We start from the raw sequence: 56,013 nt of genomic DNA on the forward strand, positions 1-56,013 counted from the left end.
GAAGTGGGCGCAGGTCATCGCCCGGGCCAACATCAAGCTGTCCTGAACAGCCGTTGCCGATCCCCCGATTTCCCGAGGAAGCCCGCTTGACTCCCGAAGCCCCGATCGATGCGCCGCTGGTCGACGCCCACGTGCATGTGTTCCATCGCGACATGCCCCTGATGCCCGACCCGCGCCACAGCCCCGACTACGCGTTCAGCGCCGAGCAGCTGCAATCCACCCTGGATGCGCACGGCGTGCAGTTCTGCGTGATCGCCGCCGCCAGCCCCTGGGGTGACTGCAACGACTACATCATCGACTCGGTGCGCCGACGCCCGCGCTGGCGCGGCACCGTGATCCTCGACCCCGAGCGCACCGATCGCTACCTGCTGGAGCAGATGGCGCGCGACGGCATCGTGGGCGTGCGCCTGCCCTTCATCAGCATGAAGGAACTGCCCGACCTCGACAGCTGGGCCTGGCGCAAGTTTCTCTACCGCCTCAACGAGTTGAACTGGCACGTGCACCTGCACCTCGACGGCCCGCGCATTCCGCAGGTGCTGCCCCTGCTCGAGCGCTCGGGCGTGAAGATCGTCATCGACCACATCGGCCGACCGGATCCCGTTCAAGGCATCCACAGCGAGGGCTTCAAGGCCATGGTCCGCTCCATCGAAAAAGGCCGGACCTGGGTGAAGCTGTCGGGCGCCTACCGCCTCGGGCCGCAGGCCACCGAGCAGGCGCGCGAGCTGTGCCGCCAGGCCGGTCTGGAGCGCCTGGTGTGGGCCAGCGATTGCCCCTTCGTGGGCGCGGAGTCCACGACCTACCAGAGCACCATCGACTGGCTGACGGAGGTTGTGCCGGACGCCCGCGAGCGCGCACGAATCACCGGTGCCAACGCACTCGCGCTGTACTTCGATCGTTGATCCCGCCGGCGCCTGCGCTCAGCCCAGCGTGCGCCCCAGCGCCTGCGCGGCCAACTGCAAACGCGGCAATTGAAGCCGGGCCTGTGCCAGCGTCATGCGCGCGGCGGGCGCCTGCAAGGCCAACGCGCAGCGCACCGTGCGCTGCCCCGGCGCGAACACCGGCACCGCCACACACACCAGCCCTTCAACGAACTCTTCAGCGTCCACCGCGTGACCATCGCGGCGGATCGACTCCAGCTCGGCGTCCAGCGTCGCCCGCTCGATCAGTGTGGTCGCGGTGTAGCGCGTGAGGGGCAGGCCGTCGAGCAGCGTGCGGCGCTGTCGCGCGCCCATCCAGGCGAGGAACAATTTGCCGCTGGCCGAGCAGTGCACCGGCACGCGCGTGCCTGGGCGCAGTTCCAGCCGCAAGGGAAAGGCGGACTCCACGCGGTCCAGATAAACCACGTCGGCGCCCGACATCGCCGTGAGGTTGCAGCTCTCGCCGACCTCGCTCACCAGTTGGCGCAGCACCGCGTGGCGCACGCCTTGCAGCGCACTGCTGCTCAGCGCCGCTTCGGACAAGCGCAGCAGGCGCGGCGCCAGCGCAAAGTGGCGGCCATCGGGCTCGCGCACCAGCCAGCCGCCGACCTCCAGTTGCGTCAGCATGCGGTGCACCGTGGGCTTGGGCCAGCCGGTCAGGGCCACCACGTCGGGCAGCGCCTGCGGCGTGTCCTGGCGCGCCAGAATGTCCAGCAACTCCATGAGCCGCAGGCCCGGGCTGCTCTCGGTGTCTGTGTTCATATCTCGAAAAATGAGACGATTCGACCAAATATTTCGAGATTCATTCTAGTGCCGCCTACATTGCCGGCACAACATCCACTTGAGAGGCTTTGGGTTTGGCACGTTCAAGTTTTCACAACGCCGTGGTCACGGGCGCCTGCGGTGGCCTGGGCCAGGCGTTGGCGCGCGAGCTCATCGCCGGTGGTGCGCGCGTGGCGCTGGTCGGGCTGCAGCGGCCCGCGCTCGATGCGCTGGGCGCGCTGGCGCCAGACCGCTGTGTGGTCTACCAGCCCGACGTGTCGGACGCCGCCGCGATGCAGGCCATGGGCGCGGACTGGATGGGTCGCTTCGGCCCACCCGACCTCGTCATCGCCAACGCCGGCGTGGCCGGTGGCTTCGACACCGCGCAGGCGAGCGACCTGGCCGTGATGCGCCGCATGCTGGAGATCAACCTGCTGGGTGTGGCCACCACCTTCCAGCCTTTCCTGGAACCCATGCGCGCCAGCGGCCAGCGCGGCGCGCTGGTGGGTGTGGCCAGCCTGGCAGGCTGGCGCGGCATGCCGGGCAACGGCGCGTACTGCGCGAGCAAGGCCGGCCTGATCGCCTACCTGCAGAGCCTGCGCGCCGAACTGCGCCCCACGGCACTCTCCGTGCACACCATCAGCCCGGGTTATCTGCGCACCGCGCTCACCGCCGGCAACCGCTTCGCCATGCCCGGCCTGCTCGAACCCGACGAGGCCGCGCGCCGCCTGCTCGCGGGCGTGGCCGCCGGCACCGAGCACATCGTGCTGCCGCGGCGCATCGGCTGGCTCGCGCGCCTGCTCGGTGTGCTGCCCGCGCGGCTGCACGACCGCATCCTGCTCGGCCAACCGCGCAAGCCCCGCGCGGGTGAACCGGGCTCCACCGACATCCCTGGCCTGAAATGAAACACCCCCGCCGCGCTGTCTCTTGACGAGGCACCTCTGCCCACCATGACCATTTCGACACAACAACAGATCGCCCTCATCGGTGCCGGCCCCTCGGGCCTGGCCGGCGCACGCTGCCTGCAGAAGCACGGCATCCCCTTCCAGGGCTTCGAGGCCCACACCGATGTGGGCGGCCTGTGGAACATCCACAACCCGCGCTCCACGGTCTACGCCTCGGCGCACCTGATCTCCAGCAAACGCATGACGGAGTTCAGCGAATTCCCCATGCCCGAACGCGTGGCCGACTACCCGAGCCACCGTGAGCTGCTCGACTACTTCAGCGCGTTCGCCGAGCATTTCAAACTGCGCGAGCACTACCGCTTCGGCACGCGCGTGCTGAAGGTCGAACCCGTGAGCGACGCGCCCGACACGCTGTGGCGCGTGACCACCGAAGACGCCAACGGCCAGCAGACCACCGCCGACTACAAAGGCGTGGTGGTGGCCAACGGCACGCTGGCCGAGCCCAACATGCCCAGCTTCGAAGGCCACTTTGCCGGCGAGCTGCTGCACACCTCGGCTTACAAGCAGGCCGACCAGTTCAAGTACAAGCGCGTGCTCATCGTGGGTGCGGGCAATTCGGGCTGCGACATCGCGGTGGACGCCGTGCACCAGGCGCGCAGCGTGGACATTTCGGTGCGGCGCGGTTATTACTTCGTGCCCAAATATGTGTTCGGCAAGCCGGCCGATTCCGTGGGCGGGAAGATCACGCTGCCACCCTGGCTCAAGCAGAAGATCGACAGCACCATCTTGAAGTGGTTCACCGGCGACCCGGTGCGCTTCGGTTTTCCGAAGCCGACCTACAAGATGTATGAGTCGCACCCGGTGGTGAACTCGCTCATCCTGTACCACATCGGTCATGGCGACGTGGGTGTGCGCGCCGACATCGCGCGCTTCGATGGCCATACCGTGCACTTCAAGGACGGCAGCCAGAGTGACTACGACCTGGTGCTCGCCGCCACCGGCTACAAGCTGCACTACCCCTTCCTCGACCACGCGCTGCTCGACTGGCAGGGCATGGCGCCCCGGCTCTACCTCAACATCTTCGCGCCGCGTTTCGACCGCCTGGCGGTGCTCGGCATGGTCGAGGCCAGTGGCCTGGGCTGGCAGGGCCGCTACGAGCAGGCCGAGCTGGTGGCGCGTTACTTCAAGGGCCTGGACGCGGGCAAGGCCAGTGCTGCCGCGCTCAAGGCGGTCAAGTCCGGCCAGGCAGGAAGCTGGCCGGACCTCTCGGGTGGCTACAAATACCTGCAGCTCGAACGCATGGCCTACTACGTGAACAAGGACGCCTACCGCAACGCGGTGCGCCAGGCGGCTGCCGCGCAGGGTTGAGCGCCACAACAAGACAACAACAGGAGACACCCGCATGCTGCCCGTGGACGAGATCCGCCTCAACTTCAACCCGGCCTCGCTGGCCGTGCTCAACGGCGTGCTCGCCTTCCTCATGTTCGGCATTGCGCTGGACACCCGCATCGAGGACTTCCGCCGCGTCTCGCGCATGCCGCTGGCGTTTGCGGTGGGCATCGCCGCGCAGTTCATCGCGCTGCCAGCCATCACCTTCGTGCTCACGCTGCTGCTGCAGCCCGGCCCGAGCATCGCGCTGGGCATGATCCTGGTGGCCTGCTGCCCGCCCGGCAACGTGAGCAACATCCTCACCCACCGCGCCAACGGCAACGTGGCGCTCAGCGTGTCGATGACGGCCGTGTCCAACGCCATCGCCATCGTCGCGATGCCGCTGAACTTCGCCTTCTGGGGCGGCATCCACCCGACCGCCGCGCCCCTGCTCAAGACCATCGCGCTGGACCCGCTGGAGATGGTGGGCCACATCCTGCTCATCATCGGCGTGCCTTTCGTGCTGGGCATCTGGTGTGCGCACCGCTTTCCGAACTGGACCACGCGCTTCAAGAAACCGGTGCGCGTCCTGAGCTTCGTGGCGCTCATCGCCTTCATCGTGGGTGCGATCGCCGGCAACTGGCGCTATTTCCTCGATTACGTGGGCCTGGTGCTGCTTGCGGTGGTGATCCACGACGCGCTGGCCTTCGGCACCGGCTACGCCATCGCACGCCTGGCCGGCCTGCCCGACTACGACCGGCGCGCGCTCTCCATCGAGGTCGGCATCCGCAACGCGGGGCTGGGCCTGGTCATCATCTTCAGCTTCTTCGGCGGCCTGGGCGGCATGGCCGTGGTGGCCGGTGTGTGGGGCTTCTGGGACATCATCGCCGGCCTGGTCCTGGCGGGCTGGTGGTCGAAACGGCCGTTGCAGGGTGGCGTGCCGGCCGCCGAACGGACATGAGCGTTGCCGCAGAAAAAGCGCCGGCCGCCCGGCGCGTGCTGGTCACGGGCGCCGACGGTTTCCTCGGGCGCGGGCTGGTGGAGGCACTGGCGCGGGATGCCTACATTCACCACGTGGTGGCGGTGGACGTGCGCGAGGTGCCGCCCGAACGCCGCCTGCCGCGCGTGACCTATGTGCAGCAGGATGTGCGCTCGGCCTCGCTGGCCAACACCGTGGCCCTGCACGGCATCGACACCGTGGTGCACCTGGCCTCCATCGTCACGCCGGGCAAGGGCTCGAACCGCGCGTTCGAGCATTCGGTGGATGTGGGCGGCACGCGCAATGTGATCCGGGCCTGCCTCGCGCACCGCGTGGACCACCTGGTGGTCTCCAGCAGCGGCGCGGCCTACGGTTACCACGCCGACAACCCGGCCTGGTTGACCGAAGAGCATCCGCTGCGCGGCAACGAGGTGTTTGCCTATGCGCACCACAAGCGCCTGGTCGAGGAGATGTTGGCCAAGGCGCGCACGGCCCATCCGGCGCTGCGCCAGACCGTGCTGCGCATCGGCACCATCCTGGGCGAGCGGGTGGACAACCAGATCACCGCGCTGTTCGAGAAGCCGCGCATCCTCGCCATCCAGGGCAGCGACAGCCCCTTCGTGTTCGTGTGGGACGAGGACGTGACCGGCGCCATCCTGCACGCGATCAGCGGCCGTGGCCTGCCGGGCTGCTACAACCTCGCGGGCGACGGCGCGCTCACGCTGTTCGAGATCGCAGAGCGCCTGCACAAAAAGCCGCGCGTGCTGCCCGCCGGCCTGTTGCGCACCGCGCTGCGCGTGGGGTCGGCGCTGGGCCTCAGCCGCTACGGGCCCGAGCAGCTCGACTTCCTGCGTTACCGACCGGTGCTGCTCAACACCGCGCTGAAGGAGCGCTTCGGCTACACGCCGCGCAAGACCAGTGCCGAGGCCTTCGAGGCGTTCGTGGCCGCGCGCACCGCGCAGGGCCGCAGCGTGAGGGCTGCGCCGTGAATGTGATTCCCCTGTCGCGCGGCGACCTGCTGCGCGCGCTCGCGGTGGTCGTGATCTGGGGCCTGAACTTCGTGGTGATGAAGGTCGGCCTGCAGGGCATCGGCCCCATGCTGCTGGGCGCGTTGCGTTTTGCCGCCGCCGCCGTGCCCTTCCTGCTGTTCGTGAAATTTCCCAAGCTGTCCTGGCGCTACGTGGCGGCTTACGGACTGGCGCAGGGCCTGGGGCAGTTCGGTTTCCTGTTCCTGGGTTTGCAGATGGGCATGACGGTCGGCATGGCTTCGGTGGTCATGCAGACGCAGGCCTTCTTCACGCTGTTGCTGGCGGTGCCGGTGCTGGGCGAGCGCGCGCGGTTCTCGCAGGGACTGGGCCTGCTGGTGGCGCTGGGCGGCCTGATGCTGATCGCCACCGCGCACGGCGATGGCCCGGGTCAGATGACGCTCGCGGGCTTTGTGCTCACGCTCTCGGCGGCTTTCATGTGGGCGGTGTCCAACCTGGTGGCGCGCCTGGCCAGCCGCGTGGCCGACTACGACCCCTTTCCCTTCATCGTCTGGAGCAGTGTGTTTCCCGTCGCGCCGTTCGTGGCACTGGCGCTGTGGATGGACGGGCCACAGACCGTGGTGCGCCAGCTCGCCGGCATCGGCTGGCCGGCGGTGCTGTCGGTGCTGTTCCTGGCGTGGTTCGCCACGCTGCTGGCCTACAGCCTGTGGACGCGCCTGCTCAAGCGTCACCCGGCCGGGCGCGTCACGCCGTTTTCATTGCTGGTGCCGGTGGTGGGGCTGTGGTCGGCCTGGATGTTCTTTGATGAACTGCCGCTGCTCCAGCAGTGGTTGGGCACGGGGCTGGTGCTCATGGGGCTGGTGGTGAACCAGATGGGTGGCTGGTGGCAGGCCATGCGCGCGCGACGCAACGGGCCCTGAAACGACAACGCGCCGCAGAGGCGGCGCGTTGGCAGAGAACGTGCGGAGCAATCCTCAGATGGCCTGCGCCAGCGTGAAGCGGCTGGCGTGGCGCCAGGCGCGGCGCAGCACGGCCGGCGACCACGATTCTTCGGGGATCAGCAGCACGCCGCGCGAGCGCATCCAGGCGCCGAGGTCCACGTGGCTGGTGGCCACGGTCAGGGGCACGGCCAGCAACAGAGGCAGGGCGACCGGGGCGAGCCAGATCAGCGCGTTCGCGTTGATCGCGGCCACCCCCAGACCCAGCAGGCCGATCACCGCCGTCATGGGGGCCAGTCGCGCCAGGGCATCGCGCCAGCTCACGCCATTGGCTTCCCGTGGGGGCGACTTCCACTCCAGCTTCAGGCCGGTGATGGCCACCAGCACGAACAGCGAATGCGCCAGCATGCGGATGGGCGCCTGCATCAAGGCCAGCACGGTTTCCACCACGGAGCTGCCCAGCAGGCCGGCGGTGCCGCCGAACGACTTCTGCTCGCCCTTCATGAACACGGCCAGCAGGCCGAGCACGCGCGGCATGAACAGCATGGTCAGCGTCCACATCCACAGGGCGCGCAGCTCTTCGGGCACGGCCTGCCAGCTGGGGATGGCGCTGGTGTTGGCGGCCCACAGCGCAACGCCGATGGACAGGAAGGCCAGCCACAGCGGGGCCGACAGGTAGGACATGGCACCGATGGCGAACATGGTGCGGTGCACGCGGTGGATGCCGGGTTCGGCCATCAGACGCGAGTTCTGCAGATTGCCCTGGCACCAGCGGCGGTCGCGCTGCAACTCGCTCAGCAAATCAGGCGGCTGCTGCTCGTAGCTGCCGGTGAGGTCGGAGACCAGCCACACGTGGTAGCCGGCGCGGCGCATCAGCGCGGCTTCGACGAAGTCGTGCGACATGATGCCGCCGGACATGCCGCCCGTGCCCTTGATGGGCGCCAGCGCGCAGTGCTGCATGAAGGGCTCGACGCGGATGATCGCGTTGTGGCCCCAGTAGTGCGACTCGCCGAGTTGCCAGAACTGCATGCCCAGTGTGAACAGGCGGCCCGTCACGCGCGAGCCGAACTGCTGCGCGCGCGCATGCAGCGTGGCGTGGCCGATGGCCTGCGTGGCGGTCTGCACGATGCCGGCCTTGGGGTTGGCTTCCATCAGCTTGACCATGGAGACCAGGCAGTTGCCGCTCATGACGCTGTCGGCGTCGAGCACCACCATGTAACGGTAGTCCTTGCCCCAGCGGCGGCAGAAGTCGGCCACGTTGCCGGCCTTGCGGTGTGTGCGGCGGGTGCGCAGGCGGTAGTACACCTCGATCGGCGGCAGCTCGGGCTGGGCGGCCAGCGCGGCGCGCAGGTCTTCCCAGGCGGATTTTTCGGCCGCGGCGATGGCGGGGTCGTAGCTGTCGGAGAGCACGAAGACGTCGAACTGGCCGGCATGGCCGGTGGCGGCGAGCGACTCGCAGGTGGCGCGCAGGCCGGCGAACACGGTGGCCACGTCCTCGTTGCAGATCGGCATGATGATGGCTGTGCGCGCGTCGGGGTTCATGGCGTGGTCGCGCACGTCGGCGGCGCGCAGCGTGTGGCGGTCACCGAACAGCGAGACCCAGAAGCCCATGAGCGCGGTCACGAAGCCGGTGACGACCCAGGCCGAGAGCAGGCCGAACAGGGCGAGCTGGCCGACCTGCAGCCACAGGTTGTCGTGCGCGGGCTGGGCGTCGGCGAACAGGCTGGTGGCAAAGGCGGTGCTCAGCACGGTGAGCAGCATGAACACCGCGCGGCGGCGGTTGGCCGCGCTTTGCCAGGCGTGCGGCGCTTCGGCGGCCTCGCTGGACACCACGCGCGGCGTGCGCGGGGGCAGCACGCGGCTGGCCGTGCTCAGCAGCGCGGTGCCGATGCTGTTCCAGAAACCACGCCAGGGGCGCGGCACCATGGAGCCGCGGTTGAGCGGCGGTGCGGTCACCGCATTGGGGTGGCGCTCTTCGCGCAGCACGCCGCGGTGGGACTGAATGGGGTTCGTGGAAGTGCTCATTCGGGTAACAGCAGATGTGTCCATGTTTCACTCACGGTGTCGTTGTTGTGTTGGAGGAACGCGCGCAGCTCCACGGGCTGCGTCGCATCGATGCGCTCGACGCGCACGGTCACGCGCCAGGTGCGCGTGGCGGGGTTGGGGTAGGCCACGGTCTGGAGCACGCGGCCGTTGGTGTTGGCGCTCACCACGGCTTTCACCGTCGCGTCGGCCGGCAGCGCGTCCAGCGCGGGACCGCTGAAATCGATGACGTACTGTGGCTGGCGACCCTGTTCTTCGGCGCTGAGCTTGGTGTAGCCATAGCCTCGGCGGCTCTGTGTCACCCAGCTCGACGGTGGGCGCTGTTGCGCATCGCCTTGCCAGGCCAGTTCGTAAGCCACTTCCAGCGGCTGGCCTGGTGCGGGCAGGGCGGCAGGCACCCAGTACGCCACGATGTTGTCGTGCGTCTCGTCGGACGCGGGCAACTGCACCAGCTCCACGCGGCCCTGGCCCCAGTCGCCCAGCGGCTTGATCCAGGCGCTCGGGCGGCGCTCGTAGCGCGCTTCCACGTCTTCATAGCTGGCGAAGCTGCGGTCGCGCTGCATGAGGCCGAAGCCGCGCGGGTTCTGCATGGTGAACGAGCTGACCGTGATGGCCTTTGGCCGTTGCAGCGGGCGCCACAGCCATTCGCCTTCGCCGGTGAGCATCATCAGACCGTCGGAGTCGTGCACCTCGGGGCGGAAGTCGCCAGCCATGGGCTGGTTCTCGCCGGAGAGGAACATGCTGGTCAGCGGTGCGATGCCCAGGGTGTTCACCGGGCCGGCGCCGGGGCGCAGGAACACGCGGGCGTTGACCGTGGTGGTGGTCTGCTGGCCGGGGCGGATCACGAAGCGGTAGGCACCCGTGGCTCGCTTCGATTCGAGCAGAGCCAACACGGTGACCTCGGTCGCGCCAGCGGCCGGGCGCTGCAGCCAGAACTCGGTGAAGCGGGGGAACTCCTCGCCGGTGCCGCCCACGGTGTCGATGGCCAGGCCGCGGGCCGACAGGCCGTAGCCCTGGCCCACGCCCAGCGCGCGGAAGTAGCTCGCGCCCTGGAACACGACCAGCTCGTCCTTGTAGGCCTGGCCGTTGAGTGGGTAGTGCAGGCGAAAGCCCGCGTGGCCCAGGTCACCCCAGGCCGCGGGGTTGAATGTGTTCTTGCCGTAGTCGAAGTCGGCACCGCGGTAGGGCAGGTGGCGCACGGAGCCGTCGGGCTTGATTTCGTGGATGCGCACCGGCTCGCTCTGGTACAGGCCCAGGTGGAAGAACTGGGCTTCGAAGGGCAGCGCCTCGGCGCGCCAGACGGACTGGTCCGTCTTGAAGCGGATGTCCCGAAGGTTGTCGTAGGAGATGTTGGCCAGCTCGGCGGGCAGCTTGTCGCTGTTTGCGCGCACGGGCTGGGCAGCGCGGGTCTTGGCCAGTTGGGTCAGGCTGTCCCAATCGAAGCGCTGGGCCTGGGCTGACGCCCCGCAAAGCAGGGCCAGCAGGGCGCCCAGCAGCACGGTGGCGGGGGAGCGCCGGGTGGCTGATGGAAGGCGAATCGTGAGGTGCATGGCTGGATAAGGGCAAACCCTGTGCCAGGCCAGAAAACCTCAACTGAATCAAAGACGTGCGGCCGAAGAATGTTTTTTCAGCCGATGGGGCCGCGCCCGTCCTGCCTCAAACCCCTGTTTTTGTCGTCAAACGGCGACAGCCTGCGGCGCGCCTTGAGGAAACGTCAATCAGGACAAGGCGATGGTGTTGTCACTCATCGGCGACAGCATCGCCGGGAATGCCCGACGAACCGGGGCTGGCGTCGCTCTTGAAGAGGCCAGGTGTGAGCGCGTGTTTTTGCAGCAACCGGTAGAACTCGGTGCGGTTGCGCTGCGCCAGACGTGCCGCATCGGCCACGTGGCCGTCGGTCATCTTGAGCAGGCCCACCAGGTACTCGCGCTCGAAACGCTGCTTGGCGTCGGCAAAGCTCAACACCTCCACCGAGGGCGTGCGCAGCGCGCGCTGCACCAGCGGCAGCGACACCAGCGGTGTGGTGGACAGCGCGCAGACCTGTTCGACCACGTTGTAGAGCTGGCGCACGTTGCCCGGCCAGGCGGACATGGTCAGGGCCTTGAGCGCCTCGGGGGCAAACCCCGAGCTGCGCTTGCCGTACTTGGCGGCCAGCTTGGCCAGGAAATGGTTGGCCAGCAGGGGGATGTCTTCGCGCCGCTCGGCCAGCGTGGGCAGGGTGAGCGTGACCACGTTGAGCCGGTAGTACAGGTCTTCGCGGAACTGGGCCGAGGCCATCGCGTCTTCCAGGTCGCGGTGGGTGGCCGAGATGATGCGCACGTCCACCGGCAGCGACTGGCTCGAACCCAGCGGGCGCACCGCGCGCTCCTGCAGCACGCGCAGCAGCTTGACCTGCAACGCGGGTGGCATGTCACCGATCTCGTCGAGCAGCAGCGTGCCGCCCTCGGCGGCCTGAAACAGGCCCTTGTGGTTGGCGACCGCGTCGGTGAAGGCGCCTTTCATGTGGCCGAACAGCTCGGATTCGAGCAGGGCTTCGGGGATGGCGCCGCAGTTCACCGCGATGAAGGGCCGGTTGGCGCGCGCACTGGCCTTGTGGATGGCGCGCGCCAGCATTTCCTTGCCGGTGCCGGAGTCGCCGCGCAGCAGCACGCTGGCATCGGACTGGGCGACCATGCGCGCTTCGGCCAGCAGATCCGCCATGCGGTTGGAGCGGCTCACGATCTCGCTGCGCCAGGCTTCGTCGACCCGTGTGTTGTCGCTGGCGGGCGCGCCGAGCGCCAGGGCCTGCGCGATCTTCTCCAGCAGCTCCTTGGCGTCGTAGGGCTTGGTGAGGTAGGTGAAGACGCCGCGCGCCGTGGCCTCCACCGCGTCGGGAATGGTGCCGTGCGCGGTCAGCAGGATCACCGGCAGCGAGGGATGGCGTTTGCGGATCTCGTCGAACAGGGCCAGGCCGTCTTTGCCGGGCAAGCGAACGTCGGAAAGCACCAGTTGCGGACGCTCGATGTCGAGCTGGCTGAGGGCAGCTTCGGCCGAGCCGACCGAGGTGACGTGGTAGCCCGCCGAGCCCAGGCGCATCGCCAGCAGGCGCAGCATGTCGGCGTCGTCGTCGACGACCAGCAGTCGCGCGCGTGGCGAGTTGGACGTCATGGAGCAGCGGGGGGGCGAGCGGGTGCAGGTGGGCGGGTGGTCAGGCTGCGTTCGATCGCGCGCATGGCTTCCAGGCGTTCGTTGAGCTGGTCGATGCGGCGCTGGTTTTCGCGCAGTTGCTGACCCTGGCGTTCCAGGCTGTCTTCCAGCCGGCGTTGCTCCATCAGCTGGTGGGCCAGCAGACGCGCCAGTGGCTTGAGCGGTGTGGCCTCGGGCGCCGCGCTGCCCACCACCCGCTGCACCAGGCCCAGCGCGCGCGCCGTGTCCGCAGGCAGGGGCATGTGCATCAGGGCCAGAGCCAGCTGCAACTGCCGCAGCGGCGCATGGCCGGGGTCGCCCTGCACCGCGATCTCGGCGGCGAGGTCGTTCGTGTTGAGCTGGCGCAGCCGCTCCGAGTAGGTGAGCAGCGCCGTGACCACGTCGGGCAGGGGCGGGACCTGGGTGTTGAGGGCCTCGGGCGACGTGACCGAGGGCGCCTGCACCGGTGTCACCACCAGAATCTGGGGCGCTGGCGCCGGCGTGGTGATCGTGGTGGTCACGGCCCCCTGGGCTGGCGGCGGTGGCGTGGTGCCGCAAGCGCTGACCAGGAGCGCCATCGGAACAGCGGAAAGACTAATTCGCATGGGGAAGCTCGATACGGAAGTGGGCGCCTTGGCGCTGGGGCAGCAGATGGATGCGGCCACCGTGGGCAACAATGTACTCGTGCACGATGGACAAGCCGATGCCGGTGCCGCGCACGGCGCCCTGGGGCTGGCGTTCGCCCCGGTAGAACGGCTCGAAGATGCGTTCGCGGTCGGCCTCGGCCACGCCGGGGCCCTGGTCGATGATGTCCAGGCTGGCGCGTCCGGGCAGGTCCAGCAGCACGAGGCGGATCACGCCGCCGTGGGGCGAGAAGCGGATGGCGTTGGACAGCAGGTTGCCCACGGCCGAGGCGATCTTCTCGCGGTCGACCGGCAGAGACACCGGCACGCCCTCGGCGCGCACGGTCAGCCCCAATGCCTGCCAGTGCAGGCGTTGGGCGTCGATCTGGTCTTCCAGCAAACCCATCAGATCGGTCTGCTCGCGCTTGAGCTGTCGCGCCTCGAACGCCGCCGCATTGAAGCGCAGCAGCGCTTCGATCTGGTGCTGCAGCATCAGGGTGTTGTGCTGCAGGATGTTGACCACCTCGGCCTGGTTGGGGTTGAGCGCGCCGGCCACGCCGTCGCCCAGCACCGCCACACCTTCGTGCAGCGAGGCCAGCGGTGTCTTGAGTTCGTGCGAGATGTGGCGCAGGAAACGCGCCTTGTCGGCATCGAGCTCGGTCAGGCGCAGCCGCAACCAGTCCAGTTGCTGGCTCACGCGACGCACGTCGGACGGCCCGGCAATGTCGATCGGCACGTCGAGCCGGTTTTCGCCCAGGCCCTGGATCGCCCTTTCGATGCGCTTGAACGGGCGGGCCAGCCACACGCCAAAGCCCAGCGCCATCACCGCGGCCACGGCAATCGAACCCAGCACCTGCTGGGTGAGCTCCTGGCGGCTGGTTTCGAACCGCGCCTGCAAGGTCTCGTTGCGCGTGCCGATGATGGACTGCACCTTTTGCGCGATCGAGGCGCTGTGCCCGTCGATCTCGCGAAAGACCCGCGCCACTTCACGCTCCCGGTCCAGTGCGGTCTCCGGTGGGCCGTCGAGCAGTCCGGTGATGACGGCCAGTTGCTGCAGCCAGTTGGTCGAGAACTCGGGCGGCAGTTCGTTGTCTTCCAGCCGCTTGAGGATGTCGCGCGCGTTGCCTGCCGCTTCGGTGAAGCGCTGGCGCAACTGGTTGTCACGCAGCACCAGCGACTGGCGCGCGGCGCGCTCCATGGTCAGGCTGCGCTCCGAGAGAGACTGGGCCGCCGTGGACAGCGCAATGGCCTGCGCGGCACTCTCGCGGCTCTGGGCCATCAAGGCCTCCAGCGAGAACAGCGCGCGCAGGGCTGCCGCGCCCAGCAGCAAGCCGATCAGCAGGAACGCGACCAGCAGCAGTTGCGGGAACGAAAAACGCAGCGATTTCACAAGGGCTGCTCAGTCAAGCAACACCGCGGGGCTGGCTTGCACCTCGCCTCTGAGCGAGTGAGGCCGTGCCTCGGTGATGCGCACGTCGATCATCTGGCCCACCAGGCGCTCGGCGAGCGGGCCGCCGGGAAAGTTCACGATGCGGTTGCACTCGGTGCGACCCATGAGTTCGGGCAGCTCGGTGCTGGATCGGCGTGAGGCGCCCTCGACCAGGATGCGTTGCACCGTGCCCTCGCGGCTGGCGCTGATGCGGCGCACGTTCTCCTCGATCGTGGCCTGCAGGTGCTGCAGGCGCTTGAGCTTCACCGCGTACGGGGTGTCGTCCGCAAGGTTGGCCGCGGGGGTGCCCGGGCGCGGGCTGAAGATGAAACTGAAGCTGGTGTCGAAGCCCACGTCGGTGATGAGCTTCATCATCTTGTCGAAGTCATCGTCGGTCTCGCCGGGGAAGCCGACGATGAAGTCGCTGCTCATCACCAGCTCGGGGCGGATCGCGCGCAGCTTGCGCACCGTGCTCTTGAATTCCATGGCGGTGTAGCCGCGTTTCATCGCCATCAGGATGCGGTCGCTGCCGTGTTGCACCGGCAGGTGCAGGTGGTTCACGAGTTGGGGAATCTTGCCGTAGGCCTCGATCAGGCGCGGCGTGAACTCATTGGGGTGGCTGGTGGTGAAGCGCAGGCGTTCAATGCCAGGTATCTCGGCCACGTATTCGAGCAGGAGCGCGAAGTCGGCGATGTCTGCGGTGTCGCCCATCGTGCCGCGGTAGGCATTGACGTTCTGGCCCAGCAGCGTCACCTCCTTCACGCCCTGGTCGGCCAGGCCCGCCACCTCCACCAGCACGTCGTCGAACGGGCGGCTCACCTCTTCACCGCGCGTGTACGGCACCACGCAGTAGCTGCAGTACTTGGAGCAGCCTTCCATGATGGAGACATAGGCCGAGCCACCGTCGACCTTGGCCGGCGGCAGGTGGTCGAACTTCTCGATTTCGGGGAAGCTGATGTCCACCTGCGGCAGCGCCAGGCGCGCGCGCTGGTTCAGCAGCTCGGGCAGGCGGTGCAGCGTCTGCGGGCCGAACACCACGTCCACGTAGGGTGCGCGCTTGATGATCTCGGCGCCTTCCTGGCTGGCCACGCAGCCGCCCACGCCGATCAGCACGCCCTTGTCCTTGAGGTGCTTCACGCGCCCCAGGTCGCTGAACACCTTTTCCTGCGCCTTCTCGCGCACCGAACAGGTGTTGAACAGGATCAGGTCGGCTTCCTCCACGTCCTGCGTGGGCTCGTAGCCTTGTGCGGCGTGCATCACATCGACCATCTTGTCCGAGTCGTACTCGTTCATCTGGCAGCCGAAGGTCTTGATGAAAACTTTTTTGCTCATGGAAAGCTCCTGTGGCACCGGCGCCAACAATGCCGGTGCCCGCGCTGGGCGCAAATGGGGGAGGGAATCGGGTGACCACCGCCGGCCGCACGGGCCCGCGGTGGCGGTGCTTCAGTTGGTGGCGGCGGCCGGCTTGGGCTGCAGCGACTCGAACACGAAGTTGCGTTGCACGCCGAAGCCGGCGCGCTTTTCCTGGGCCTCGGCCTCGGTGAGGATCCACACGTTCTGGATCTGGTCGCGCAGGTCCACGGTGTAGTTCACCACCAGTTTCTGGTTCAACAGCGACGAGGACAGCACCAGCGTGTTGTTGGTGTTGTGGATGCGCGCGCCAGGCGACAGCCGTGTCGCACGGTCGTCCATGGTGACGTTGGGCGGCTGCACCACCACCAGGGTGCCGCGCAGGGCTTTGGCGGGGAAGTCGCGCGTGCCCGACTGGGCCTGGGCCGACAGGGGCAGTGCGATCAAGAGCGCAGCGAGGGTGCTGGCGCCGAAGGCGGGTGAGCAGCGGTTCATGGTGTGTGTCCAGAGGCTGTGAGGAGGGCCATCGACCTGTTCACAAGGCCCATGGCAGGGAGGCCGCGATTGTCTCACGCGCCTGCCGCTGCACGGCCGTCACGGGCGGCGGGGGCCGTCCAGCGGCCGGTCCGACTCCACCAGTGGATACGCGTCGGCGACGTAGGCCGGGCCTTTCATCACCATGACGATGAAGGCGCCGATGGCCACGGTGAGCAGCAGCGTCCAGAGCAGCAGCAGCACCCCGAAGGCGAGGAAGTCCACCATCTGGATGCGCGAGGCGACCCAGGCATCGGAGCCGCTCCAGGGGAACCAGCGGGCCGCCAAGGCCACCAGCGTGGGCAACGCGGCGCTCAGAAAAAAGGCCTTGGGCAGGCGTCGCAGGATCACACGTTCCAGCCCGGCGGGCGAACGCGCGAAGCCTGGCAACTGGTTGAACATGGACATGGGTCTTTCCGTCGGCGTGGTGCGAGTACAAGCCCTGCAGACACGGCCAGTTCAATGTACGGCGCACAACGGACGTTGTCCACGACATCCGGAAAGTCCTCTTTGCCCTGTGCACCTTCTCGCTTCGTGCATCGCGCACGGCGTGCGCTCACTTCCAGCGGATCGGCTCGATGGCCACGCTGCCGCGTTCGCTGGAGAGCGTGAGCACACCTTCTTGCAAGGTGGCCTGCAGCTGCATGCTGCGCTCGGCCATCTGGGCCAGGGCGGGCGCCACCTCGGTGGGCAGGCGCCAGACCTGCAGCCGCTCAAGGCGGGTGAGCTTGGTCGCGATGCCTCGCCACCACACGTCGGCCGCGCTGCCAAACGCGTAGAGCACCACCGCGTCGGCCTTGCTGCAGGCCTTGGACAGGGGTTTGTCCTCGGGCTGGCCGACCTCGATCCACAGGCGCTTGCGGCCCGTGAAGTCGGTCAGCGAGACGTCCGGATCGTCCGGGTCGGACAGGCCCGTGCCGAAGGCCAGCGTGCCGTCGCCGCGGCAGGTGTCCTGCAGTTCGTGGGCGTGGATGGCCAGGGCCACCAGGCGCACCATCATGCGTTCGTCGGTCTCGCTGGGGTGGCGGGCCAGGGTGAGCGCGTGATCGGCGTAGTAGCCGTGATCGATGTCGGCGATCTGCAGGTGTGCCTTGAAGATGGTGGACTTGATGGCCATATTCGGAGTACTCCCCCGCGTCGCCTTCGGCGCCACCCCCTCAAGGGGGCGACACCTTGGGCCGGCGTAGCCGGACCCTTGGTGTCTCTGGTGGGCACGGGCTCACGCTTCAGAAAATTGGAATGAAAAAAGCGGGCCCTGTTGCCAGAGCCCGCTTCTTGAATAGTTGGTGGTGATAGGTGGACTTGAACCACCGACATCAGCATTATGAATGCTGCGCTCTAACCAACTGAGCTATATCACCAACGAGGCGGGATTGTAGCTCAAATCATGACGCGACCCGGGCGCTGCGTGGCCCGAATCTGGTCACTCAAGTCTTCTTCTTGACCCAGGACGAACACCAGCCTGCCGCAGCCACCTGCTTGCCCGCAAACAGCGGGCAAGGGCCGGCTTCGGAGCCGATGGCGCCTTGGTACAGCGTGCAGTTGGAACAGGCGCTGCCTTCCACGAAGTTGGGGAACCTGGACTTGTCGGCGTTGGCGGCCAGCGCCACATAACCCAGCGCCACCGCGGTGGGGTCGGAGGCTTCAAGCATCGGGCCGGCGGTTGCAGGGGTCTGCGCCACTTCCGGCGCTGGCGCTGGAGCCGGCACGGGGTACTCGGCCGACGATGCAGGGGCCGCTGCCGGAGCCTCGGCGCCAGGGGGTGGTGCCGATTCCGAGCAGGCCGACAACAGGGCTGCGCCCGACGCGGGCAAGAGCCAGATGAAATGGCGGCGGGTGGTCATGGGGTCTCCTTGTGTGTCGTGGGAGCCCCCTTATAGGCCCGCCTCCCGGGGGCGGGTGTTACAGCGTGTTGCCGCTCACTCGTGCTTGAACTCGGCCTTGCGTTTGTTCACGAAGGCATCCATGCCTTCCTTCTGGTCGGCGGTGGCAAACAGCGCGTGGAAGACGCGGCGCTCGAACATCACGCCGTCGGACAGCGAGCCCTCGAACGAGCGGTTCACCGACTCCTTGGCCGCCATCACGCTGGGCAGCGAGAAGCTGCAGATGGTGAGTGCCGCGCCCAGGGCTTCGTCCATCAGCTTGTCCAGCGGCACCACGCGGCTCACCAGGCCCGCGCGCTCGGCCTCGGTGGCGTCCATCATGCGGGCGGTGAGCACCATGTCCATGGCCTTGGACTTGCCCACCGCGCGCGGCAGGCGCTGCGTGCCGCCGGCGCCGGGAATGATGCCCAGCTTGATCTCGGGCTGACCGAACTTCGCGTTGTCGGCCGCGATGATGAAGTCGCACATCATGGCCAGCTCGCAGCCACCGCCCAGCGCGAAGCCGCTGACCGCACCGATCACGGGCTTGCGGATGCTGCGGATGGTTTCCCAGTTGCGCGTGATGTAGTCGCCCTTGTAGACATCGGCAAAGGTGTAGCTGGCCATGGCGCCGATGTCGGCACCGGCGGCAAAGGCCTTCTCGCTGCCGGTCAGGATCACGCAGCCGATGTCTTCATCGGCATCGAACGCCTTCAGCGCGGCGCCGAGCTCGTCCATCAACTGCTCGTTGAGCGCGTTGAGCTGCTTGGGGCGGTTGAGCGTGATGATGCCCACCCGGGCTTCGGTGCGGACGGTGATGCATTCGGGTGCGACAGTGGCGGTCATGGGGGTCTCCTCGGGTCGGCGTTGGTTGGAAAGCTGTCCACTATAGCGGCCGGTACCGAGGGAAAACATTAGCCGACCGATTGGTTGGCTAATGTTAAATTGCACCGCCAAACAACCACAGCCAGCCGAGGAGACCCACCGCCATGCCTGAAGCCACCGTCTTGTATGAAGAGCGCGGGGCCGTGGCCCTGGTCACGCTCAACCGGCCCGATGCGCTCAACAGTTTCACCCGCCAGATGCACCGCGACCTGTGGACTGCGCTGGACCGTGCCGAGGCCAACCCGGTGGTGCGCGCGCTGGTCATCACCGGCGCGGGGCGCGGTTTCTGCGCCGGGGCCGACCTCGCCGAGTTCGACTTCGCGCCCGGCCCGGACCTGGTGCAGCGCGCCGACCCCGGCCCCGTGATCGAGCAGGCCTTCAACCCCACCGCACGGCGTCTGCAGGGCCTGCGCATGCCGACCATCGCGGCGATCAACGGCGTGGCGGCGGGCGCGGGCGCATCGCTGGCCATGTGCTGCGACATCGCGATCGCCGCCACCGGTGCCAGCTTCATCCAGGCCTTCAGCAAGATCGGCCTGGTGCCCGATGCGGGCGGCAGCTGGCTGCTGGTGGAGCGTCTGGGCCTGGCGCGCGCCATGGCGCTGGCCATGACCGGCGACAAATTGCCGGCCGCGCAAGCGAAGGAGTGGGGAATGATCTGGGACGTGAGCGAGGACTGCGTGGGCGCCTCGCTGGCCTTGGCGACCAAGCTCGCCGCCATGCCGACCCGGGCGCTGGTGGCCACGCGCGCGCTGTTGCGCGACGCCTCCACGCGCACCTTGAGCCAGCAGCTCGATGTGGAGCGCGACACCCAGTCGGCGCTGGGCAAGACGCACGATTACATCGAAGGCGTGATGGCGTTCCGCGAGAAGCGCCCGGCGCAGTTCAAGGGCGAATGATGTCTCCCCAGGACAAAGCAAAAAAAGTCGGCGAGACCATGTTTGCGGTGGACACCGCCAGCAAGGACACCATGGGCATGGAGCTGCTGAGCTGCGAGCCGGGCCGCGCCGTCATCCGCATGGTGGTGCGACCCTTGCACCTCAACGGCCACCAGATCTGCCACGGCGGCTTCATCTTCACCCTGGCCGACTCCACCTTTGCGTTTGCCTGCAACAGCCACAACAGGAACACCGTGGCTGCGGGCTGCAGCATCGAGTTCCTGCGCCCGGCGCACGCGGGCGATGTGCTCACCTGTGAGGGTGTGGAACAAACGCTCTCGGGCCGCCACGGCATCTACGACATGCGGGTGATCAACCAGCGCGGCGAGGTGGTGGCGATGTTCCGCGGCAAGAGCGCGCAGATTCCCGGGACCGTGTTTTCCGAAGAAGGACAGCCATGAAAGCCTTTCCCCTGGAGCCGATCGAAAAGGCCAGCGTCGACGAGTTGCGCGCCTTGCAGCTCAAGCGCCTGCGGGCCACGCTGCGCCACGCCTACGCCAACTCGCCCGTCTACCGCGCCAAGTTCGACGCGGCGGGTGTGCACCCCGATGACTGTCGCAGCCTCGCGGACCTGGCGAAGTTTCCCTTCACCACCAAGAAGGACCTGCGCGACAGTTACCCGTTCGGCATGTTCGCGGTGCCGCGCGAACAATGTGCGCGCATCCACGCCAGCAGTGGCACCACCGGCAAGCCCACGGTGGTGGGCTACACGCTCAAGGACATCGACACCTGGGCCACGGTGGTGGCGCGCAGCATCCGCGCCAGCGGTGCACGCCCTGGTGATCTGGTGCACGTGAGCTACGGCTATGGCCTGTTCACAGGTGGTCTGGGGGCGCACTACGGCGCCGAGAAACTGGGCCTCACGGTGGTGCCCTTCGGTGGTGGACAGACCGAGCGCCAGGTGCAGCTGATCCAGGACTTCCGGCCCGACATCATCATGGTCACGCCGAGCTACATGCTGGCGATCGCCGACGAGTTCGAGCGGCAGGGCATCGATCCGCGCCAGAGCAGCATGCGCATCGGCATCTTCGGCGCCGAGCCCTGGACCAACGACATGCGTGTGGCGATCGAGGCGCGCATGAACATCGATGCGGTCGACATCTACGGGCTGTCGGAAGTGATGGGCCCGGGCGTGGCCAACGAATGTGTGGAAACGAAAGACGGCCCGACCATCTGGGAAGACCATTTCTACCCCGAGATCATCGACCCCGAGACCGGCGAGCCGGTGGCCGATGGCGAGATGGGTGAACTGGTGTTCACCAGCCTGACCAAGGAGGCGTTGCCGATCATCCGCTACCGCACGCGCGACCTCACGCGCTTGCTGCCGGGCACCGCGCGCACGATGCGTCGCATGGAAAAGATCACCGGGCGCAGCGACGACATGATGATCGTGCGCGGCGTCAACGTGTTCCCCACGCAGATCGAGGAGTTGATCCTCAAGCGCCCGGAACTCAGCGCGCACTACCAGTGCGTGCTGACGCGCGAGGGCCCCATGGACAACCTGACCGTGGTGGTCGAGACGCGTTCCGGTCTGTCGCCCGAGAGCATCGAGGCGCGTGCCGCGGCCAAGCAGTTGCAGCACGAGGTCAAGGTCTATGTGGGCAGCAGCGTGGCCGTGGAACTCAAGACCGAAGGCGGTGTGGAACGCAGCCAGGGCAAGGCCCGGCGCGTGGTGGATCTGCGCCAGCGCTCGGGCTGAGCTTCTTCACTGTTGCTCATCAACGCCGTCTGTGTGGGAAATCGCACCCGCCGGGATGAAAACCCCTAGCCGCGTCGGGGCATGGTGTCCTACATTACCCCCCACAGTTGGGGAAGACATGGACAAAAACACATTGTTTGGCAAGACCGCGGCAGGACGCGAAGCGCTCGCCACCCGGCCCGCCGGGCTCGGGCCGCGCCTGCGTTCGCTGCTGATCATGGTGGATGGCAAACGCAACCTGGCCGAATTTGAAAAACTCACGGGTGGAGAGGACACCGCCACCCGTTCGCTTGAGGAATTGCTGGCCGCCGGGTGGATCGAGATGGTCGGTGCCGACGGCTTGCCCAAGCGGGTCGCTGCACCCCCGGCAACGGCGCCTCAAGCGGCTGCATTCCAGCCCGAGGAGTCACAGCCCGCGCCGGTGGAGGTCGCGGTTCCGGTTGCGGTCCCCACGCTGCCCTTCAGCGAAGCCCGCCGCCAGGTGGTGCGTTTCATCAACGACCAGCTCGGCCCCATGGGCGAGACGCTGGCCATCCGCGCTGAAGGCTGCAAGACGCCCGCCGATCTTCAGGCGGCGCTGCCCCGCATCCGGGACGGCTTGAAGAGCTTCAAGGGTGCGGGGGTGATGCAGCAGTTCGACGAGGAGCTGGCAAGTCGCCTGCCCAAGGTCTGACGCCAAGCGCGTTCAGTCGGACAGCCATTGGCCCAGATGGGCTGCATCGGCAACACCCAGTTTCACGGCCTGGCTCTCGGTGGGCCAGTCCAGCGTGCATTTGAGCAGGCGGTTGTCGCGTGAGACCAGTGCGGTGACTCGCGTGCGCTGACCGCGCAGCATCTGCACATCGTCGAGCTTGTGGATGCGCCACGCCTCGGCGGCGCCGCCCCGGCGCACCGCCGCCAGTTCCAGACCCAGCCACTCGTCTCCTGCGGCCATGCCGGCGGCCTCGCTCGCGCCGCCGCGCAGCACGGTCTTGATCTGCACGCTCCCGCCGGTCTCACTCACGCGCAAGCCCAGTTGCTGGGCCAGTGGTGCCTTGTCGTGCGTGAACTTCGCGCCCTGGCCCTGCAACAGGTCGATCAGCGGCAGGTCGGCCGTGCTGTGCACCCACGCGGCGATTTCGCCGCCGAAGCTGCGTTTGCCCAGGCGCTTGAGCGCGCGCATGAGATCGGCTTCACGCATGGGTCCCCCCTTGCAGCGCTGCCAGAGTTCGCGCATCACCGCGTCCAGCGTGGTGTGGCCCTCGCGACGCAGGGTGAGGTCCAGGCACAAGGCCACGAGTGAGCCCTTGGTGTAGTAGCTCACCGTCGCGTTGGGCGTGTTCTCGTTCATGCGGTAGTACTTCACCCACGCATCGAAGCTGGCCTGCGCCACGGTTTGCAGGTGTCTTCCGGGGGTCTGCTGCACCTGGTTGATGGTCTTGGCCACCAGTTGCAGGTAGGCGGTGTCGTCGATGAGGCCGGCGCGGCGCAGGATCAGGTCGTCGTAGTAGCTGGTGAAGCCCTCGAAGAACCAGAGCAGTTCGGTGAAGATCTCGGCGTCGTAGTCGTAGCGCTTGAATTCGGCCGGGCGCAGGCGCTTGACGTTCCAGGTGTGGAAGTACTCGTGGCTGATCAGGCCCAGCAGCGTGGTGTAGCCGTCGGTGGCCTTGAGTGCGGCAGGTTTGTCGCTGGTGGACGGGCGCAGCCGCGGCAGATCGGCCCGCTGGCAGATGAGCGCGGTGGAATTGCGGTGCTCCAGCCCGCCGTAGCCGTCGGCGCTGGCGTGCAGCATGAACACGTAGCTGGAGAACGGCGGCGCTCCGTCACCATGCCAGAACGCGATCTGCGTTTCGCAGATGCGCCGTGTGTCTTCGATCAGGCGTTCACCGTCGAGCCAGGCGCCCGCGCCACTGACCACGAAACGGTGCTCCACGCCACCGGCGGTGAACTGGCCGCTCCAGAAGCGGCCCATGTCCACCGGGCAGTCGGCCAGTTCGTCGTAGTCGGCGGCGCGGTAGTGGCCGAAGCCCGCAGCGTCCACGCTGTGGGCGGGCAATCCGGTGACGACCTTCCAGTCCTGTGTGGCGCCGCTGGCGGCGATCTCCAGCGCATGGGGGCGGGCTTCCTGGCCGGCCACGCGCAGGCACAGGCTGGTGGCGTTGAAGAAGCCGCGCGTGCTGTCCAGGAAAGCGGTGCGCACCGAGGCGTCAAACGCGTACACCTCGTACCGCAGTTCCAGCGGCTTGCCTGCCGCCGAGTCGGCCTGCCAGTGGTTCTTGTCAAGCTGCCTGATGGCCACGGGCTGGCCGTCTTGCCGGGCTTGCAGGTTCTGCAGGTGCTGCGAGAACTCGCGCACGAGATAGCTGCCCGGAATCCACACGGGCAGGCTGACGCGCTGGTCTCTGGCGGGTTGTTCAATCAACAGCGTGACGGCAAAGAGGTGCGCGTTGGCGTCCTCGACCGAGACGGTGAAGCGCACGCCGGTGGTGGTGGCGGGCGGCATCAGTTGAGCATGGCTTCGATGCGGTCGGCCGTGATGAAGCCCGGCACCCGGGTGTCGTTGACGAAGATCATGGTGGGCGTGCCCTTGATGCCGTGCTTGCTGGCCAGGCGGCTGTTGCGTTCGATGGCCGCGGTGTCGCAGGTGGCGGCGGCGGGCGGCTGGTTGTTCGTCATCCAGTCGCTGTAGGTCTTGGCCTTGTCCTTGGCGCACCAGATGCGGCGCGCTTTCTCGGCCGAGTCCGGGCCGAGCACGGGGATGAGGAAAACATGCACCGTCACGTTGTCGAGATCGGCGAACTCCTGGTGCAGCCTTTTGCAGTAGCTGCAGTTCGGGTCTTCAAACACCGCCATCTTGCGTTTGCCGTTGCCACGCACCAGGGTGAAGGCATCCTTCATGGGCAGGTCCTTGAAGGCGAGCGCCGTGAGCTTGTCCAGGCGCTGTTCGGTCAGGTTGACACGGGCCCGGGTGTCGATCAGCGTGCCCTGGATCAGGTAGTTGCCCTCCGCGTCGGTGTAGAAGATGTCGCTTCCGTTGATGCGCACCTCGAAGATGCCCGGCATCGGCGTCTTGCTGATCTCGTCTATCGACGGCAATTTGGGCAGGCGCTCGGCGAGGTTCTTGCGAATCGTGGCTTCCTGCGCCAGCGCGCCCAGGGACAGGACGGTCAGCGCGAGCAGCAACAGGGACTTGAAGGATTTCATCGTGGGGGCGCTCTGAGGCGATCGGGGGGAAAAGGGATTCAGGCCGTCTGGCCCATGGCTTGCCGTGCCAGCCAGCGCTTGACCGGGCCGCTGCGGTTGAAGCGGGTCAGGCCCCAGTTGCGCAGCGCCTGCACGCGGCTGTCTTCGTGGGAAAACAGGCCAAACAAACCGTCGGTGACCCAGCCCATGGCACTCACCTCGGCGGCGCGCGCGCGCTCGTAGCGGCGCAGCAGCTTCTGGTCACCGAGCTCGCGCCAGTACTCGCGGGCGTGCAGCACGCGGGCGAGTTCGGCCGCATCGGCCAGCCCCACATTGAGGCCCTGGCCCGCCAGCGGGTGCATGGCGTGCGCCGCATCACCGGCCAGCGCGACACCGCCGGTGGCGTTGCGGGTGATCCAGCGTTGTGCGCGCGAGAGTTCGAGAGGCCAGGCTTGGGCGGGACTTTCCATGTGCAGGGTGCCCAGGGTGTTGGCGCTGCGCGCCTGCACCGCCTGGGCCAGGACGGAGGGATCGGATTGCAGCCACGCATCGGCTTGCTCTGCAGGTACTGACCACACCAGCGCCACCGAGTTCCCTTGTGCACCGCCCAGGGGCAGCAAGGCCATGACCTCGCCTTGGGCGAACCACTGGCGTGCCACGCCACCGTGCGGCAACTCGCAGCGCAACCGGGCCGCCACCGCCTTGTGGGGGTAGGGGCGCACGTCAAAGGCCAGGCCCAACTGCTCGCGGGTCTGGCTGCGTTTTCCCTCGCACACCACGGTGAGTGCGGCGGCCGGGGCTTCGGTCATCCGCTCGATGCTGCCTTGAAACCCCACGGCATCGCTCAGGCGCTGCTCCAGCGCGGGCACGTCCACGATCCAGGTGAGGGCGTCGCTGCCCTGGTCGCTGGCCGAGAACTTCAACTCACCGCCATCGTCACCCCAGACCTGCATGTCGCTGACCGGGGTGATGGGGCTTGGGCGCGGGTCGCTGGCGTCGGCTTCGGGCCAGGCGCGCACCGAGCGCAGCAGCTCGCGCGAGGCGTTGTTCAGGGCGTAGGCGCGCACGTCGGGAAGGTCTGTGCCGCGCGGATGGCCGACCAGCGCCACGCGCAGCCGATCACGGGCCAGCAGCAGGGCCAATGTCTGGCCCACCACACCCGCTCCCTGCACGGCGACATCAAAACGCCGGGCCGTACCGGTTCGTGGGGGTGTTGCATTCATGTGGGGATTTTAGGAGCAGGGCACAATCCGGGCCTCTCACGGGCCAAACCCCTGCGGGCCGCCCCGACTTTCCCCTTCCGACCTGCTGCACATCACCGCCATGAACCCAGCCACCCCCGCCGCCGACGTGCAGGCCACCATCGAGCAACTCTGGGTCTACCCGGTCAAGTCCTGCGCCGGCATCCCGCTGCCCGAGGCCGAGTTGACCGACACCGGGCTGCTCTACGACCGCGCCTGGATGGTGGTCGACAGCGAGGGCGGATTCGTCAGCCAGCGCGAGCTGCCGCGCATGGCGCTGATCCAGCCGTCGTTCAAGATGGGCCAGCTGATGCTGCGCGCGCCCGGCATGCTGTCCCTGCATCTGGCACTGGATGCCGCCGAAGGCCCGCTCAAGGTGCGGGTGTGGGACGACGCCGTCGACGCGTACGACATGGGCGACCTGGCGGCCCAGTGGTTCAGCGATTTTCTGGGGCCGGACGCACCCGCCCACCTGAAGCGGCTGCGCTTGGCGCGCTTCGACCCCGACATCAAGCGCCCCTGCGACCCGGCCTGGACCGGTGGACGCGAGGCCACCACCCAGTTCGCCGACGGCTTTGGCCTGCTGGTGGCCAGCAGCGCTTCGCTGGCCGATCTCAACACGCGCCTGGTCGCTGCGGGTCACGAGCCGGTGGACATGCGCCGCTTCCGGCCCAACATCGTGCTGAGCGGTGTCGAGGCGCACGACGAGGACCGCGTGGGCGCCATGCATGTCGCCACCGACGACAGCGCCGCGGTGATCGAGCCGGTCAAGCCCTGCGGCCGCTGCCCCATCCCCAACATCGACCCCACCACGGCCCTCTCCAGCCCGGCGGTGAGCGACACGCTGCAGACCTACCGGCAGGACCCGCGTCTGAAGGGCGCCATCACCTTCGGCATGAACGCCATCGTGCTCGAAGGCGACGGGCAGGTGCTGCGCGTGGGCCAACGCGTCAGTGCCGACTGGAAATTCGACTGATCCCGACCCCCACCCGTAAAATCGCGGGTTCCCCGACCGATCCGAAAGTTTTTCCATGAGCCTCCAATGCGGCATCGTGGGTCTGCCCAACGTGGGCAAGTCCACCCTTTTCAACGCGCTGACCAAAGCCGGCATCGCGGCCGAAAACTACCCCTTCTGCACCATCGAGCCCAACACCGGCGTGGTGGAGGTGCCCGATCCGCGGCTGGCGCAGCTGGCGGCCATCGTCGAGCCCGAGCGGGTTGTGCCGGCCATCGTGGAGTTCGTGGACATCGCCGGCCTGGTGGCCGGTGCGAGCACCGGTGAGGGCCTGGGCAACAAGTTCCTCGCGCACATCCGCGAGACCGACGCCATCGTCAACGTGGTGCGCTGCTTCGAAGACGACAACGTGATCCACGTGGCCAACAAGATCGACCCGATCGCCGACATCGAGGTCATCCAAACCGAGCTCTGCCTGGCCGATCTGGCCGCCGTGGAAAAGGCGCTGCACCGCGTGAACAAGACCGCACGCTCGGGCGACAAGGAGTCGATCAAGCAGGTGGCCATTCTGGAGAAGTGCCAGACCGCGCTCAACGACACCCAGCCGGTGCGCACGATCGACTTCAGCAAGGAAGAGCAGGCCCAGCTCAAGCAGTTCTTCCTGATCACCGCCAAGCCCGCGATGTTCGTGGCCAACGTGTCCGAAGACGGCTTCGAGAACAACCCGCTGCTCGACCGCCTGAAAGAATTCGCCGCCAGGCAGAACGCGCCCGTGGTCGCCATCTGCGCCAAGATCGAGGCCGAGCTGTCCGAGATGGACGACGCCGACCGGCTCGAATTTCTCAAGGAACTGGGGCAGGACGAGCCGGGCCTGAACCGCCTGATCCGCGCGGCTTACCAGTTGCTCGGCCTGCAGACCTACTTCACCGCTGGCGTGAAAGAGGTGCGCGCCTGGACCATCCATGTGGGCGACACCGGCCCGCAGGCGGCCGGCGTGATCCACACCGACTTCGAGAAGGGCTACATCCGCGCCCAGACCATCGCTTTCGACGACTTCATCGCCTTCAAGGGCGAGCAGGGCGCGAAGGACGCTGGCAAGATGCGCGCCGAAGGCAAGGACTATGTCGTCAAGGATGGCGACGTGATGAACTTCCTGTTCAGCAGCTGAGCGCCGACATGAACGAACCCGGCCGGCCCGAACCGAAGCGCCTGGCCAAACGCCTGGCGGCGCAACTGCCGTGCTCGCGCAGCGACGCCGAAAACTACATCGCTGGTGGCTGGGTGCGGGTGGACGGTGTGGTGGTGGAAGAACCCATGGAACGGGTGCGCGACGACCAGACCGTGCTGCTGGACCCCAAGGCCAGGCTGGAGCCGCTGGAGTCGATGACGCTGATCTGGCACAAACCGGCCACCCGGGTGCTGCCCGACGAGCCGCTGCTGCCGGACGCGTTGGCCGCCAAGTGGTTCACGAACACCAACCGCTTCAAGGGCGACCGCTCGGGCGTGCGCCCGCTCAAGGCACACCTGCACAAGCTGCTGCCGGTGGCGCCGCTGGGCACCAAGGCCAGCGGACTGATGGTGTTCACCCAGAACCCGGGCGTGGCCCGCAAGATGACCGACGACGCTGGGCAACTGGAACACGAGTGGCTGGCTGAAGTGGCGGCCGATCCCGAGCTGGAAGACGATGCCCGGCGCGATGCGGTGCTCAAGTCCTTGAGCAAGGCGCTGTTCTTTGACGGCTGGGCCGTGCCCTCGGCGCGCGCCAGCTGGCAGAGCGAGCTGCGCTTGCGCCTGGCCATCAAGGGCAACCGGCCAGGCCAGGTGGCGCACCTGTGTGAACGCGCCGGCCTGCAGCTCACCGCCTTGCGCCGCCTGCGGCTCGGCCGCATTTCGCTCGCCGGGCTGCCGGTGGGCGAGTGGCGCTACCTGCTGCCCTACGAACGCTTCTGATACGGGTGCGCCTTCAAAGCGATAACGGCGTTGTTTCGCCTTGCCGTGCTACAGCACTGTCTGCGGCTTCGCTCCTTGTTCTCACTTCGAAGGCGAACCCGTATGCAGGCGCGCGGCCCACACGCTCACGGCCATCGCGGCCACGAGCACCACCAGGCCCACCTGGTGCAGATCCAGCATGCGGCCCTGCGCGATCATCACGCCACCCAATGCCGCACCCAGCGCCTGCCCGCCGTACATCGCCGAGGTGTTGAGCGCGACCGTGGCCGAGGCCAGCTCGGGCGAGATGTGCACCAGCCGCGCCTGCTGCGCGGAGTTGCACGAGAAGCAGCCCAGCGCCCAGGGGATGAGCACGAAAGCCTGGGCCCAGACGCCGTGGCGTCCCAGTGGCCACAGCAGCAGGCTCAGCACCATGGTGCCCAAGGTGATCAGCACCGCGTTGGGTGCGCCGATGCGATCGATGAAGCGCGTGACCGCCACGTTGCCCGCCAGGCCGAAGACGCCGAACCACAGGAACATCAGCGACAGCATCGCGCCGCCCGCGCCGAGCGTCTGGGCGAAATAGGGTGCGAAGTAAGAGAACAGCGTGAACTGGCCGAAGGCCGAGAGCAGTGTCACGCCCACGGCGGTCATCAGCGGTGCCGAGCCCACGGTGCGGCCCCAGGCCTCGCGCGAGAGCGCCGCCGGCTTGATGCCGTCCGGCATCTCTCGCCACACCCAGGCGCCACTGAGGAACGACATCAGCGCCACCAATCCGAAGGCCCAGCGCCAGCCCAATTCGCCACTGATCCAGGCCGACAGCGGCATGCCCATCACCGAGGCGACCGACCAGCCCAGGAACACGAAGGTGATCGCGCGCCCGCGCTGCGCGGGGCCGACCAGCAGGCCCACGCTGGCCGCCGCCTGCGGGGTGAACACCGCAGGCGCGATCACGGCCAGCACACGCAGCGGCAACAGCGCCGCGTAGTTCGGTGCCAGGGCGCAGGCCGCGGTGAGCACGCCGTACCAGACCAGCGAGAGTGCGAGCAGGCGCCGCCGGTCCCAGCCCGCGACCAGACTGGCGAACGCCGGGGCACCCAGCCCCATGAGAATGGCCGCGGCGGTGATGAGCTGGCCCGCCTGCGGGATCGACACGCCCAGCGAGTGGCTGATGTCGTTGAGGGTGCCGGGCACCACCATCACGCCGGTGCCGATCACGAAGTTGCCGACCATCAGCGCCCAGAGCGAGCGCGGCAGGCCGTTGTGGTTGGATTTCATGGGTGCAGGGCGCCGGGGAAGAACCACAACAGCGCCGCCGTCATGGTGAGGTAGCGGGCGAACTTGCCGACGGCCATGTAGGCCAGGCAGGGCCAGAAGGGAAATTTCATCCAGCCCGCCACGGCGCACAGCGGGTCGCCCACCACCGGCAGCCAGCTCAGCAAACAGGCCTTGGGGCCGAAACGCTCCAGCCACTTCAGTGCGCGCACGTCGACATGGGTGCCGCGCGCGCGGTCCACCGCCTTGTGCGTGCCCAGGCCCATCAGCCAGCTCACGGCGCCGCCCAGTGTGTTGCCGGCGGTGGCGACCAGGATGACGGGCCAGAACAGCTCGGGGTTGAGCTTGATCAGACCGAACACCGCCGGCTCCGAGCCCACGGGCAGCAGGGTGGCCGAGAGAAACGACACCACGAACACCGTGCTCAGGCCGTACTCGGGCAGGGCGAGCAATTGCATCAGGTGGGTGAGCCAGTGGGGCATGGTCAGCAGAAAAAAACGCCGTCGGTCGGCGTTGTGGGTGGCGTTGCGCGTGGTGGTGTGTGAAATGCGAAAGCAAGGGTTCGGATATCGCCTGCTGAAAAAACAGGCAGGTAGAATCGCGGTCCTTCGCATCCCGCATTGGCTGGGTCGGCGAAGGCCACTTCCATCCATCCGCATTCTCCCACCGCCATGCACATCGGGGCCTTCACCCTGCCCAATGCCCTGTTCGTCGCGCCCATGGCGGGTGTGACGGACCGGCCGTTCCGCAAGCTGTGCAAGCGGCTGGGTGCAGGCTATGCCGTGAGCGAGATGGTGACCTCGCGCCCCGACCTGCAGGACAGCCTGAAGACATCGCGTCGCGCCAACCACGAGGGCGAAGCCGCGCCGATTGCGGTGCAGATCGCCGGCACCGACGCGCAGATGATGGCCGACGCCGCGCGCTACAACATCGACCGGGGTGCGCAGATCATCGACATCAACATGGGTTGCCCGGCCAAGAAGGTCTGCAACAAATGGGCCGGCTCCGCGCTGATGCAGGACGAAGCGCTGGCCATCGAGATCGTGCAGGCGGTGGTGGCCGCTTGCGAGCCGCATGGCGTGCCGGTCACGCTCAAGATGCGCACCGGCTGGTGCGCGAGCGTGCGCAACGCACCCACGCTGGCGCTGGCTGCCGAAGCCGCAGGTGTGCAGATGCTCACCGTGCACGGCCGCACGCGCGAGCAGGGCTACAAAGGTCAGGCCGAGCACGACACCGTGGCGCACATCAAGAGCCGGGTGCGCATTCCTGTGGTGGCCAATGGCGACATCAACAGCCCCGAGCAGGCGCGCGAGGTGCTGCGCCGCACCGGTGCCGACGCCATCATGATCGGCCGCGCTGCGCAAGGACGACCCTGGATCTTTCGCGAGATTTCGCACTTCCTGGCCACGGGTGAACACCTGCCACCACCCGATCTGGCCGATGTCCGTGGCTGGTTGCTGGACCACCTGCACGACCACTACGACCTCTACGGTGAATTCACCGGCGTGCGCAGCGCGCGCAAGCACCTGGGCTGGTATGCGCAGTCGCTGCCTTTGCCGGCGGGTGCCGCTGCCGTGTTCCGCGCGCGTGTCAACGCCACCACCACGGTGGACGAGCAGCTCCGCTGCGTGAGCGAGAGCCTGGACGCATGGTCCTGCGAAACAACAACAACCCCGAGAGACGACTGGAAACTGGCCGCATGAACAAGAACAACCTGCACGACTGTGTGCGTGCCAGCATGGAAGACTTCTTCCACGACCTCAACGGCACCGACCCGGCCAACCTGCACGACATGCTGGTCAAGGCGGTGGAGAAGCCACTGCTCGAAGTGGTGATGGAGCAGGCGCAAAACAACCAGTCGCGCGCAGCGCAATGGCTGGGCCTGAACCGCAACACCCTGCGCAAAAAATTGCTGGAACACAAACTCATCGACTGAGTCCGCCCCTTTCAAAAACCACCAAGAACCTGTTCATGCGCGCACTCATTTCCGTTTCCGACAAGACCGGCATCGTCGAACTCGCCCAGGCCCTGCACAGCCTCGGCGTCTCCCTCATCTCCACCGGCGGTACCGCCAAGCTGCTCGCAGACAAGGGTCTGCCTGTGACCGAGGTGGCCGAGGTCACCGCGTTTCCCGAGATGCTCGATGGACGCGTGAAGACCTTGCACCCCAAGGTGCACGGCGGCCTGCTGGCGCGGCGCGATCTGCCCGAGCACATGGCGGCACTCAAGACGCACGGCATCGACACCATCGACCTGCTGGTCGTCAACCTCTACCCGTTCGAGGCCACGGTGGCCAAGCCCGGGTGCACGTTGGACGACGCCATCGAGAACATCGACATTGGCGGCCCGGCCATGGTGCGCAGCGCCGCGAAGAACTGGAAGGACGTGGCGGTGCTGACCGACGCTGCGCAGTACGCCGGCGTGATTGACGAACTCAAGGCCAGCGGCAAGGTCAGCGATGCGACGCGCTTCGCCTTGTCGGTGGCGGCGTTCAACCGCATCAGCAACTACGACGGCGCCATCAGCGATTACCTCTCCAGCATCACGTTCGACGCTGGTGCTGCCGTGCCCAAGCGCGGCGCGTACCCCGCGCAGGCCAATGGCCGCTTCGTGAAACTGCAGGACCTGCGTTACGGCGAGAACCCGCACCAGACCGCCGCCTTCTACCGCGACCTGTACCCCGCACCCGGCTCGCTCGTGACGGCGAAGCAGCTGCAGGGCAAGGAGCTCAGCTACAACAACATCGCCGATGCCGACGCGGCTTGGGAATGCGTGAAGAGTTTCGACGTGCCCGCGTGCGTGATCGTCAAACACGCCAACCCTTGCGGCGTGGCCGTGGGCAAGGACGCGCTCGAGGCCTACAGCAAAGCCTTCCAGACCGACCCGACCAGCGCTTTCGGCGGCATCATCGCGCTCAACCGTGTGCTCGACGGCGCGGGCGCGCAGGCCATCAGCAAGCAGTTCGTCGAAGTGCTGATGGCGCCGGGCTACACGCCCGAGGCACTGGAGGTGTTCAAGGCCAAGGCCAATGTGCGGGTGCTGGAGATCGCACTGCCACCCGGCGGACCCACCGCCTGGGACAAAGGTCTCAACCTCACCGACATCAAGCGCGTGGGTTCTGGCCTGCTGATGCAGTCGGCCGACAACCACGTGCTCACCCGAGCCGATCTCAAGGTGGTGACCAGGTTGCAACCCACCGAACAGCAACTCGACGACCTCATGTTTGCATGGACGGTGGCCAAGTTCGTCAAGTCCAACGCCATCGTGTTCTGCAAGGACGGCATGACCATGGGCGTGGGCGCGGGCCAGATGAGCCGGCTCGATTCGGCGCGCATTGCCAGCATCAAGGCGGGCCACGCCCAGCTGTCGCTGCAAGGCACGGCCGTGGCCAGCGATGCCTTCTTCCCGTTCCGCGACGGGTTGGATGTGGTGGTGGACGCGGGCGCGAGCTGCGTGATCCAGCCCGGTGGCTCGATGCGCGATCAGGAAGTGATCGACGCGGCGGACGAGCTCGGTGTGGTGATGGTTTACAGCGGCGTGCGCCACTTCAGGCATTAAGGGAGCACCCCCGCGCCGGCGCTTCGCGCCGTCACCCCCTCAAGGGGGCGCCTCCTGCGGCCCGGCAAAGCCGGTTCCGCGGCGGCACTTGACGGTGCACCTCGTACGCTACAGCGTCTTGAATACGTCGCGTGCGGCGCTCACCGTGTCCGCGATGTCCTGCGATGTGTGCGCCGCGCTCACGAAACCGGCTTCGTACAGGGCGGGTGCGATGTACACACCGCGATCCAGCAAACCGTGGAAGAGTTTGTTGAAGGTCGGCCCGTCGGTGGTCATCACCTTGGCGTAGTTCTGCGGCAGTTGGTCGAAGAGGAAGAAACCGAACATGCCGCCCTGGCTGTCGCCGCACATCGTCACGCCTTCGGCGTGGGCAGCGCTGGTCAGGCCGTCCACCAGCGAGCGTGTGGTGGCCGACAGTGCTTCGAAGAACCCAGGCTTCTGAATTTCCTTCAGCGTGGCCAGGCCGCAGGCGGTGGCCACGGGGTTGCCCGAGAGCGTGCCCGCCTGGTACACGCCCCCCAAGGGAGCGAGTTGTTCCATCACCGCGCGTTTGGCGCCAAAGGCGGCCAGCGGCATGCCCCCGCCGATCACCTTGCCCATCACCGACATGTCGGGTTCGAAGCCGGGAATGAGCTGCGCGTAGACGCTTTGAGCACCGCCCAGCGCCACGCGGAAACCGGTCATCACCTCGTCGAAGGCCAGCAGCGCACCGTGCTGCGTGCACAACTCGCGGCAACGCTTCATGAACGGCACGCTGGCGCGAACGAAGTTCATGTTGCCCGCGATGGGCTCGATGATCAGGCAGGCCACTTCGGGACCGTGCTCGACGAAAGCCGCTTCAAGCTGTTCGATGTTGTTGTACTCCAGCACGATGGTGTGCTGCACCACTTCGGGCGGCACGCCGGCGCTGGTGGGGTTGCCGAAGGTGGCCAGGCCCGAGCCAGCCTTGACCAGCAGCGCGTCGGCGTGACCGTGGTAGCAGCCTTCGAACTTGATGATCTTCTTGCGTCCGGTCGCGCCGCGCGCCAGGCGGATCGTGCTCATGCCGGCTTCGGTGCCGGAGCTCACCAGCCGCACCATGTCGATGCTGGGCACGAGCTTGATGATCTCTTCGGCGAGTTCGACCTCGCGCTCGGTCGGCGCACCGTAGGAAAAACCTTCGAGCACCGCCTTCTGCACCGCTTCCACCACGGCCGGGTGACCATGGCCCAGGATCATCGGGCCCCAGGAGCCGATGTAGTCGATGTAGCGCTGGCCGTTGGCGTCCCAGAAATACGCGCCCTGCGCTCTTTGCACAAAGCGGGGCGTTCCACCCACCGCGCGGAAGGCGCGCACCGGCGAATTCACGCCGCCCGGAATCAGAGCCTTGGCGCGGTCAAACAGTTGCTGGTTGCGATCGACAGTGGTCATGGAGCGAAGCTGCGTTGGTGGGAAGCACGCGCAAGCTTGCGTTGCGCGCGGGACGGTCAATGCCGGGTGGTGTCGAGGGGGAAATCGTCGGCGTCAAGCGTGCTGTCCGACGCAGGTTCCGCCGAGGCGTCTTCGTCTTCTTCATCTTCTTCGTGCGCCCAGAACAGCCGGTCGGGCACGGCGTGCCCCATGCCGGGTTGAAAGCCGGCGTCCAGGCATTGGTCCAGGTAGGTCAGGGCTTCGGCGCAGGCCGATTGAAGATCGGAGCCACCCGCAATCAGCGCACACAGAGCCGCCGACAAGGTGTCACCCGCGCCGCTGAAGGTGGCCTCAAACCGCTCGTAGCGCGCCGTGGCCAGCACCGCTTCGGGCGAAGCGAGGTGACTCTCCAGGTACTGGTCGGCGGCGTTGAAGCCCGTCACCAGCGTGTAGGGCACGCCGTGCACGGCGGCTGCCCGGGCCACATCGCGCGGGCTCGGCGGGCGGTCGCCTTCCCATTCGGGCAACAGCCAGCGGCACAGCGTGCTGTGGTTGCCCACCAGCACGGTGGTTTGCGGCAGCAAGAGTTCGGCACTCGCGTCGAGGTAGGTCTCGATGGCGAGTTCGTCCCACCAGGACAAGTCGGGCATGTAGGCGATGACCGGCACGTCGGCATAGTCGGCGGTGATCTCGGCCACCACGCTGAGGTTTTCGGGGTTGCCCACGAAACCGATCTTGAAGGCCTGCACCGGCATGTCTTCAAGAGCGCAGCGCGCCTGGTCGGCCACGGCCTCCTCGTCGAAGGCAAAGTGATCGTGGATGTCGGACGTGTCGCGCACATAGGCGCCGGTGACGACCGACAGCACATGCACCGATGCGCTGGACATGGCGGTGATGTCGGCGCTCAGGCCGCCCGCGCCACTGGGGTCGTTGGCGTTGAACACCATCACGCACGGCAGGGTGGCCTCCCCTGGCGGGGGAAGGGCTGCAGGTGTTGTATTTTCGGGCGTATCGGGCATGTGTTGAGAGAGGGATCGGATTCGTGTGGAAGATGCCCTCAGAATGATCCTGGCGCTCCAAACAAGGCATTGGACAGGGGCCAGAATCCACTTCCAGCGGGCTGTACCTCGCTCGATACAATGCTTGCATTCTATGACAAGGCCCCCTATAACCATGACCGAAACGAAGACTTGGATGTGCCTGATCTGTGGCTGGATTTACGACGAAGCGCAAGGTGCTCCGGAGCACGGCGTACCGGCTGGAACCCCGTGGTCTCAGGTGCCGATGAACTGGACCTGCCCCGAATGCGGCGCTCGCAAAGAGGACTTCGAGATGGTCCAGATCTGATCAATAGATTCCCGTCGCACTGGCCTGCACAGACCGAGGCACGGGCTCCCTGGCCCGAGTGCCGCACTTCCTGACCCATTCCTGGAGCCTGTGAATCGTGAGCCCAACACCCGCCCTGAAAGTTCTGGTTGTCGACGACAGCAACACCATTCGGCGAAGCGCCGAAATCTTCCTCAAGCAGGGTGGGCACGAAGTCCTGCTGGCTGACGATGGCTTCGACGCCTTGGCCAAGATCAACGACTACCAGCCCGATCTGGTTTTCTGCGACATCCTGATGCCCCGCCTCGACGGCTATCAGACCTGCGCCATCATCAAGCGCAACGCCAAGTTCGCCAACATTCCTGTTGTCATGCTGTCCTCCAAGGATGGCGTCTTTGACAAGGCCCGCGGACGCATGGTGGGCTCGCAGGACTACCTCACCAAACCTTTCACCAAAGACCAACTGCTGCATGCCGTGCAGCAGTTCGGCGCCAACCTAGCCGGAGCTGCATGATGGCCATTCACAAAATCCTCGTTGTTGACGATTCAAAAACCGAACTCATGGTGCTGTCCGATCTGTTGAGTAAAAACGGCTACAGCGTGAGGACCGCTGAGAATGCGGACGAGGCCTTCCGTCGCTTGGGAGAGGAAAAGCCAGACCTGATCCTGATGGACGTTGTGATGCCCGGTCAAAATGGATTTCAGTTGACGCGTGCCATCACCCGCGATCCTCAGTATTCGAACATTCCGATCGTGATGTGCACCAGCAAAAGCTTGGAGACGGATCGGGTTTGGGGCATGCGGCAGGGGGCACGCGACTACGTGACCAAACCTGTCAACGGTGAAGAGTTGCTGTCGAAGATCCGGGCGCTGGCCTGAACCACCTTGAATTGAACCCTACCGAGCATGGCCAAACGACAATCACTGAAGGAGCTGCAGGAACGTTTGGCTCAACGATTGAGCGTTGCCAAAACAGAAGCCGTGACGGCGGCCTGGCTGGCGGTGGAGTCCAACGGAAGCCGCTATCTCCTTCCGCTGGTTCAGTCCGGTGAAATCTTCCCCTGGTCTGCGGTGCAGCGCGTCCCGTACACCAAGCCTTGGTACTTGGGTGTGGCCAGCTTGCGGGGTGGTCTGCACGGTGTCATCGATCTTGCGGCGCTGGTGGAGTCTGCGAGCCCCGTCGCCGGCTCGGCTGCGCTGGCGAGTCAAGGCGAGCGCATCACCTCAGAGTCACGTTTGGTCAGTCTGCACACCGCATTGGGGGTGAACGCGGTGATCTGGATCGATCGCCTCTTGGGACTGCGAAGTGCTGCCATGTTCAGCGGCTTTGGGTCCAAGCCGGATGGCGCGCCCTCCTATTTCAATCGATCGTTGAAGGATGCCCAGGGCTTGCATTGGCAGGAGCTGGATCTGCAGGTGTTGGTGGGCGAGCCCGAATTCCTCGCAATTGCGGCCTGACAACCACGCAGGTTGATCAGACCGATCTTTTCTCATTTGTTTTCTGTTGGAAGGTGTTTACATGGCCACGCTTGATCGATTCCAGGGACTGTTCAAGAAAAAAGCCGATGATGAACGCGACCTGTCCACAGTGACCGACCAAGAGGCCGCCGAACTGGCCGCTGCCCGCTTGGCTCCCGATCCTCAGGCGGATGACTATTCCGGCAATCTGCTCATGGCCGACGATGAAGGTTCCGAGCAGTCCGGTTTGATCTCGGTGCCCTTGCTGGGGCGCCGGCCTGCGGAGCAACACCAACGCACGCTCGCCGTGTTGCTGGCTTTTGGTCTGGTCGTGCTCGGTGCGGTCACCTTCTTCGTCTTGAGCCAGACCGAGAAAGTCAGTCAGCAGTTGGCCGCCAGCGGTCAGGCGCTGATGCAGTCGCAGCGTCTGGCGAAGAGCGTTTCCCAGGCCTTGATCGGCAGCCCTGCAGCCTTCCCCGAGGTGCGTGACAGTTCTGACGTGTTGTCGCGCAGCCTGCGAGGCCTGAAGCAAGGCGATACCGACATGTCCATCGACGCCTTGGGCCCTGAGTACGCCGCCCGACTCGACGAACTGCTGCCGCGGATTGACGCGGCTGAAGGCAATGCGTCCGCGGTGCTGGCGCAGGAAAAGATCCTGACCCAGGTGGGCAACGCTTTGCGCACCATCAACCGGCAGTCGTCGGACCTGCTGGAAATCGCCGAAACCATTTCTTCGCTCAAGCTGCAGCAAAACGCGCCGGCTGCGGAAATTTCCGCGTCCGGCCAGCTCGTGATGTTGACCCAGCGCATCGGCAAGTCGGCCAACGAGTTTCTGACGCTTGAAGGCGTGAGCCCCGAGGCGGTGTTCCTGCTGGGCAAGGACTTGAACACGTTCAAGGAAATCTCGGAAGGTTTGCTCAACGGCAGCGAAGAACTTCGCCTGGCTGCGGCCAGAGACGAACAAGTGCGCGAGCGTCTCGGTGCATTGCTGAAACTGTACGAACAGACGAGGGTGGAAGCGGGCGCCATTCTGGGCAACCTGCAAGGTCTGGTGTCAGCCCGCGAGGCACAGGCCAGCATCATTGCCGACAGTGAGCCGCTGCGTCTGGGTCTGCAGAACCTGCAGTCGGAACTCACCTCGCGTTCGGGGCTGAGCGGCGGCGAATTCGGCGCCTTGCTCTTTTCGGCGCTCTTTGCCCTGTTGTGCGCCGGTGGTCTGGCTTATGTGCAGCTGCAGGAAAGCCGGCAACGTCAACTGACGGCGGAATCGCAGCGTCTGGCGGCCGAGTCGCTGGAGCAGGACGCCAAACGCGTCAACGACGCCAACCAGGCCGCCATTTTGCGTTTGATGAACGAACTGCAAACGGTGGCCGAAGGTGATCTGACCCAGGAAGCCACGGTGACCGAAGACATCACCGGTGCCATTGCCGACTCGGTGAACTACACGGTGGAAGAGCTTCGCTCGCTGGTGGGCAACGTGCAGGCCACGGCCACGCGCGTTGCGCAAACGACGTCGGCGGTGGAAAACACGTCCACCGAACTGCTGGCAGCCTCCACCGAACAGCTTCGGGAAATTCGCGAAACGGGTCAGTCGGTGCTCGACATGGCACAGCGGATCAACCAGGTGTCGGGTCAGGCGCAGGAGTCGGCCACGGTGGCCCGTGCTTCGCTGCAAGCGGCCGAGTCGGGTCTGCAGGCGGTGCAGGACGCCATCGGAGGCATGAACTCGATTCGCGATCAGATTCAGGAAACCTCCAAGCGCATCAAACGGCTGGGTGAGTCGTCGCAGGAGATTGGTGAGATCACCGAACTGATTTCCGACATTACCGAACAGACCAACGTGCTCGCACTGAACGCCGCCATCCAGGCCGCGTCGGCCGGTGAAGCTGGCCGAGGCTTCTCGGTGGTGGCGGAAGAGGTGCAGCGACTGGCCGAGCGCTCTGCCGATGCGACACGACAGATTTCGGCGCTGGTGAAGGCGATTCAGACCGACACGCAGGACGCGGTGGCCGCCATGGAGCGCTCCACGCAGGGCGTGGTCGAGGGAGCGAAGCTCTCCGACAACGCCGGTACCGCTCTGTCCGAGATCGACCGCGTTTCGCGCCGGCTGGCCGAGCTGATCGAGCAGATTTCCAACGCGGCGTCGCGAGAAGCCGATTCCGCCAACGAGGTGGCGGGAAACATCCAGCACATTTTCGCCGTGACGGAGCAGACCGGGGAAGGTACCCGCTCCACGGCGCAGCAGGTGCGTGAGCTCTCGGTGATGGCAGAAGAACTTCGCCAGTCGGTGTCGCGATTCAAGATCGCCTGATTGCCCCAGTCGGACCCTTACTCCAAGATCAACATGCTCGACACCGCTACCGACAGTCCGCAGATGGATCCACCTGTCGCCGACCTCGGTCCGTTGGCATGGGTGTTCGACGAGTTGCGCAAATCGCTTGATGGCGCCAACAAGGCGATCAAGCGGTTTGTGCGTGAGACGGAACAGTCGCGCATGGACGACCTGCAGGCGGTTGATCCGGCCTCGCTGCGTCAGGCGCGTCAGCAACTGCATCAGGCGGTTGGTGCTCTGGAAATGGTGGGTCTGGGCGCGCCCGCCCACGTGCTTCGAGCCATGGAGGCGGCGGTTCAGCGGTTTGTCCAGCGACCACAGAGCTGCAATGAAGAGGCAGCGGCAAAGGTCGAGCGCGCCAGCTTCGCCCTGGTGGAATACCTTGAAGCGGTTCTGAACAACAAGCCGGTGCAACCCGTCGCCTTGTTCTCCCAATACCGCGAAGTGCAGGAGCTGGCTGCGGCCGAGCGTGTGCATCCTGCCGATCTGTGGCCGTTCGATCACCACGGCGTGGACGTGGCGGCCCCAGCCGACCGGGCGCCGCTCGAATGCAATGCGGCCATCCGTTCCTTGTTTGATCGCCTGGTGTTGCTGGCCGTCAAGACGGAAAGCCAGGCGGCGGTACAGCAGTTGGTGAAGATCAGCGCTGGACTGTCTGCGGGAGCGGTGGATACCCGAGCCCGAACCTTCTGGCGTGTGGCAGCCGGCTTCTTTGAAGCGGTTGCGCACCGTCTGTTGCCCACCGACGTCTATGTCAAACGGGCTTTTTCGCGGATCCTGATGCAGTTCGTGACCTTGTCGCAAGGCAAGTCGCAGGTATCGGAAACACTGCTGCACGATCTTTTGTTTTTCTGCGCCCAGCCGCATGAGGTGTCCAGTCAACTGGCGCCGCAGCTGGCAGCCGTCCGACAGGCCTTTGGTTTGGGCGCCGTTGAGGCGGTCGACTATCACGTGGCCACACTCGGCCGCTATGACCCGGCAGTCCTCGCCCAGGCGCGCAAGCGCATCAATGCGGCCAAGGAGGCTTGGTCGCTGTATTCCGGCGGTGACGCCAGCCGGGCACGTCAGGTGGCCGATCAGTTCGGCTTGATTGGCGACTCGCTGCTCAAGTTGCATCCCGCCAGCAAAGTGCTGGCCCAGGCCTTGGTGAAGGCGGCAGACCATGCGGTGCGCGAGCCCGGTGGTGTGAGTCCTGAACTGGCGATGGAAGTGGCCACCACCACGCTGTACCTCGAAGCGGCCTTTGAGGATTTCGACCCCCGCGCGCCCGAGCTCACCGAGCGCACGCAGGCGCTGGCCGATCGCCTTGAAGCCGTGATGGCCGGTCAGTCGGCACAACCGCTGGACACCTGGATGGAGCAGCTGTACCGCCGGGTGAGCGATCGCCAGACCATGGGCAGTGTGGTGGGGGAACTCAAGGTGTCCCTGGGGGAGGTTGAGAAGTCGCTCGACCAGTTCTTCCGCACACCGCAGGAAAAAGCGGGCTTGCACGTCGCCGTCTCGCAGATGGCTCAGATGCGTGGCGTGCTGTCGGTGCTGGGGCTGGAGCAAGCGGTCCATGCCGTCACCCGCATGCGCACCATGGTCGAACAGATCCTCGACACGGAAGTGGACGAGGCGTTGGCGCGCGAAGCCGGTACGTTCCAGCAGTTGGGCAACAACCTGAGTGCCATGAGCCTGCTGGTGGACATGCTCAACTACCAGCCGAATCTGGCCAAGAAGTTGTTTGTCTTTGACGAAGACAAGGGTGAGTTGCTCCCGCTCATGGGACGCACGATCAATACGGAGTTGCGCCACCCGCCAGTGCACGACGAGGCCCGCGCCATCAGCGATGGCGTGCAGCAGGTCGTCAACGAAGTCCAGGGCGGCATGAACCTGGTCGATCTGAGCCAGCAGCTCGATGCATTGGCCGAGCAGGCCACGCTCGCCGAGCAGTCGGGTGTGGCGCGTGCTGCGCGTGAGGCGGCTGGCGCGGTGGTCGGGAACGATGCGGCGGCGGGTGCACAGGCTTTGGTGGGGCTGTCCGAAGCCTCTCTCGCGGCCCATGAGCGCGAGCCGGTCGACGCCACCGGTGAAGACAACGACGAAGACGATCTGCTCGACATTTTCCTGGAAGAAGCCCGGGAAGTGGTGGGCAATGGCCTGGATGCGATTGCACAGTTGCGCGTGCAACCGGGTGATCTGGAGCACCTCACCACCCTGCGTCGCGCGTTTCACACCCTCAAGGGCAGTTCGCGCATGGTGGGACTGGAGGAATTCGGCCAGGCGGCATGGTCCATGGAGCAATTGGTCAACACCGTGTTGGCCGAGCAACGGCCTGCAGGCCAGCCATTGCTGATGCTGACGGAACAAGCCATGACCGACTTTGGTCGGTGGGTGAATGACATCTCGGCGCGGCGCGAAGAGCACTGGAAGGCGCAGCCCTTCAAGGCCAGTGCCGAAGCGCTGCGCGACCAGGGCCTTTTCCTGCCACTGACGCATGCGGCCGCGCCCGAAGGTGTGTCTTCGCCAATCGAAGAAGAACCTCTGTTCGACGTGGTGGCGCCGGAGGCATCCGCTGCCGCTGCCTCCGAGCCTGCTGTCCTGGAGGCCGCTGAAATGGCGCCTTCCCCTGTCGAGGCCCTTGATGCTGCGCCGTCGGACGTGGACTTCGATCTTGGCGAGTTGGCGGACGTCGATGATCTGCCTTCACAGGAGGAGGCGACTGAAGAAGCCATTCAGATCGACACCGCGTTCCTCGACTTTGAACCACCATCGCCTTCAAGTGAATTGCCTGCTCCAGAGCAGATGCTCGCGGACATCGACTTCGGCAGCCTGGCGGCTTTTTCGTCGAGCGAAGCCGCCAAGGCTGAAGAAGCCGATCCCTTGCCAGCGGCCGAAACCGTGCCGTTGCTCGAAGAGCCGATGGCACTGGATCCAGATACCGCTGCGCAGGCGCCCGATCCGGTGGAGAGCCCTGAACAAGTCGCCGAGACGGACATGCCCGATGAGCAGACGCGGGTGATTGGTTCACTGCGCATCGGCCTCAAGCTCTACAACGTGTACCTCAACGAGGCGGACGAGTGGTCGCGCCGCTTGTGCACGGGGCTGGCCGAATGGGCGCTTGAGCGTCACGAGCCCGTGCCGGAGCAATCCGAAGCACTGGCACACTCGTTGGCCGGCAGCTCTGCCACGGTTGGCTTCCAGTCGCTGTCGGACATCGCCCGAGCCCTTGAGCATGCGCTCGGGTCGGTGGGTCTTCATCAGCGGGCCGGCGCCTTGGCCACCGCCGAGCAGGCCAAGTTGTTCGTTGATGCATCCGAAGACATTCGCCGGCTTCTGCATCAGTTTGCTGCCGGCTTCCTCAAGGAGCCCGATCCACAACTGATGGACGCGCTGTACCGGGTGGTCCACGATCCGGTGCCTGACGAATCCCCGCTGCACACCGATGACTTGTCGGTCATGGATGAGCCGGTCATCGAGACGCCGGTGCCCGAAGAACCGGTGCTTGCCCAGCCGGAGGTCGCTGCGTCGAGCCTCGCACCATTGACGACTTTCGACCTGCCTGCCCTGGTCGAAACCACGATCGATTTTGTTCCCCCCCACGCCGACACCCACCGCATTGAACATGCCGCGGTGCAGGACATCGACGACGACATCGATGTGCTGGACACGATCGACATCGATCTGTTCCCGATCTTTGCGGAAGAAGCCCAGGAACTGCTGCCCCAGCTCGAAGGCGCGTTGCGTCAATGGGTGGCGCGCCCGGACAACGGCAGTGCCCGATCGGAAGTGCTGCGCAATCTGCACACGCTCAAGGGCAGTGCGCGTCTGGCAGGCGCGCTGCGCCTGGGCGAGATGGTTCACCGCATGGAAACCACGGCCGAGCGACTGGGCTCCGACGTGCAACGCAGCGCCGACCTGGAGCCCTTGCAGTCCGCGTTTGATGCCATCAGCGCCCGTTTCGACGTGCTGCGTCGCCAGGATCCCGAGTCCGTCGATGTGGTGCAGACCGCTCCCGAGCAGATCGTGTCCGGGCCGGTTGCAGCCCTGGCGCCACCAGCCACCGACGGGGCACCGGATCTGTCCACCGAAGTCGTTGCGGCGCGGGGCATGGAAGGGCTCACCATGCCGGTGGCGCCCACGGTGTTGCAGGCCCGTGCGGGGGCTGCGGTGCGCGTGCGTCCCGAGTTGCTCGACCGCCTGGTCAACCAGGCCGGCGAGGTGATGATCACCCGCTCGCGCATGGAGTCCGAACTTGTGACGCTGCGGGGTTCGCTGAAAGATCTCACGGGCAACCTGGACCGCCTGCGTGGCCAGTTGCGCGACATCGAGCTGCAGGCCGAGACACAGATGCAGTCCCGCCTGGCCCAGGCGCGTGACGCAGATCAGTCGTTCGATCCGCTCGAATTCGACCGGTTCACCCGCGTGCAGGAGCTCACCCGCATGATGGCGGAGTCGGTGAACGACGTGGCCACCGTGCAGCGCAACCTGCAGCGCGCGGTGGAATCGACCGAAGACAGTCTGGTGGCCCAAGGCCGGCAGACCCGCGAGTTGCAGCGCGATCTCTTGCGCACGCGCATGGTGGAATTCGAAGGCATTTCCGAGCGGCTGTACCGTGTGGTCCGGCAAGCGTCCAAGGAAACCGGCAAGCAGGTTCGCCTGGACATCACCGGCGGCAACATCGAAATGGACCGTGGCGTGCTCGACCGCATGACCGCTGCGTTCGAACACCTGTTGCGCAACAGCGTGGTGCACGGCATCGAGACGCCCGAGGCCCGTGTGGCCGCCGGCAAGTCGGCCGAAGGTCAGATCGAAATCACGCTGGCGCAGGAACTCAACGATGTGTCGGTGGTGTTCGCCGATGACGGCGCCGGGCTGGATCTGGCGCGCCTGCGCGAGAAGGCGGCCGCGCTGGGTCTGGTCACGCCCGACGCAGACATCAGCGATGCGCACGCCGCCCAACTCGTTTTCGAGCCGGGCATCAGCACAGCGCGTGAAATATCCGAGCTGGCCGGCCGGGGCATCGGCATGGATGTGGTGCGCAACGACGTCGTCGCACTGGGTGGCCGCATCGAGACCGCCACCCAGGCCGGACAAGGCACCAACTTCAAGCTGGTGCTGCCGCTGACCACGGCGGTGACGCAGGTGGTGATGCTGCGCGCCGGCGCGCTCACCCTGGGCGTGCCGTCCAACCTGGTGGAGCTGGTGCGTCGCGTGAGCAACGACGAACTGAGCAAGGCCTACGCGAGCGGTTCGCTGATCGTGGCGGGCGAGGAAGTTCCGTTCTTCTGGGCGGGCGCCTTGCTGCAGTCGTCGGTGCAATCGTTGGAGAACAAGGGCCGCACGCTGCCGGTCATGATTTTCCGAAGTGCCGCCCAACGGATGGCCATGCACGTGGATGAGGTCCTGGGCAACCAGGAAGTCGTGGTGAAGAACCTGGGCTCACAGCTCTCGCGCCTGCCCGGTCTGGCCGGCATGTCGGTGCTGGCCTCGGGTGCCGTGGCCCTCATCTACAACCCGGTGGCCCTGGCCACGGTGTATGGCGAACAGGTTCGCAGCTGGGTGGCCAGTCGGCAGAAGGCCGCGCTGGCCATGCCCGAGGACGCACCGGCACCCATGGAGATGGCCGCCAATGCCGTGCCCTTGGTCCTCGTGGTCGACGACTCCATCACCGTGCGCCGCGTGACCCAACGGCTGCTGCAGCGCGAAGGCTACAGGGTGACGCTGGCGGCCGATGGGCTGCAGGCGCTGGAGAAGCTCCAGGCCGAGCGGCCCACGGTGGTTCTGTCCGACATCGAGATGCCGCGCATGGACGGCTTCGACCTCGTGCGCAACATCCGCAGCGATGCGCGACTGTCCGACCTGCCAGTGATCATGATCACCTCACGCATCGCGGAGAAACACCGCGAACACGCGCGTGAACTGGGTGTGGACCACTACCTTGGCAAGCCGTACTCCGAAGACGAACTGCTGGCCCTGATCGGCCACTACGCCAAAGCCACCGTCGAGGTTTGAGCGTCAGCCCAGGCAGCCGCGCGCGTCCACCCGCACGATGCGCTCCACCTGGCCCGCGGCCAGCCCACCGCGCACCCCGACCATGAAGTCGTGCAGGTTGACCGTGGGGTCGCAATGGCCCGGCACCAGCCAGACGACTTCGCCCAGCGCGGGCAGTGGATGGCTGCCGTCGGTGCGCAGCACGCCATGCTCATCACCACCGCTGGTGTAGCTCAACCCCTGGGGAAACCACACGCCGGGCATGCCGCTGTCGATGGCGTGGCTCTTGTGGCCGGCGTCGCACACCGCGTGGTCGGCGCTGCGGCTCATCACCTGGCTCTTCACGAACAAGGCGTGTTCAAACACCGGCGCCAGCGGCGTGGCCTCGTTGCTGGCGTAGTCGGCGTCCATGAACAGGTACGAGCCCACCTGCAGCTCGCCCCACACGCCACTGGTGGCCTCCAGCAAAAAGGTGCCGGTGCCTGCGCCCGTGACCAGGGGCACCTCGATGCCGGTGGCCCGAAGTGCCTCGCAGGTGGCCTGCACGGCGCGGGTGGAGGCGGCCATGGCCTTGGCGCGCTCGGCGGCCGTGCGGCGGTGCTGGGCGCCGCCGTGGTAAGCCTGCAGCCCGGCAAAGCGCAGCATCGGATGCGCTGTGATCGCCTGTGCCAGCGCCACGGCGGGCGCGCCGGGCGCGACGCCGCAGCGGCCTTGCCCCACGTCGATCTCCACCAGCACGTCCACGCAGGCGGGCGCGCTCACACCTGCAGCGCGCAAGGCATGGGCCAGACGCTCCACGCCCTGCGCGCTGTCGACGGCGATGGAAAACTTTGTCGGGAGATCGCGCACCGCCTGCGCCAGGTGCAGCAGTTTTGACGGCGCAATCACTTCGTTGCTGATGTAGACGTTGCGCACGCCCGCCCCGGCCAGCGCGAGCGCTTCGTCGGTCTTCTGCACGCACACGCCCACCGCGCCGTGGGCCATCTGCAGCTGGGCCAGCTCGGCGCTCTTGTGCATCTTGGCGTGCGGGCGCAGCCGCACGCCGTGCTCGTTGGCAAATGCCGCCATGCGCGCGAGGTTGCGGTCCATGGCGTCGAGGTCGATCACCAGCGTGGGTGTGTCAACGACCTCCACACCATGGCCGATCCAGGCCTGCGCCCGGCGCCAGCGCGTCAATGATGCGGATTCATGCATTGCGTTCATCCAGGGTTTTGCCGTGATCGGATTGCAGGTGGCTGGTGTCGGCCCAACCCACCAGGCTGAGGCCTTCGGGCGACCACAGCAGCCGGTTGACGGCGGTGTTGGTCAGCTCCCAGCTGCGCGGCGCCTGCAAGCTCAGGCGCGTGGCGGCGCGGTACAGGATGTCCAGCACGCCGCCGTGCGCCACCATGAGAATCTGCTCGCCCGGGTGGCGAGCGGCGAGTTCTTCCACGGTGGACACGACGCGCGCCTCGAGCTGCAACAGCGATTCGCCGCCCGCGGGCGCGAAGTCGGGCACCCGCTTGCGCCAGGCCAGGGACTCCTCGGGAAAGCGCTGCTCCAGCTCGGTCCAGGTGTGGCCTTCGAAACGGCCGAAACAGCGCTCGCGCAGGCCCACGTGCGTCGTCACGGTCTGGTCGCGCGTGCGGGCCACCGCCTGTGCGGTCTCCAGGGCGCGCAGCAGGTCGCTGGCGTAGCAGGCAGCGATCGGTTCGTCGCGCAGGGCGTGGGCCAGTTGGGCCGCTTGCCGGCGACCGTGTTCGTTGAGTTCGATGTCGGTGTGCCCCTGGATGCGCGTGTCGCGATTCCAGGCGGTCTCACCGTGGCGCACGGCCAGGATGCGGGTGACTTGCAAAGGGTGTCCTTGAAGGCGGGCGGAAGGCTGCAACTGTACCGGTGACGCCACTTTCGCGGGCGTTGAACACCTTGAAAACACGGGGTTGCGACACAATCCGTTGCATGACACTGGCGCCATCTCCGCCCGACGGGGATTTTTCGACCCTCTTCAATTTCCTGCCCATCGGGGCCTACCGCAGCTCGCCCAAAGGGCAGATGCTGCGCGCCAACCAGGCGCTGGTGCGGCTCAACGGTTATGCGTCCGAGGCGGAACTGACGGATGCGGTGAACGACATCGCCAACGAGTGGTACGTTGACCCGGTGCGACGCCGGGAGTTCCAGGCCCAGTTGGAGCGCGACGGCTACGTGCGCGGCTTCGTTTCGGAGATCCACCGCCACAAGACACGCGAACGTGTGTGGATCAGCGAGAACGCGCACGGCGTGCGCGATGCATCGGGTGTGCTGCTGTATTACGAGGGCACGGTGGAGGACATCACCGATCGCATGCGCGACCAGAAGGCACTGCGCGACAGCGAGGAGCAACTGAGGCTGATCACTGCCCAGATGCCGGGTGCCGTTTTCTCGGTGTTTGTGCGGCACGACGGCGAGCGCGAGTACCGTTTTCTCAGCGCCGGCGTCCGCGAGCTCTACGGTTTCGAGGCCGAAGACCTGATGCGCGATCCCGCGTTGCTCTCGCGGTACTTTCATCCGGAAGACCGGGTCATGCTGGAGCGGGACCGCCAGGCCATCATGTCGGGCGTGGTCAGTCTGGACACCGAGTTCCGTGTCGTGCTGCCGGACGGGCGCATCAAGTGGATCTGCAACCGGTCCAGCGCGGTGTCGGCCGATGAGCAGGGTTTCCTGCGCGTGGGCGTGCTGTTCGACATCACCGACCGCAAGGAAGCCGAAGCCGCCTTGCACGCCAGCGAGACGCTCTGGAAACTGGCCCTGGAGAGCGCGGGCGATGGTGTGTGGGACTGGAACATCCGCACGGGCGAGGAGTTCTTCTCCACCAGCATCAAGGCCATGTTTGGCTATGCCGACGACGACATCGCCAACCTCGCCGCAGAGCTCGACGCGCGCACCCATCCCGACGACCGGGCGCAGATGGAGCTGGACCGCGCGGCCCACTTCGAGGGGCGTTCACCGATGTACCGCAACGAGCACCGCATCCGTTGCAAGGACGGACGCTGGAAGTGGGTGCTGTCGCGCGGGGTCGTGATCGCGCGCGACAGCAACGGGTTGCCGCTGCGCATGGTCGGTACCCACACCGACATCACCGAGCTCAAGGAGGCCGAATCCCAACAGCGCGCGCTCGAAGCGCAACTGCGCGAGTCGCAAAAGATGGAGGCCATCGGTACCCTGGCCGGGGGCGTGGCGCACGATTTCAACAACCTGCTCGCGGCCATCCTGGGCAACCTCGTGCTGGCGCGCGAGGACGTGGGTGAAGACCACCCGGCGCAGGAAAGCCTGGCCGAGATCAGCCGTGCCGCGATCCGCGCACGCCAGCTGGTGCAGCAGATCCTGACCTTCAGCCGCCGTCAGACCCAGGAGATGCAGCGCCAACCGCTCAAGCCACTGGTGGAAGAAGCCCTGGGTCTGATGCGCTCGTTGCTGCCCGCCGGCCTCAAGCTGGTCGCGCGCCTGCCGTCGTCAGGCCTGCAGGTGCTGGCCGACGCCACCCAGATGCAACAGGTGCTGATGAACCTGTGCACCAACGCCTGGCAGTCCATGGAAGGCGGCTCGGGTGACATCACCGTGGCGCTGCGCGAGGTGCGACTGGATGCCTCGCAGGCCTTGCAGCTCGGAGGCCTGACCCCCGGCACGTACGCCTGCCTGAGCGTGGCCGACAACGGCACCGGCATGGACATCGAGACGCAGCGCCGCATCTTCGAACCGTTCTTCACCACCAAGGCACCCGGCGCGGGCACCGGTCTGGGTCTGGCGGTGGTGCATGGCATCGTCAAGGCACACCGGGGGGCAATCAGCGTGCACTCTCAGCCCGGCGAAGGCACGCGCTTCGATGTGTACCTGCCCCTGGCCGCTGCGGCCGATGCTGGCGAGAGCGCATCGATGGCGGTGAGCGCGGCGCCCGTGCCGATGTCCAGCGCCGTCACGGGCAAGCACGTGGTCTACATCGACGACTACGAAGCGCTGGTGTTTCTGGTCGGGCGCCTGCTGCGCAAGCACGGACACCAGGCCACCACGTTCGAATCGGGGGAAGCGGCGCTGGCCTGGATGCAGGCGAATCCCGGTGTGCACGTCGACCTGGTGGTCAGCGACCAGAACATGCCAGGCCTGTCGGGTGTGGAAACGGCCACCGAGATCCGGCGCCTGCGCCCCGGGCTCAAGATCGCCATCATTTCCGGGCATGTGAACGACCGGTTGCTGGCCGAGGCGAGTGAGGCCGGTGTGAGCGACGTGATGGGCAAGCAGGACAGCATGGACGCACTGGGCGAGGCCATTCGCGACCTGCTGGATCGCGATGCTTGAAACCTGGCCCGGGGGGTCGGCCGCTCCTCAGCGCGGCACTTCGATGTTGACCTGACGCAGTCCCTCGGGCGGCGTGGGAAAGCCGCGCAGGGCGGCATCCAGCATGGCCAGCCACAAGGCGTTGGAGCTGTTCCAGCGGCCATCGTGCGCGGCGCGGGTCTCGTACACCACCCGCCCGCTGGCCGCATGGCGAATCACCAGCGACACCTCTCGCTGGTAGTAGGGCGTGTCCATGCGCATGAAAAGCGGTGCGTAGATGATCTGGCCCGTGCCGGTCACCACGTAGTCGCGTCCCGGAAAGCCGAATCCCGGCCCGAAGCCACCACCCCAAAAGCCGTCATAAGGGCTCTCCCAAGGCGCACGGGGCAGGCGCAGCGTGGCCGCGCTGACTTCCACCGTCCAGGGCGCCGTCACGCCAGCGGCGGCTGGCGTCCAGCCCACTTTGGCGAGCGACAGGGTGGCGAGCCTTTCCAGTTCGTTTTGCCCGGCACCGCGGTTGTCTTGCTGCGACGGCAACCGCTCGAAGCGGAACACCTGGGGCGCCTGGGGAATGACCGCCGGCGTGGAGGTACCCGACGGCGTGGGGCGGTCGGCCCAGCGTGCGTAGCTCTGCACCTGGTTGTCCACCAGGTACACGCTGGCGCAACCGCTGAGCGCGAACAGGGCAAGCGCTGCAGTGCAGATCTTGAACAGGCCGGCCCAGGGGCGGGCGCAAGATGGGGTCGTCATGAAGCCTCCTTTTTCCAGGGTGGCGATCGCCGGCCCCCGGGGGTCTCAGTGCGCCGCGGAAATCGATATGACTGCGCGCGCAGGGTTTGCGTTCCCTTCGACGCCGCTTTCTTCAGGCCATGCCGGCGCCACCACGGGCAGCGGCTCGTCGTCGAACGCCTTGTCCCCGTCCTCAAAGGCCTCACCCGTGGCGTGAATGGTTTCAAACGGAAACAGCGAGCGATCCATCAGGTGGCTGGGCACGATGTTCTGCAATGCCGTGAACATGTTCTCCACACGGCCCGGGAAACGCTTCTCCCAGTCCTTGAGCATCAGCCCCACCTGTTTGCGTTGCAGGTTTTCCTGGCTGCCGCACAAGGTGCACGGGATGATGGGGAACTGCCGCACCTCGGCCCAGCGGGTGAGGTCCTTCTCGGCCACGTAGGCCATGGGTCTGATCACCACGTGCTGCCCGTCGTCGCTCACCAGCTTCGGTGGCATGCCCTTGAGCTTGGCGCCGAAGAACATGTTGAGCAGCAGCGTCTGCAGGATGTCGTCGCGGTGGTGGCCCAGCGCGATCTTGGTCGCACCGAGCTCGCTGGCCACGCGGTACAGGATGCCGCGGCGCAGGCGCGAGCACAGACTGCACATGGTCTTGCCCTCGGGGATCACGCGCTTGACGATGGAGTAGGTGTCCTGGTTCTCGATGTGGAACTTCACGCCCAGCTTGGTGAGGTAGGCCGGCAGGATGTCGGCCGGAAAGCCGGGCTGCTTCTGGTCGAGGTTGACCACGATCAGCTCGAAGCCGATGGGCGCGCGCGCCTGCAGTTTCTGCAGGATGTCGAGCATGGCGTAGCTGTCCTTGCCACCCGAGAGGCAGACCATCACGCGGTCGCCTTCCTCGATCATGTTGTAGTCGACGATCGCGCGGCCGACCTCGCGGCACAGGCGCTTCTCAAGTTTGTGGTTTTCGTGTTCGGTGTTCATGGATGGCTCTCCAGGGCCTAACGCCAGGTGTTCCCGGGCATGATGCGTTGCATGAAGGCGGCGAACATCGGCACGGTGAATGCCGTGTCGCCGTGGGTCTGGCTCCAGACCATGCCTTTGGTGATCAAGGAGCTGCGCGTGGGTGCGAGCGACGACACCTTTTCATCGAGGCAGGCCGCGATGTCGCCCGAACGGTGCGGGCCTTCACCCAGTTCGGCCATGGCACGCAGGTACTTTTTTTCCTTGGGCGTGCAGCGGTCGAAGCGCACGCGGAAGAAGCCTTCGTCGAGCGCGGCAATCGCCGTGACACTGGCCTTGCGCACCACGTCGATGCCGATCGGGCTGGCGTCGGCGGCCAGCCAGGTGTGGCTGCCCCAGGTCTGCAGGAAGTAGGCATAGCCCTGGCTCAGGCGCAGGATTTCGTGCAGCGCGGGCGAGGTGATCGCGACGCCTTCGTCGTGCAGTGGCTTTTCGATCGCCTGCGTGGCGGCCTCGGTGGGCAGGGCGCCGATCTCGGGAAAGTCGAACAGCCGCTCGGCATACGACTTGGCATTGCCCAGCTGGCCACGCAACTGCGGCAGCCCCGCGCCGACCAGCACCACCGGCAGTTGCCGTTGCGCCGTGCGGTGCAGGGATGTGATCAGCGCGGCGAGCTGCGGTTCTTCCACGTACTGCAGTTCGTCGATGAAGATGGCCAGGGCCGTGCCTGCCGCCCTGGCGGCCAGGCCGACCTGTTCCATCAGGGCCTGCAGGTCGTGTTCGAGATCGCCGTTGTCGGCCAGGCCGGGCTCGGGCTCGAAGTCGATGCCGACCTCGATGTCGTTGTAGGTCACCTTCAGCCGGCTCGCGAAGCCGGCCAGCGCGCGCAGGCCGCGGATCGCAAACGCTTTGGCGGCTTCGGTCTGGCTCAGGCGCAGCAGGGCCTGTCGCAACTGGGGCGCGAGCAACGCGGGCAGGGACCGACCCTCCGGCGCTTCCAGCCGGACCGTGTGGATCCCGGCGGCTTCGGCATCGTCGCGAACGCGGTCGAGCAGCACCGTCTTGCCGACCCCGCGCAGCCCCACCAGCATGGCGCTCTTGGCGGGGCGGCCGATGCGCGCGCGCTCCAGCGCGATGCGCAGGGATTCGCGCAAGGCATCACGGCCGGCCAGCTCGGGTGGTGGCGTGCCCGCGCCGGGCGCGAAGGGGTTTCGAACGGGATTCATGGCGCGATTCTACTGAAATTTGGTAAGTTATAAAAAATAGATAACTTCTCAAACTTCGCTTGATTCGGTTGTCGCCGGAGCACGTGCCCCACCCCAGTAGACGTCACGGAACCGGCTCTGCCGGGCCGTAGACGTCGCCCCCTTGAGGGGGTGGCGCGAAGCGCCGTGGGGGTGAATCCGATCTACCACTGCCCGCTTTCCATCCGGATCGCCACTTCGCAGTCTTCAAAAATCTCCAGCTTGGCGATCTTCACCCGCACACCGATCACGCCGGGCATCTGCATCAGCCGGCGCGTGAGTTTGCCGATCAGGCTTTCCAGCAGGTTCACGTGTTCGGCGGTGCACTCGTCGATGATGATCTGGCGCACCTTGCGGTAGTCGAGCACGTGGCCGATGTCGTCGTCGTGCGGCAGCAGGGGTTGTGTTCCCTGGTTGAGTTCGGCGTCCACCTGGATCGGCTGCGGGGCCGATTTTTCGATGTCGAGAATGCCCAGGCTGGCGTCGAAGCGCAAACCGCTGAGTGTGAGGATCTGGGTGCCGGCGTAGGTGGCGTTCATGGGCATCGGTCCGGGTTACATGAGCGAAAAATCGCGCTCGAAGCGCATGAGGTGCTGGCCGCCGTCCACCAGCAGCGTGGTGCCGGTGATGGACGAATTGCCCAGCGCAAAGGCCACGGTGGCGGCCACGTCTTCAGGGGTTGAGGAGCGGCCCAGCGGGGACTGCTGGTGCAGGGCGGCGAACTGCTCGTCGCTCAGCAGGTGGCTGGTGAGCGTGAGGCCCGGGGCCACGCCCACCACCCGCACGCGCGGGGCGAGTGCCAGCGCCAGCATGGTGTTGGCGGCTTCCAGCGCGGCCTTGGAGAGCGTGTAGCTGAAGAAGTCCGGGTTCATGTTCCAGAGCTTCTGGTCGAGCAGGTTGACCACGGCGCCTCGGGCATCTCGGGCGCTCAGGTGCGCGTGCAGCGCCTGCGCCAGCAGCACGGCCGCGCCGGTGTTGGCCCGCAAGTGGGTTTCCATGGCGGCGAAACCGAAGCTCGCGGCGTTGTCGTTCTCGAAGGTGGAGGCGCTGTTGACCACCGCGTCGAGTTGTCCGAAGTGCGCCACCACGGCCGGCAGCAGGGCGCGCACGCTGGTCTCATCGGCCAGATCGGCGAAGAAGGTGGCGGCGCTGCCGGGGCGACCGGTGAGGGCGTCGCAGTCGGTGGCGGTGTGCTGCGCATGGGTGGCCGAGTGGCGGTGGTGCACGGCCACGTTCCAGCCGGCACGCGCCAGGGTGAGCGCGATGTCGCGGCCCAGGCGCTTGCCCGCGCCGGTGACGAGCACGGTGCGCGCTTCGGGCGCGGCAGGGGCGGACGAGGAGGGCATTGGGCGACAATCCGGGGGTGCAGACCCCCATGGCAACAGAACCGACGAGTTTAACGAGCGACCTCCTGCAGCGGGTGGTCGGGGCCATCGCACAAGCCGGGGGCTGGCTGCCGTTCGACCGCTTCATGGCGATGGCCTTGTACGAGCCCGGCCTGGGCTATTACGCCAACACCGCGCCCAAGTTCGGTCACACACCGCACGGTGGCAGCGACTTCGTGACCGCGCCCGAACTCACCCCGCTCTTTGGTCACACCCTGGCCCGCCAGGTGGCCCAGGCCCTGGACGCCACCGGCACCGACGAGGTGTGGGAGTTCGGTGCCGGCACCGGCGCCCTCGCCTTGCAGGTCATCGAAGCCCTGGCCGACCAGGGCCGGCCGCTGCGCGGCTACACCATCGTCGATCTCTCTGGCAGCCTGCGCGAGCGCCAGCGCGCCACCCTGGTGGCATACGCAGACGTGGTGCGCTGGGTGGACGCCTTGCCCGAGCGCATGGAGGGCGTGGTGCTGGGCAACGAAGTGCTCGACGCCATGCCGGTGCAGTTGCTGGCGCGCGTGGGCGGCGCGTGGTTCGAGCGCGGCGTGGCGTGGAACGAAGGCCGACTGGCCTGGGCCGATCGACCCACCGAGCTGCGCCCGCCCGTGGACGTGCCGGGCGAGCACGACTACCTCACCGAGATCCACCCCCAGGCCGAGGCATTCGTGCGCACCCTGGCCGACCGGCTGCAGCGCGGTGCGGCGTTTTTCCTCGACTACGGTTTCCCCGAGGCCGAGTACTTTCATGCACAGCGCCACATGGGCACGCTGATGTGCCACCGCGCGCACCGCAGCGACAGCGATCCGCTGGCCGATGTGGGCCAGAAGGACATCACCGCGCACGTGAATTTCACCGGCATTGCCCTGGCCGCGCAGGACGCCGGCATGGCGGTGCTGGGCTACACGAGCCAGGGCCGGTTCCTGCTCAACAGCGGCCTGCTGCAGCTCGCTCAGACCGCCGACATGCGCCAGAACGCGATGATGCAGAAGCTGCTCAACGAACACGAGATGGGCGAGTTGTTCAAGGTGGTGGCGCTGGCCCCCGCCGCCAGCGCGCAGGGCTGGCTGCCGTTGGGTTTTGAGACTGGCGACCGCACCCACAGGCTCTGACCATGATCCGCTGGATGATCGTCATCTTCCTGGCGCTGCTGCTCATCAGCTGGTTCACACCGATGCTGCGGCGCCTGGGCTTCGGCCGGTTGCCGGGCGACCTGCGGTTCAAGGCCTTCGGGCGCGACTGGAACCTGCCGTTCGCCACCACCATCGTGCTGAGCATGCTGGCCAGCCTCATCAGCTACCTGGTCTGAGCGATTGAGAGCAAGTCGCTTGCATTTCGCGCGCCGACCACCAACTGCTTGACCATGACCACCGACCTCCTGCACATCGTCTGCCCCCATTGCCACACCACCAACCGCGTGGCGCAGG

The 56,013-nt window shown here is 66.6% G+C and carries 53 protein-coding genes and 1 tRNA gene (2 of these 54 running past the window's edge); 27 read left to right on the forward strand and 27 right to left on the reverse strand.

Features of this window, described 5'->3' with window-relative positions; genetic code table 11:
* A protein-coding gene (locus V6M63_RS11845; protein ID WP_332742012.1) for a Bug family tripartite tricarboxylate transporter substrate binding protein crosses the window boundary here: on the forward strand, positions 1 to 46 show its final stretch. Its footprint begins 962 nt before the window's first position; only the last 46 of its 1,008 coding nucleotides appear in the window; its start codon lies beyond the left edge, outside the window; the stop codon is at positions 44 to 46.
* Positions 47 to 86: 40 nt separating this feature from the next.
* Positions 87 to 899, forward strand: a complete 813-nt coding sequence (locus tag V6M63_RS11850; RefSeq protein ID WP_332742013.1) for an amidohydrolase family protein — start codon at positions 87 to 89, stop codon at positions 897 to 899.
* Between the two features lie 18 nt (positions 900 to 917).
* On the opposite strand, the gene V6M63_RS11855 is transcribed toward V6M63_RS11850, so the two are convergent.
* Positions 918 to 1,679 (reverse strand): IclR family transcriptional regulator, encoded by a 762-nt coding sequence (locus V6M63_RS11855; RefSeq protein WP_332742015.1) that lies wholly within the window; start codon positions 1,677 to 1,679, stop codon positions 918 to 920.
* Positions 1,680 to 1,774: 95 nt separating this feature from the next.
* Between V6M63_RS11855 and V6M63_RS11860 the strand changes: the two genes are divergently transcribed.
* Genes V6M63_RS11860 through V6M63_RS11880 form a run of 5 tightly spaced genes read left to right on the forward strand, consistent with a single transcriptional unit; the run spans position 1,775 to position 6,837 of the window.
* Positions 1,775 to 2,584 (forward strand): SDR family oxidoreductase, encoded by an 810-nt coding sequence (locus V6M63_RS11860; RefSeq protein ID WP_332742017.1) that lies wholly within the window; start codon positions 1,775 to 1,777, stop codon positions 2,582 to 2,584.
* 45 nt (positions 2,585 to 2,629) lie between these two features.
* Positions 2,630 to 3,952 carry a flavin-containing monooxygenase gene (locus tag V6M63_RS11865; protein ID WP_332742019.1) on the forward strand — a complete coding sequence of 441 codons (1,323 nt, stop codon included), beginning with the start codon at positions 2,630 to 2,632 and terminating at the stop codon, positions 3,950 to 3,952.
* 34 nt (positions 3,953 to 3,986) lie between these two features.
* On the forward strand, positions 3,987 to 4,913 hold the full coding sequence (locus V6M63_RS11870; protein WP_332742021.1) for a bile acid:sodium symporter family protein: 927 nt from the start codon (positions 3,987 to 3,989) through the stop codon (positions 4,911 to 4,913).
* Positions 4,910 to 5,920, forward strand: a complete 1,011-nt coding sequence (locus V6M63_RS11875) for an SDR family oxidoreductase (RefSeq protein ID WP_332742023.1) — start codon at positions 4,910 to 4,912, stop codon at positions 5,918 to 5,920. Before V6M63_RS11870 ends, V6M63_RS11875 begins: the two co-directional genes overlap by 4 nt.
* A gap of 11 nt (positions 5,921 to 5,931) precedes the next feature.
* Positions 5,932 to 6,837 (forward strand): EamA family transporter, encoded by a 906-nt coding sequence (locus V6M63_RS11880; RefSeq protein ID WP_442909585.1) that lies wholly within the window; start codon positions 5,932 to 5,934, stop codon positions 6,835 to 6,837.
* 54 nt (positions 6,838 to 6,891) lie between these two features.
* On the opposite strand, the gene mdoH is transcribed toward V6M63_RS11880, so the two are convergent.
* From mdoH to V6M63_RS11940, 12 genes are all read right to left on the reverse strand, one after another.
* Complete coding sequence (gene mdoH, locus V6M63_RS11885) at positions 6,892 to 8,880, reverse strand: glucans biosynthesis glucosyltransferase MdoH (protein ID WP_332742027.1); 1,989 nt, start codon at positions 8,878 to 8,880, stop codon at positions 6,892 to 6,894.
* On the reverse strand, positions 8,877 to 10,448 hold the full coding sequence (locus V6M63_RS11890) for a glucan biosynthesis protein (protein ID WP_332742029.1): 1,572 nt from the start codon (positions 10,446 to 10,448) through the stop codon (positions 8,877 to 8,879). The genes mdoH and V6M63_RS11890 overlap by 4 nt, the downstream gene beginning before the upstream one ends.
* 190 nt (positions 10,449 to 10,638) lie before the next feature.
* On the reverse strand, positions 10,639 to 12,045 hold the full coding sequence (locus V6M63_RS11895) for a sigma 54-interacting transcriptional regulator (protein WP_332742031.1): 1,407 nt from the start codon (positions 12,043 to 12,045) through the stop codon (positions 10,639 to 10,641).
* A complete protein-coding gene (locus V6M63_RS11900) occupies positions 12,042 to 12,641 on the reverse strand; it encodes a hypothetical protein (RefSeq protein WP_332742033.1) in 600 nt (199 codons plus the stop codon). Before V6M63_RS11900 ends, V6M63_RS11895 begins: the two co-directional genes overlap by 4 nt.
* A 16-nt stretch (positions 12,642 to 12,657) precedes the next feature.
* Positions 12,658 to 14,076, reverse strand: a complete 1,419-nt coding sequence (locus V6M63_RS11905) for a sensor histidine kinase (protein WP_332742035.1) — start codon at positions 14,074 to 14,076, stop codon at positions 12,658 to 12,660.
* Positions 14,077 to 14,085: 9 nt separating this feature from the next.
* On the reverse strand, positions 14,086 to 15,447 hold the full coding sequence (gene miaB / locus V6M63_RS11910; RefSeq protein WP_332742037.1) for a tRNA (N6-isopentenyl adenosine(37)-C2)-methylthiotransferase MiaB: 1,362 nt from the start codon (positions 15,445 to 15,447) through the stop codon (positions 14,086 to 14,088).
* A gap of 111 nt (positions 15,448 to 15,558) precedes the next feature.
* Entirely contained in the window at positions 15,559 to 15,960 is a 402-nt protein-coding gene (locus V6M63_RS11915) for a hypothetical protein (protein WP_332742039.1), read from the reverse strand.
* Between the two features lie 99 nt (positions 15,961 to 16,059).
* A complete protein-coding gene (locus tag V6M63_RS11920; RefSeq protein WP_332742041.1) occupies positions 16,060 to 16,407 on the reverse strand; it encodes a hypothetical protein in 348 nt (115 codons plus the stop codon).
* 148 nt (positions 16,408 to 16,555) lie between these two features.
* Positions 16,556 to 17,116: a YaeQ family protein gene (locus V6M63_RS11925; protein WP_332742043.1), complete on the reverse strand. Its 561-nt coding sequence runs from the start codon at positions 17,114 to 17,116 to the stop codon at positions 16,556 to 16,558.
* Positions 17,117 to 17,283: 167 nt separating this feature from the next.
* Positions 17,284 to 17,360, reverse strand: a tRNA-Met gene (locus V6M63_RS11930).
* A gap of 66 nt (positions 17,361 to 17,426) precedes the next feature.
* Positions 17,427 to 17,843: a high-potential iron-sulfur protein gene (locus tag V6M63_RS11935; protein WP_332742045.1), complete on the reverse strand. Its 417-nt coding sequence runs from the start codon at positions 17,841 to 17,843 to the stop codon at positions 17,427 to 17,429.
* 75 nt (positions 17,844 to 17,918) lie between these two features.
* Positions 17,919 to 18,707 (reverse strand): enoyl-CoA hydratase, encoded by a 789-nt coding sequence (locus tag V6M63_RS11940; protein WP_332742047.1) that lies wholly within the window; start codon positions 18,705 to 18,707, stop codon positions 17,919 to 17,921.
* A gap of 143 nt (positions 18,708 to 18,850) precedes the next feature.
* Here V6M63_RS11940 and V6M63_RS11945 point away from each other — a divergent pair, with 143 nt between their 5' ends.
* The 4 genes from V6M63_RS11945 (at position 18,851) to V6M63_RS11960 (ending at position 22,056) form a co-directional block, all read left to right on the forward strand.
* The gene (locus V6M63_RS11945) at positions 18,851 to 19,645 is read left to right on the forward strand and encodes an enoyl-CoA hydratase-related protein (RefSeq protein WP_332742048.1); all 795 of its coding nucleotides are present in this window, start codon (positions 18,851 to 18,853) and stop codon (positions 19,643 to 19,645) included.
* Complete coding sequence (gene paaI, locus V6M63_RS11950; protein WP_332742276.1) at positions 19,645 to 20,085, forward strand: hydroxyphenylacetyl-CoA thioesterase PaaI; 441 nt, start codon at positions 19,645 to 19,647, stop codon at positions 20,083 to 20,085. The genes V6M63_RS11945 and paaI overlap by 1 nt, the downstream gene beginning before the upstream one ends.
* Positions 20,082 to 21,383: a phenylacetate--CoA ligase PaaK gene (gene paaK, locus V6M63_RS11955; RefSeq protein WP_332742050.1), complete on the forward strand. Its 1,302-nt coding sequence runs from the start codon at positions 20,082 to 20,084 to the stop codon at positions 21,381 to 21,383. The genes paaI and paaK overlap by 4 nt, the downstream gene beginning before the upstream one ends.
* A 118-nt stretch (positions 21,384 to 21,501) precedes the next feature.
* The gene (locus tag V6M63_RS11960) at positions 21,502 to 22,056 is read left to right on the forward strand and encodes a hypothetical protein (RefSeq protein WP_332742052.1); all 555 of its coding nucleotides are present in this window, start codon (positions 21,502 to 21,504) and stop codon (positions 22,054 to 22,056) included.
* Between the two features lie 12 nt (positions 22,057 to 22,068).
* On the opposite strand, the gene V6M63_RS11965 is transcribed toward V6M63_RS11960, so the two are convergent.
* The 3 genes from V6M63_RS11965 to V6M63_RS11975 are packed head-to-tail and all read right to left on the reverse strand — an operon-like array spanning position 22,069 to position 25,768.
* On the reverse strand, positions 22,069 to 23,865 hold the full coding sequence (locus tag V6M63_RS11965) for a M61 family metallopeptidase (RefSeq protein ID WP_332742053.1): 1,797 nt from the start codon (positions 23,863 to 23,865) through the stop codon (positions 22,069 to 22,071).
* Entirely contained in the window at positions 23,865 to 24,566 is a 702-nt protein-coding gene (locus V6M63_RS11970; RefSeq protein ID WP_332742055.1) for a DsbC family protein, read from the reverse strand. Before V6M63_RS11970 ends, V6M63_RS11965 begins: the two co-directional genes overlap by 1 nt.
* 38 nt (positions 24,567 to 24,604) lie before the next feature.
* On the reverse strand, positions 24,605 to 25,768 hold the full coding sequence (locus V6M63_RS11975; protein ID WP_332742057.1) for an FAD-dependent monooxygenase: 1,164 nt from the start codon (positions 25,766 to 25,768) through the stop codon (positions 24,605 to 24,607).
* Positions 25,769 to 25,868: 100 nt separating this feature from the next.
* On the opposite strand from V6M63_RS11975, the gene V6M63_RS11980 reads away from it, so the two are divergent.
* Genes V6M63_RS11980 through V6M63_RS11990 form a run of 3 tightly spaced genes read left to right on the forward strand, consistent with a single transcriptional unit; the run spans position 25,869 to position 28,691 of the window.
* Entirely contained in the window at positions 25,869 to 26,762 is an 894-nt protein-coding gene (locus V6M63_RS11980) for an MOSC domain-containing protein (RefSeq protein ID WP_332742059.1), read from the forward strand.
* Positions 26,763 to 26,817: 55 nt separating this feature from the next.
* A complete protein-coding gene (ychF, locus tag V6M63_RS11985; RefSeq protein WP_332742061.1) occupies positions 26,818 to 27,909 on the forward strand; it encodes a redox-regulated ATPase YchF in 1,092 nt (363 codons plus the stop codon).
* 8 nt (positions 27,910 to 27,917) lie between these two features.
* A complete protein-coding gene (locus V6M63_RS11990; protein WP_332742063.1) occupies positions 27,918 to 28,691 on the forward strand; it encodes an RNA pseudouridine synthase in 774 nt (257 codons plus the stop codon).
* Between the two features lie 81 nt (positions 28,692 to 28,772).
* Here the strand turns inward: V6M63_RS11990 and V6M63_RS11995 are convergent, their stop codons facing one another.
* The gene (locus V6M63_RS11995; protein WP_332742065.1) at positions 28,773 to 29,948 is read right to left on the reverse strand and encodes an MFS transporter; all 1,176 of its coding nucleotides are present in this window, start codon (positions 29,946 to 29,948) and stop codon (positions 28,773 to 28,775) included.
* Positions 29,945 to 30,427, reverse strand: coding sequence for a YqaA family protein (locus V6M63_RS12000; protein WP_332742067.1), 483 nt, complete (start codon positions 30,425 to 30,427; stop codon positions 29,945 to 29,947). The genes V6M63_RS11995 and V6M63_RS12000 overlap by 4 nt, the downstream gene beginning before the upstream one ends.
* A gap of 189 nt (positions 30,428 to 30,616) precedes the next feature.
* On the opposite strand from V6M63_RS12000, the gene dusB reads away from it, so the two are divergent.
* Genes dusB through purH form a run of 3 tightly spaced genes read left to right on the forward strand, consistent with a single transcriptional unit; the run spans position 30,617 to position 33,503 of the window.
* A complete protein-coding gene (dusB, locus tag V6M63_RS12005) occupies positions 30,617 to 31,648 on the forward strand; it encodes a tRNA dihydrouridine synthase DusB (protein ID WP_332742069.1) in 1,032 nt (343 codons plus the stop codon).
* Positions 31,645 to 31,881, forward strand: a complete 237-nt coding sequence (locus V6M63_RS12010) for a helix-turn-helix domain-containing protein (protein WP_300649291.1) — start codon at positions 31,645 to 31,647, stop codon at positions 31,879 to 31,881. Before dusB ends, V6M63_RS12010 begins: the two co-directional genes overlap by 4 nt.
* A gap of 29 nt (positions 31,882 to 31,910) precedes the next feature.
* Positions 31,911 to 33,503: a bifunctional phosphoribosylaminoimidazolecarboxamide formyltransferase/IMP cyclohydrolase gene (gene purH / locus V6M63_RS12015; RefSeq protein ID WP_332742278.1), complete on the forward strand. Its 1,593-nt coding sequence runs from the start codon at positions 31,911 to 31,913 to the stop codon at positions 33,501 to 33,503.
* A 108-nt stretch (positions 33,504 to 33,611) separates the two neighbouring features.
* Here the strand turns inward: purH and hemL are convergent, their stop codons facing one another.
* Positions 33,612 to 34,913 (reverse strand): glutamate-1-semialdehyde 2,1-aminomutase, encoded by a 1,302-nt coding sequence (gene hemL, locus V6M63_RS12020; protein WP_332742073.1) that lies wholly within the window; start codon positions 34,911 to 34,913, stop codon positions 33,612 to 33,614.
* A gap of 56 nt (positions 34,914 to 34,969) precedes the next feature.
* Positions 34,970 to 35,911 carry a bifunctional hydroxymethylpyrimidine kinase/phosphomethylpyrimidine kinase gene (thiD, locus tag V6M63_RS12025; RefSeq protein ID WP_332742075.1) on the reverse strand — a complete coding sequence of 314 codons (942 nt, stop codon included), beginning with the start codon at positions 35,909 to 35,911 and terminating at the stop codon, positions 34,970 to 34,972.
* Between the two features lie 154 nt (positions 35,912 to 36,065).
* Between thiD and V6M63_RS12030 the strand changes: the two genes are divergently transcribed.
* The 6 genes from V6M63_RS12030 to V6M63_RS12055 all read left to right on the forward strand — a co-directional run bounded on the left by V6M63_RS12030 (position 36,066) and on the right by V6M63_RS12055 (position 46,005).
* Positions 36,066 to 36,239 (forward strand): rubredoxin, encoded by a 174-nt coding sequence (locus V6M63_RS12030; RefSeq protein WP_056268254.1) that lies wholly within the window; start codon positions 36,066 to 36,068, stop codon positions 36,237 to 36,239.
* 94 nt (positions 36,240 to 36,333) lie between these two features.
* Entirely contained in the window at positions 36,334 to 36,732 is a 399-nt protein-coding gene (locus V6M63_RS12035; RefSeq protein ID WP_056268045.1) for a response regulator, read from the forward strand.
* Positions 36,732 to 37,097 (forward strand): response regulator, encoded by a 366-nt coding sequence (locus V6M63_RS12040; protein WP_056268050.1) that lies wholly within the window; start codon positions 36,732 to 36,734, stop codon positions 37,095 to 37,097. Before V6M63_RS12035 ends, V6M63_RS12040 begins: the two co-directional genes overlap by 1 nt.
* Before the next feature lie 27 nt (positions 37,098 to 37,124).
* Positions 37,125 to 37,676 carry a chemotaxis protein CheW gene (locus V6M63_RS12045; protein WP_332742082.1) on the forward strand — a complete coding sequence of 184 codons (552 nt, stop codon included), beginning with the start codon at positions 37,125 to 37,127 and terminating at the stop codon, positions 37,674 to 37,676.
* 61 nt (positions 37,677 to 37,737) lie between these two features.
* The gene (locus V6M63_RS12050) at positions 37,738 to 39,987 is read left to right on the forward strand and encodes a methyl-accepting chemotaxis protein (protein WP_332742084.1); all 2,250 of its coding nucleotides are present in this window, start codon (positions 37,738 to 37,740) and stop codon (positions 39,985 to 39,987) included.
* Positions 39,988 to 46,005 carry an Hpt domain-containing protein gene (locus V6M63_RS12055; RefSeq protein ID WP_442909581.1) on the forward strand — a complete coding sequence of 2,006 codons (6,018 nt, stop codon included), beginning with the start codon at positions 39,988 to 39,990 and terminating at the stop codon, positions 46,003 to 46,005.
* Between the two features lie 3 nt (positions 46,006 to 46,008).
* Here V6M63_RS12055 and V6M63_RS12060 read toward each other — a convergent pair whose 3' ends face one another.
* On the reverse strand, positions 46,009 to 47,178 hold the full coding sequence (locus V6M63_RS12060; protein WP_332742085.1) for a DSD1 family PLP-dependent enzyme: 1,170 nt from the start codon (positions 47,176 to 47,178) through the stop codon (positions 46,009 to 46,011).
* Positions 47,171 to 47,818 (reverse strand): histidine phosphatase family protein, encoded by a 648-nt coding sequence (locus V6M63_RS12065; RefSeq protein ID WP_332742086.1) that lies wholly within the window; start codon positions 47,816 to 47,818, stop codon positions 47,171 to 47,173. Before V6M63_RS12065 ends, V6M63_RS12060 begins: the two co-directional genes overlap by 8 nt.
* Positions 47,819 to 47,922: 104 nt before the next feature.
* Here V6M63_RS12065 and V6M63_RS12070 point away from each other — a divergent pair, with 104 nt between their 5' ends.
* Entirely contained in the window at positions 47,923 to 50,292 is a 2,370-nt protein-coding gene (locus tag V6M63_RS12070) for a hybrid sensor histidine kinase/response regulator (RefSeq protein WP_332742088.1), read from the forward strand.
* Between the two features lie 27 nt (positions 50,293 to 50,319).
* Here the strand turns inward: V6M63_RS12070 and V6M63_RS12075 are convergent, their stop codons facing one another.
* The 5 genes from V6M63_RS12075 to V6M63_RS12095 form a co-directional block, all read right to left on the reverse strand.
* Positions 50,320 to 51,021 (reverse strand): hypothetical protein, encoded by a 702-nt coding sequence (locus V6M63_RS12075; protein ID WP_332742090.1) that lies wholly within the window; start codon positions 51,019 to 51,021, stop codon positions 50,320 to 50,322.
* Between the two features lie 45 nt (positions 51,022 to 51,066).
* Positions 51,067 to 51,987, reverse strand: a complete 921-nt coding sequence (gene ttcA, locus V6M63_RS12080) for a tRNA 2-thiocytidine(32) synthetase TtcA (RefSeq protein ID WP_332742092.1) — start codon at positions 51,985 to 51,987, stop codon at positions 51,067 to 51,069.
* A gap of 17 nt (positions 51,988 to 52,004) precedes the next feature.
* Positions 52,005 to 53,192 (reverse strand): ATP-binding protein, encoded by a 1,188-nt coding sequence (locus tag V6M63_RS12085; protein ID WP_332742093.1) that lies wholly within the window; start codon positions 53,190 to 53,192, stop codon positions 52,005 to 52,007.
* A 182-nt stretch (positions 53,193 to 53,374) separates the two neighbouring features.
* On the reverse strand, positions 53,375 to 53,749 hold the full coding sequence (locus V6M63_RS12090) for a dihydroneopterin aldolase (RefSeq protein WP_056268080.1): 375 nt from the start codon (positions 53,747 to 53,749) through the stop codon (positions 53,375 to 53,377).
* A gap of 15 nt (positions 53,750 to 53,764) precedes the next feature.
* Positions 53,765 to 54,556 carry an SDR family oxidoreductase gene (locus V6M63_RS12095; RefSeq protein WP_332742095.1) on the reverse strand — a complete coding sequence of 264 codons (792 nt, stop codon included), beginning with the start codon at positions 54,554 to 54,556 and terminating at the stop codon, positions 53,765 to 53,767.
* Positions 54,557 to 54,585: 29 nt separating this feature from the next.
* Between V6M63_RS12095 and V6M63_RS12100 the strand changes: the two genes are divergently transcribed.
* The 3 genes in view from V6M63_RS12100 to trxC are tightly spaced (at most 54 nt apart) and all read left to right on the forward strand, a layout consistent with a single transcriptional unit that may run on beyond the window.
* Positions 54,586 to 55,698 (forward strand): class I SAM-dependent methyltransferase, encoded by a 1,113-nt coding sequence (locus V6M63_RS12100; RefSeq protein ID WP_332742096.1) that lies wholly within the window; start codon positions 54,586 to 54,588, stop codon positions 55,696 to 55,698.
* A 2-nt stretch (positions 55,699 to 55,700) separates the two neighbouring features.
* Positions 55,701 to 55,895 carry a DUF2905 domain-containing protein gene (locus V6M63_RS12105; protein ID WP_332742098.1) on the forward strand — a complete coding sequence of 65 codons (195 nt, stop codon included), beginning with the start codon at positions 55,701 to 55,703 and terminating at the stop codon, positions 55,893 to 55,895.
* 54 nt (positions 55,896 to 55,949) lie between these two features.
* On the forward strand, positions 55,950 to 56,013 hold the 5' portion of the coding sequence (gene trxC, locus V6M63_RS12110; RefSeq protein WP_332742099.1) for a thioredoxin TrxC. The gene runs 380 nt beyond the window's last position; 64 of the gene's 444 nt are visible here — the first part of the coding sequence; it begins with the start codon at positions 55,950 to 55,952; the stop codon falls past the right edge of the window.

It is taken from the genome of Hydrogenophaga sp., assembly GCF_036675665.1.
In the GTDB taxonomy this organism is placed as follows: Bacteria; Pseudomonadota; Gammaproteobacteria; order Burkholderiales; family Burkholderiaceae_C; genus Hydrogenophaga.

Coding starts and splice junctions, on each gene's coding strand:
- V6M63_RS11855 (WP_332742015.1), bottom strand. CDS start 1,679: ATGAACACAGACACCGAGAGCAGCCCGGGCCTGCGGCTCATGGAGTTG.
- V6M63_RS11865 (WP_332742019.1), top strand. CDS start 2,630: ATGACCATTTCGACACAACAACAGATCGCCCTCATCGGTGCCGGCCCC.
- V6M63_RS11870 (WP_332742021.1), top strand. CDS start 3,987: ATGCTGCCCGTGGACGAGATCCGCCTCAACTTCAACCCGGCCTCGCTG.
- V6M63_RS11875 (WP_332742023.1), top strand. CDS start 4,910: ATGAGCGTTGCCGCAGAAAAAGCGCCGGCCGCCCGGCGCGTGCTGGTC.
- mdoH (WP_332742027.1), bottom strand. CDS start 8,880: ATGAGCACTTCCACGAACCCCATTCAGTCCCACCGCGGCGTGCTGCGC.
- V6M63_RS11890 (WP_332742029.1), bottom strand. CDS start 10,448: ATGCACCTCACGATTCGCCTTCCATCAGCCACCCGGCGCTCCCCCGCC.
- V6M63_RS11895 (WP_332742031.1), bottom strand. CDS start 12,045: ATGACGTCCAACTCGCCACGCGCGCGACTGCTGGTCGTCGACGACGAC.
- V6M63_RS11900 (WP_332742033.1), bottom strand. CDS start 12,641: ATGGCGCTCCTGGTCAGCGCTTGCGGCACCACGCCACCGCCGCCAGCC.
- miaB (WP_332742037.1), bottom strand. CDS start 15,447: ATGAGCAAAAAAGTTTTCATCAAGACCTTCGGCTGCCAGATGAACGAG.
- V6M63_RS11915 (WP_332742039.1), bottom strand. CDS start 15,960: ATGAACCGCTGCTCACCCGCCTTCGGCGCCAGCACCCTCGCTGCGCTC.
- V6M63_RS11920 (WP_332742041.1), bottom strand. CDS start 16,407: ATGTCCATGTTCAACCAGTTGCCAGGCTTCGCGCGTTCGCCCGCCGGG.
- V6M63_RS11925 (WP_332742043.1), bottom strand. CDS start 17,116: ATGGCCATCAAGTCCACCATCTTCAAGGCACACCTGCAGATCGCCGAC.
- V6M63_RS11935 (WP_332742045.1), bottom strand. CDS start 17,843: ATGACCACCCGCCGCCATTTCATCTGGCTCTTGCCCGCGTCGGGCGCA.
- V6M63_RS11940 (WP_332742047.1), bottom strand. CDS start 18,707: ATGACCGCCACTGTCGCACCCGAATGCATCACCGTCCGCACCGAAGCC.
- V6M63_RS11945 (WP_332742048.1), top strand. CDS start 18,851: ATGCCTGAAGCCACCGTCTTGTATGAAGAGCGCGGGGCCGTGGCCCTG.
- paaI (WP_332742276.1), top strand. CDS start 19,645: ATGTCTCCCCAGGACAAAGCAAAAAAAGTCGGCGAGACCATGTTTGCG.
- paaK (WP_332742050.1), top strand. CDS start 20,082: ATGAAAGCCTTTCCCCTGGAGCCGATCGAAAAGGCCAGCGTCGACGAG.
- V6M63_RS11960 (WP_332742052.1), top strand. CDS start 21,502: ATGGACAAAAACACATTGTTTGGCAAGACCGCGGCAGGACGCGAAGCG.
- V6M63_RS11965 (WP_332742053.1), bottom strand. CDS start 23,865: ATGCCGCCCGCCACCACCACCGGCGTGCGCTTCACCGTCTCGGTCGAG.
- V6M63_RS11970 (WP_332742055.1), bottom strand. CDS start 24,566: ATGAAATCCTTCAAGTCCCTGTTGCTGCTCGCGCTGACCGTCCTGTCC.
- V6M63_RS11975 (WP_332742057.1), bottom strand. CDS start 25,768: ATGAATGCAACACCCCCACGAACCGGTACGGCCCGGCGTTTTGATGTC.
- V6M63_RS11980 (WP_332742059.1), top strand. CDS start 25,869: ATGAACCCAGCCACCCCCGCCGCCGACGTGCAGGCCACCATCGAGCAA.
- ychF (WP_332742061.1), top strand. CDS start 26,818: ATGAGCCTCCAATGCGGCATCGTGGGTCTGCCCAACGTGGGCAAGTCC.
- V6M63_RS11990 (WP_332742063.1), top strand. CDS start 27,918: ATGAACGAACCCGGCCGGCCCGAACCGAAGCGCCTGGCCAAACGCCTG.
- V6M63_RS11995 (WP_332742065.1), bottom strand. CDS start 29,948: ATGAAATCCAACCACAACGGCCTGCCGCGCTCGCTCTGGGCGCTGATG.
- V6M63_RS12000 (WP_332742067.1), bottom strand. CDS start 30,427: ATGCCCCACTGGCTCACCCACCTGATGCAATTGCTCGCCCTGCCCGAG.
- dusB (WP_332742069.1), top strand. CDS start 30,617: ATGCACATCGGGGCCTTCACCCTGCCCAATGCCCTGTTCGTCGCGCCC.
- V6M63_RS12010 (WP_300649291.1), top strand. CDS start 31,645: ATGAACAAGAACAACCTGCACGACTGTGTGCGTGCCAGCATGGAAGAC.
- hemL (WP_332742073.1), bottom strand. CDS start 34,913: ATGACCACTGTCGATCGCAACCAGCAACTGTTTGACCGCGCCAAGGCT.
- thiD (WP_332742075.1), bottom strand. CDS start 35,911: ATGCCCGATACGCCCGAAAATACAACACCTGCAGCCCTTCCCCCGCCA.
- V6M63_RS12030 (WP_056268254.1), top strand. CDS start 36,066: ATGACCGAAACGAAGACTTGGATGTGCCTGATCTGTGGCTGGATTTAC.
- V6M63_RS12040 (WP_056268050.1), top strand. CDS start 36,732: ATGGCCATTCACAAAATCCTCGTTGTTGACGATTCAAAAACCGAACTC.
- V6M63_RS12045 (WP_332742082.1), top strand. CDS start 37,125: ATGGCCAAACGACAATCACTGAAGGAGCTGCAGGAACGTTTGGCTCAA.
- V6M63_RS12050 (WP_332742084.1), top strand. CDS start 37,738: ATGGCCACGCTTGATCGATTCCAGGGACTGTTCAAGAAAAAAGCCGAT.
- V6M63_RS12060 (WP_332742085.1), bottom strand. CDS start 47,178: ATGCATGAATCCGCATCATTGACGCGCTGGCGCCGGGCGCAGGCCTGG.
- V6M63_RS12070 (WP_332742088.1), top strand. CDS start 47,923: ATGACACTGGCGCCATCTCCGCCCGACGGGGATTTTTCGACCCTCTTC.
- V6M63_RS12075 (WP_332742090.1), bottom strand. CDS start 51,021: ATGACGACCCCATCTTGCGCCCGCCCCTGGGCCGGCCTGTTCAAGATC.
- ttcA (WP_332742092.1), bottom strand. CDS start 51,987: ATGAACACCGAACACGAAAACCACAAACTTGAGAAGCGCCTGTGCCGC.
- V6M63_RS12085 (WP_332742093.1), bottom strand. CDS start 53,192: ATGAATCCCGTTCGAAACCCCTTCGCGCCCGGCGCGGGCACGCCACCA.
- V6M63_RS12090 (WP_056268080.1), bottom strand. CDS start 53,749: ATGAACGCCACCTACGCCGGCACCCAGATCCTCACACTCAGCGGTTTG.
- V6M63_RS12095 (WP_332742095.1), bottom strand. CDS start 54,556: ATGCCCTCCTCGTCCGCCCCTGCCGCGCCCGAAGCGCGCACCGTGCTC.
- V6M63_RS12100 (WP_332742096.1), top strand. CDS start 54,586: ATGGCAACAGAACCGACGAGTTTAACGAGCGACCTCCTGCAGCGGGTG.
- V6M63_RS12105 (WP_332742098.1), top strand. CDS start 55,701: ATGATCCGCTGGATGATCGTCATCTTCCTGGCGCTGCTGCTCATCAGC.